We start from the raw sequence: 41,012 nt of genomic DNA, 5'->3' as shown, positions 1-41,012 counted from the left end.
CCGGCCAGCGGCCGGCACTACCGTGCCCGTTTACCGGAAGGGCTGGCGCTCCTCCAGCAACACAGTTGCTCCAGGGATGGATTCACGGCGTCCCCCGCCACCGGACCCACCCCGCCATTCCCAGGAAGTCAGCTTTTGCCGTTGCCGTTGCTGTTGCTGTTGCTGTTGCTCTCAAGGTTGCCGGCCAGCGGCCGGCACTACCGCGGGTGCAGGGCGCAGCCCTGCCAAACACCCTTACCGCAGTTGGCTGTCCTTGCTGCCCCGGCGGTTGTAGCCACTCTGCGCCTGTTCCTCTTCGTCGTGCGCCTGCTGACAGTTCACGCACAGCCGTACGCCAGGCACTGCCTGACGCCGCGCCAAGGGAATTGGCGCGTCGCATTCCTCACAGTGTTCCAGACCCGGGCCCTGGCGCAGCTGGCGCCGCGCGCGGGCAATCGCATCGTCGACGGTGGCGTCGATCTGGTCCTGGACCGCGCCATCTCCGGCCCAACCGGTAGCCATGGCCATCCTCCGCAGGTGTGTCGCCTGATATGGGGACAATACACCCACGGAAAAGGCATCTGCGTCCGCAGCGCTTCAGCAACCTGAGCAGAAGAGGGGACGGAGGGGATTACGTCGTTTGTGGCAGAAACGACGTAATCCCCTCCGTCCCCATTTTCTTACCAGACCAGGTCGTCGGGGACCTGGAACTGTGCGTAGTAGGCGTCGTCCTCGGCGTTGCCGGTGGAGATCTCGGCGCTGGAGCCGGGCGTGCCATGGTCGACGATGATGGCTTCCGGGGCGCGTTCACGCACCTTCTCCGCTGCCGCGCGTGGCAGCACTGCATAGCCGTCGCCGTGGGCCACGATGACCAGCACGCCTACCGACAGCGCCTTGCGCAGCTTGGTATCGATCAACAGGGTGCGGATCACTGCGCCATCGCTGAAGCGGTACTCGTCCTCGCCCTTGTGCGGCACGGCGTGGGCGCTGATGATCTGCTTGGCCTGCGCCTTGCGTTCAGCCTGCCGGGCCTGCGCGTTGCGCTCAGCAGCCAGCGCACGGTCACGCTCGATCTTCTCGGCCCGGGCACGTTCAGCTTCACGCTGGACCTCCGCCGACGTCGACTCGGCCTTGCCCTGGCGGGCCTTGGCCTGTTCACGCGCGGCGGCGCTGGCCTGCGACTTCTTGGCCAGGCCGGCCTTGAGCAATTGTTCCTGCAGCGCGTTGGGCTTTGCCATGGTCGATACGTACCGCGTGTAATCTGGATGTCCCATTCTACCGACGCGCCGAAGCCCCTGCATGGCTGTCCTGAAGTACCTCACCGGCTACCCCGAACCCCTGGTCGCCCAGGTCAGCGATCTACTGGCACAGGGCAAGCTCGGCCCCTGGCTGCAGCAGCGCTACCCCGATCCGCATGAGGTGCGCAGCGACCGCCAGCTGTACGACTACACCCAGGACATGAAGGATCGCTACCTGCGCAAGTCGGTGCCGCTCAACAAGGTCTGCTACGACAACACGCTGGAGGTCATCAAGCATGCCCTGGGCACCCACACCGCCATTTCCCGCGTACATGGCGGCCGGCTCAAGGCCAGCCGCGAGATCCGCATCGCCACCGTGTTCCGGCAGGCGCCAGCCGCCTTCCTGCGCATGATCGTGGTGCACGAGCTGGCCCATCTGAAGGAGGCCGACCACAACAAGGCCTTCTACCAGCTGTGCCAGCACATGGAGCCGGATTACCTGCAGCTGGAGTTCGATACCCGCCTGTACCTGACCGAGCTGGCCAACCGCGGCCAGCGCTGAGCCGGCGTAGCGGCTACACTGCGCGCCCCCTGCCCGACCTTTCGCCATGGAACCGACCCGACTCGACAAACGCCTGTCCGCCCTGCTCGGCATCCCGCGTGGTGAAGCGCGGCGCTATATCGAGGGCGGCTGGGTCAGCGTCGATGGCGAAGTGGTGGAACAGCCGCAGCGCCCGGTGGACGACAGCGCCAGCATCGTGGTGGCCGAGCAGGCCAGCGACAGCAAGGCCGAGCGCGCCAGCATGCTGCTGCACAAACCGGCGGGCGTGCCGGCCGATGCCCTGTGCGCGCTGATCCGTACCGAGACCCGCAGCGAACTGGATGCCAGTGACATCCGTCCGCTGCAACGGCATTTCCACGGCCTGCAGCTGGCATCCTCGCTGCCGGCCGACGACAACGGGCTGGTGGTGGTCAGCCAGGATCCGGCGGTGCTCGCGCACCTGCAGCGCAACCTGGGCCGCACCGAACAGGAGTACCTGGTCGAAGTGGCTGAAGGCGGCCCGGAACGTGGCCCGTGGCTGATGGCCCGGCTGCAGCATGAAGCAGGCGGCCCGAAGGTCAGCTGGCAGAGCGAGCAGCGCCTGCGTTTTGCAGGCAAGGGGCTGACCGCGAAGGGCCTGAGGACTGCGGTGACAGCTGCCGGCCTGCAGGTGGTGGCCGTACGCCGCCTGCGCATCGGCCGGGTGGCGCTGGGCCCGCTGGCCGTGGGCCAGTGGCGCTATCTGGGCAGCGACGAGCGGTTCTGAGTCACGGCGCTTCATCCACGCATGGCGTGGATCTACCGGTGGTAGTTCATCCACGCATGGCGTGGATCTACCGGTGGCAGTTCATCCACGCATGGCGTGGATCTACCGTTGGCGCTTCATCCACGCATGGCGTGGATCTACCGGTGGCAGTTCATCCACCCGTGGCGCGGATCTACCGGTGGCAGTTCATCCACGCATGGCGTGGGTCTACCTCCATGCGTAGCCAGGATCTACCATCGGCGCCATGAGTCTGCGCAAACCCCTCTGGCGACGCCTGCTGCGCGTGGCCGCGATCATCATCGCCGCCCTGCTTCTGCTGGTGCTGTCCGGCCTGTTGCTGGCCGACCACCTGGCCCCACAGGCGCGCGGCGAAGCATCGCAGGTACTGCCGCTGCAACCTGTGCAGACGCCCATCGATCGGCAGATGATGCCCCTGCAGGCCGCCCATCCCGGGCAGTCGGGCGTGGCCTTCCTCAGCGATGGCATGGATGCGTTCGCTGCCCGCGCGATGATCACCGAACACGCCGGCCGCAGCCTGGACCTGCAGTACTACATCTGGCACGACGACCTGATCGGCCACTTGATGGCCAAGGCGCTGTACGACGCTGCCGAACGTGGCGTGCGCGTGCGCATCCTGCTTGATGACATGAACGCCAAGGACAAGGATGCGCTGATGATGGCGCTCGATGCGCATCCCAACATCGAGCTTCGCCTGTACAACCCGTTCCGCAACCGCAGTGGCATCGCCCGCACGCTGGAGCTGGTGCAACGCGCCTTCAGCGTGAACCACCGCATGCACAACAAGAGCTGGATCGCCGATGGCCGCATCGCGATCGTGGGTGGCCGCAACATCGGCGAGGAATATTTCAGCGCGCGCAGCGACGTGAATTTCCAGGACCTGGACCTGGTGGTGGCCGGCCCGGCCGTGCAGCAGGCCAACCAGATCTTCGACGACTACTGGAACAGCGACGCGGCGATTCCGATCTCGGCGCTGGCGACCTATACCGATGCACAGCTGCGCCAGCTGGTGCGCCAGTCCGATCTGGACGCGCTGCATGCGCAGGCCCAACCGTACCTGCAGCGCGTGGCCGAGTCGCGCCAGCGCCAGCGTGCCAGCCCGGAGCCGCTGCACTGGAGCAGGCAGGTACGGATCGTGTCTGATCCACCGATGAAGCACCACGGCGATGCACACGACGACTGGCTGGTCACCGAGCTGGTCCAACAGCTGCAGTCGACGCGCTACAAGGCACTGTTGATCTCGCCGTACTTCGTCCCCGGCAGCGAAGGGCTGGACGGCCTTTCGGCGATGGCCGGCCGCGGCGCCCAGGTCGGCGTGGTGACCAACTCGCTGGCGGCCAACGATGTGGCTGCCGTGCACGGTGGCTACATGGGCTACCGGGTGCCGCTGCTGAAGGCCGGCGTGCAGCTGTACGAACTGAAGGCGAACGGCCAGGCCGGTGACGGCAGCCTGTTCGGCAGCAGCGGCGCCAGCCTGCACACCAAGGCATTGCTGGTCGACGACCGGCGCGGGTTCGTCGGATCGTTCAACCTCGATCCGCGTTCGGCCTATCTCAACACCGAGATGGGCGTGCTGTTCGACGACCCGGTGCTGGGCGCACAGCTGCGCGCGGAATACCTGCGCCTGGCCAGCCCGGAACACAGCTGGTGGCTTGCGCTCGGCGCTGATGAGCAGCTGCGCTGGCTGCAGCGCGAGCCGCCGCCGCACTGGGTCGATGCCGAGCCCGGCAGCAGCCTCGGCAAACGCTGGACGGCACGGGTGATCAGCTGGTTGCCGCTGGAATCCCAGCTGTAACGATCAGGGGGCGTTCCCCTCGCCGTCGCCGTGCAGGCTTTCGTCCAGGGTTTCCACATTGCGCCCATGCAGGCGCCGCCAGATCCAGCGCAGCGCGTGGGGCGGCGCTGCCGGCAATTGTTCCAGCAAGGCCAGCATGCGGCCTTGGCTGGCGTGCCCGTGCCGGCACAGCAGGCTGGCCGCCGCAGCGGCACTGGCCAGGCGCAGGCTGTCGGCCAGCGGACCGTCTGCATCAGGCGCCAGCGCCTGATGCACCGGCTCGGGCAGTTCCCACGCTGCTGCCACCCGCTGCGCCAACGGCAGTGACCATCGCTGCAGCAACTGCAGGGCCAGCGCCGGCTCCACCTCTTCGCCACGCAGCTGCGCTTCATGCAGCAGTTGACGCATGACCAGCGCCGCGCCCAGCCCCTGCACCAGGCCCAACCATTGCGCAGCGAAGGCATCGCCGAAAGTGACCGTGCGGGCGTGGTCGGCAGCCGCGCGTGACGCCAGCAGCGCGTGCTCCCATATGATCGAACTGAACTGCGGGAACACCTGGCACTGCACCTGCATCACCGGCTGCACCAGCACGGCGCTGATGATCTGCCGCACCCCTTCGGTGCCGACCAGGGTCACTGCACGCTGCAGGCTTTCCACAGGCCGCTCGTGCACCTTGTAGGCCGGGCTGTTGGCGATGCGCAGCAGGTTGCCGGTCAGCACCGGATCCTGGCCGATGATCGCGGCCATCACCCGCGCCGACGCAACGTCGTCATTGACCGTCTGGATCAGCTGCGGCAGCAGTTGCGGGCGCCGCGGCAGCTGGCGGGTGGCCCAGCCGCGGTCCTGCAGTGCCCGGTCCACCGCTTCGGCCAGGCCCGACGCGCTGACCGCCGCCGGTTCGCCGGCCAAGCGCGGATACAGGGCCAGCGCATGCAGCCCGCGCTGCAGGTGGCCGGCGACCTCAGCTGACGGCAGGGCATCGCCCTGCAGGGTGGCCGCCGCGGCCGCCACGGCCTGGCGGGGGGCTGCGGCCAGGCGTGCCGGGGCCTGCCCGGTCAGCTGCGACAGCCAACGGAGCACAGATCGCCACCACGCTGCGGTCATCGCCGCCCATCCTGTCGTTGTCCTGCCGCCACTGCCTGCCCCTGCGCCTTCATCACATCCGGCGACCTGCCGTCGTCGCAGCATCGGCCGCACTTTCATCTTCTTTAACCCGGGCGCCTCCGGCGTCGACGGCATATCCCGGGCGAATGGACTAGAATGGCGCCGCGCGACCCGTCCCCCTGTACCGACGACGTCGCTTTTTTTGTTTTCGGACCCTACCGTTCATTGGCAGTTCGCCGCAGTTCACCGCAGATCGCGCCATCGGAGACCCCATGCTATTCGAAACCCTCGCAACCACCGGCCACGAACAGGTGGTGTTCTGCCACAACCAGGATGCCGGCCTGCGGGCGATCATCGCCATCCACAACACCACCCTGGGCCCCGCCCTGGGCGGGGTGCGCATGCGCCCCTACGCCAGCACCGACGATGCGCTGGCCGATGTGCTGCGGTTGAGCCGCACGATGACCTACAAGAATGCACTGGCCGGTCTCAATGTCGGTGGCGGCAAGGCGGTGATCATCGGCGACCCCAAGGTCGACAAGACCGAGGTGCTGTTCCGCGCGTTCGGCCGCTATGTCGATTCGCTGGGTGGTCGCTACATCACGGCCGAGGACGTCGGCACCGACGTCAACGACATGGAGAACATCTACCTGGAGAGCCAGTTCGTCACGGGCGTGCACCAGGTCCATGGCGGCTCGGGAGATCCGGCGCCGTTCACCGCCTATGGCGCGCTGCAGGCGTTGATGGCCTCGATGCGCTTCAAGTTCGGCCATGAGGAAGTGGGCAAGACCAGCATCGCGGTGCAGGGCCTGGGCCATATCGGCATGGAACTGGTGAAGCTGCTGCGCGATCGTGGCGCCAAGCTGTATGTCACCGATCTGGACAGCGCGCTGGTGGATCGTGCAGTCAACGATTTCGGCGCCGAGGCAGTCAAGCCGGACGAGATCCACGAAGTGAACGCCGATGTGTTCGCGCCGTGCGCGCTGGAAGGCGCGATCAACGCCGACACGCTGCCGCGGATCAAGGCGAAGATCATCTGTGGCACCGCCAACAACCAGCTGTCCAGCCTGGAGATCGGCGACGAACTGCATGCGCGCGGCATCCTGTATGCGCCTGACTACGCGGTCAACGCTGGTGGCGTGATGAACGTGTCGCTGGAAATCGACGGTTACAACCGCGAGCGCGCGATGCGGCTGATCCGCAGCATCTACCACAACCTGACGCGCATCTTCGAACTGTCGCAGCGCGAGAACATTGCCCCGCAGCGCGCGGCTGACCGGATCGCCGAAACGCGCATCCTGTCGATCGGCAAGCTGAAGATGCCGCTGGGCCGCAGCACGCCGCGCCTGGGCAACCTGCGCGGCGGCTGATCGCCGCCCTCGGCAACCGGGCGGTGCCGACCGTGGGTCGGCACCGCCGGATGAACGCGCCGGGCAAGCCCGGCGCCCTGATCAGAAGCCGGTGCTGTAGCGCAGCGCCGCCTGACGTGCATCATCGCCACCCACGCGCTGGTCGATGCCCAGGCTCAGGCGGCCATTGCGGCCCCACCACGATTCCAGCGCCAGGCCGAACAAGGCACTGCCACGCGGTGCGTCAACACCGGCCAACGGCGCCCAGGCATCAACGCCGACGAAACTCGCTTGCCAGGCCTGATCACCGCCATCCAGCCGTTGCTGCCATTCGGCATGGCCGCGCAGCGTCCAGCGCCCCCACTGCCGCTCACCCCGCAGGCCCGCCAGCGTCTGGCTGCGCTGTGTACGCGACGCCTCACCGCGCAGGCCGAAGCCGAAACCGCCCTGCTCGCTGAAGCCATCGGTATCCAGGCGGGTGCTGCTGGCCCCCAGGTAGGGGGTCAACGACGCACCAATGCGCCCGAAACGGTAGCCGCCTTCAACGCTGGCACTGCTGAAACGTCCGCCGTAGCGCGCGGACACACCGTAGGCACCGGCACCCAGCAGCAACTGGCGATCCAGTTCCCGGGTGAACTGGCCGGTGCCGAACTGGGCCAGCGCATAGCCGCGCCCCAGGTTCCAGCCGGCATACAGTTGCGCCTGCGCCTGGCGGTCACGCCCACGATCACCACTGAAGTTGCTGCCGCCGTTGCTGCGGGTCTCGCCAAAGGCCATGCCCAGCAGGCCGTTGCTGCCCAGTGCCATGTCCTGGCCGGCCATCCAGCCCTGGCTGTCGGCGGCGTTGCCGGCAAAGCTGCCCTGCCCGGCTTCGCCCAGCGCGCTCTGCCAGGCGCCACGCAGCTTCGGTGCAGCCTGCACGCGGTCGAAGCGCTCGGCAACCGCGCGGCGCGACATGTCCACGCTGTCGAAGGTCGATGCTTCAGCGCGTGCATGAGCTTGTCCGGACAGGCTCTCCAGGCTCGCCGACAGGCCGTCGGTTCCGCCAGCCGTACGCTGCAGCGCGCCTGCGGCCATGCCGAACGCCGAGCCCTGCAGATCCGCATTGCGGTCCAGCGCGGTGAAAGCCGACTGCACCCGCAGTGCCGATGCCTGTGCATTGGCGCCCAGGCCCGATGCGGCTGCCGAAACGTTGACCTGGGTCAGGTCCATCCACGCGTCGTTGCTGCCATAGCTGTACTGCGCCTGCAGCAGGGTCAGGCCGTTGGCGCCGGTGTTGGCCACCGGCGTGGTGAACGTACCGTTGATGCCTCCGCTGGCATGGACCAGGCCCTGGCGGCTGCCGACCTGCGGCACGTAGCCGGACACGATGCCATCGACCACCACGCCACCGGCCAGGCGTGCGGTGCCGGTCACCTGCAGCGCGTTCACACCCAGTGCGACGATCAGCTGCGCATCCGGCCGCTGGCTGTAATTGCCTTCGATGGTCGCGGTGGTGTTGGCGTTGACCAGCACCACGCTGGCGCCGTTGTCGACGTTGCCGATCACCCGCGGCGTGCCGGGCATGAACTGCAGGCCGGCCATCGAGGCACCGCCGGCACCGGAAACGCTGATATTGGACCGGATCACGGCGCCACCGCGCAGGGCCAGGCTGCCGCGCTCGATGCGGGTCGCACCGCTGTAACTGTTGTTGCCGCTCAGCTCCAGCCGGCCATCGCCGCGCTTGATCAGGCCACCAGTGCCGGCGATGTCGTTGCTCCAGATCGAGCCCGAAGAGGCCGCGTCGACATTGACCGTGACATCGCCCCAGTCGAAGCGGCCGGGACCGTTCACCGCCTTGCCGACGTTGAGCATGCCGTAGCCGTAGATGGGATCGACGCCCGGCGCCCCGATGTCGGTGGCGGTGCCGAGCAGGGTCTGCCGCACCAGGTCGTTGTCGAAGTATGGGTAGCGCTGCCAGACGAGTGCAGCAGCACCGGAGATCAGCGGCGCGGCGAAGGACGTACCGTAGTTCCACAGGTACTTGCCGGTACCCGGCTCCGGGAACACCGCGCTGCCGGGAGCGGTCAGGCAATAGCGCGCGGCGTCGCCACAGGCATTGGCCCACGGCGCACGTTCACCGGGCTTGTTCGGATCGATCGCAGTAGCTACCAGCCAGCCTTTTTCCAGATCCGCTGCCGGCAGCGATCCGCCGAAGCCACGCTGGCTGGGCAGCGCGGCCACGCTGCTGGGCTGGTCGCGCCCTTCGTTGCCTGCGGCGAACACGACAAGGCCACCGTGATTGATGATGAAGGGGCGGTATTCGCCCGCGACCTGCGCGGTGGTGCCGAGGTCGGTCCAGTACAGGCCGCCCCAGGAATTGTTCATCACCTTCACGCCGTAGTTGATCAGGTCCTGGTGGACCCCGGCCACGCCCAGCGTGCCGCTGAAGGAATTGCCCCGGCCACTGCCGTCATCCTTGGGCGTGGTGTCGGAAATGATGCGTGCCGAGACGATCTCCGCCCCCTGTGCGATGCCGCCTGGCCAGACCCCCACCGGTACACCGGCCGCCAGGCTGGCGACGGCCGTGCCATGGCCGAGCACGTCATCGACGTTGAGGTTGTTGCGACTCGGGTCGATGTAGTTGAGGTTGGCCACCACCCGCCCGTTCAGCGCCTCGGCACTGCGCAGCACGCCCGAATCGACGATGCCGATGCGCACGCCGCGGCCGGTCGCGCCAGTGGCCTGTGCGGCACGCGCGTTGGTCTGTGCCAGATGCGCATCCACGGCCGGCTCCAGCGGTCTGGCAGCGGGCGGCGGGGTAACCGGGGGCGTGACTGGCGGCGTGGTCGGGGGCGGGTCGATGCGCACGTTGCCGCCGCCGCCTCCACCGCCACACGCCGACAGCGCCACCGCCAGCGCCGATGCCAGGACCGACCTTCCCATCGTCTTACGTTCCATCGTTTCCTTCCCATGAACGTTGGCCTGCCGCCATCCGGGCAGGCATCCAGTACTGCCCAGCGGCAGTCTTCGCCGACCCTCTATACTGGGCCGACCCCCACGCAGTCTGCCGGGAAACGGCGCCGTATCCAACGCCCGTCGTCTCCTTTCCGAACATTGCTCACGCATCAACGAGATTGCCATGTCCAACATCGTCATCGCCGCCGCCAAGCGCACCGCCATCGGCTCCTTCCTCGGACAGTTCAACGGGGTTCCGACCCCGACCCTCGGCGCGGCCGCCATCGCCGCCGCGCTGGAACAGTCGGGCGTGCCTGCCAGCGACGTCTCCGAAGTCCTGATGGGCTGCGTGCTGCCGGCCAATCTCGGCCAGGCCCCTGCCCGCCAGGCAGCGATCGCCGCCGGTATTCCGCTGTCGGTCGGCGCCACCACCCTCAACAAGGTCTGCGGTTCGGGCATGAAGGCCATCATGCTCGGGCATGACCTGATCAAGGCCGGTTCGGCCAAGGTCGTGGTCGCTGGCGGCATGGAGTCGATGTCCAACGCGCCGCACCTGCTGCCCAATTCACGCACCGGCAACCGTTTCGGCAACTTCCAGGCGGTGGACCACATGGCCCACGACGGCCTGGTCAATGCCTATGACGGCAAGGCCATGGGCGAGTTCGCCGAATGCGCCGTGGACAAGTACCAGTTCACCCGCGAAGAGCAGGACGCCTACTCCATCGAATCGGTCAAGCGCGCACAGGCAGCCCAGGCCAACGGCGCCTTCGCCGACGAGATCGTTGCGGTGAAGGTCGCCACCCGCAAGGGTGAAGTCGAGGTCTCCAGCGACGAACAGCCCGGCCGTTCGGACATTGCCAAGATCCCGACCCTGCGCCCGGCCTTCAAGAAGGACGGCAGCGTGACCGCCGCCAGTTCCTCCAGCATCTCCGACGGCGCTGCCGCCGTGGTCCTGCTGACCGAAGAAGATGCTGCCGCACGCGGCCTGCGGCCGCTGGCGCGCATCGTCGGCCATGCCACCCATTCGCAGGAGCCGGAGTGGTTCACCACCGCTCCGATCGGTGCCATCCACACCCTGCTGGAGAAGACCGGCTGGACGCTGGGCCAGGTCGATCTGTTCGAAGTCAACGAGGCCTTCGCCGTGGTGGCGATGGCACCGATGCGCGAACTGGGCATCCCGCACGACAAGCTCAACGTGAATGGCGGTGCCTGCGCGCTGGGCCATCCGATCGGCGCCTCCGGCGCACGCCTGGTGGTCACCCTGGTCAACGCATTGCGCACGCGCGGCGGCAAGCGCGGCATTGCCACCTTGTGCATCGGCGGCGGCGAAGCGACGGCTATCGCCATCGAATTGATCTGAAAGGGTTTAACGACTATTTCGCAAAAATGAATGCGGGATCGCTTGACACCCAATCTTGGCTTGTCATCATGTTGTCGGCGCGCAGCATGCGCGTTGCCTAATTCTAACGACGAGGATTTACACAATGAGCATCAACAAGCTGCTGGTCGCGATGTCCCTGGCTCTGGCCCTGGCCGCCTGCTCGAAGCAGGAAGCTGCCCAGGACGCCGCTGCTTCGGCCAACCAGGCCGCCACCGAAGCCCAGGCTGCTGCCGACCAGGCCGCCGCTGCTGGCGCCCAGACCGCCGACGCTGCCCAGCAGGCCGCTGACACCGCCGCCACCGCTGCTGACGCTTCGGTCGACGCCGCTGCCCAGGCTGCTGGCGCTGCCACCGACGCCGCTGCTGGCGAAGCCAAGGACGCCGCCAAGGCTGCCGAAGCTACCGCTGAGCAGGCCAAGGACGCTGCTGAAGAAGCCAAGAAGTAATAACTTCTTTCTTCAAGCTGTTCTGAAGAAGCCGCTGGTTCGCCAGCGGCTTTTTCTTTGCGCGCAGTTCCGTGCGCAGGTCACCACCAGGTCTTCACAACGGTATGAATAGGCTGGCGTCCCCATCCATTGCAGTACCGGAGACCGCCATGAAGATCCGTCCGCTGACCACTACCCTGCTGGCCGCCTCCCTGCTGCTCGCACTGGCTGCCTGCAAGGGCCCGGAAGCCGAACAGGCCAAGCAGGATGCCGCGCAGGCCGCCGACAGCGCCGGTGTCGCCGCGCGCGATGCCGTCGACAAGGCCGCTGCCGCCACCCGCGACGCTGCCGACAAGACCGCCGCCGCCTCTGAACAGGCTGCCGCCGATACCCAGCAGGCCCTGGACAGCGCCGCAGCCGCGACCGCCACCGCCGCCGACAAGGCCAAGGTCGCAGCCACCGATGCCGCCGCCCACGCCAGCGACGCCACGGCCGATGCCGCGCAGAAGGTTGCAGACAAGGCCCGCGATGTGGCCGACGACGCCAAGGCCACTGCCGCCAAGGAAGAAGCCAAGCACTAAGGCCCTCGCGTTCGTCGGGCATCGCCCGGCGCTACCGGAAAAGCCGCGGCATCGCCGCGGCTTTTCTGCTTTTCGCTTCTTCTGTTGATTCCGTGCTGGGCGCGCACGGAAACCGTCCAAGGCCGCGCTCCAGCAGCGCCCACCACGAGGGGCTTCGCCGTTGGCCGTCACCTACGGCAGCGCACGCGCCAGCATCGCCGCCACATCCAACCCCGCCGGCAGCGTGCCGAATGCCAACCCATGCTCGCCGTGCAGCCGGCTGCGGATGAACGCTTCGGCCATCGGACTGCGGGCACGCAGCAACAGCGCCGCCTGCAGCAGCAAGGCAGTGCGTTCGCAGAACACCCGTGCCTGTGCCTCCTCCGGCGCCGCCGCATCGCGCCACTGCTGCAGTGCCGACGCATAACGCGCATCACGATCGGCCACCGCCTCCAGTTCACCGTGCAGCGCCGCCAGCACCTCCGGCTCGCGCGCCAGCGCGCGCAGCACATCCAGGCACTGGATGTTGCCGCTGCCTTCCCAGATCGAATTCAACGGTGCCTGCCGGTACAGCCGCGGCAACATCGATTCCTCCACGTAGCCGGCACCACCCAGGCATTCCTGCGCTTCGTTGACGAACGCAGGTGCGCGCTTGCATATCCAGTACTTGCCCAAGGCCGTACCCAGCCGCGCGAGCGCGGCCTCGGCCGGATCGCTGCCAGCGCGATCGACCGCGCGCGCGATGCGCATCGCCAGCACCGTGGCCGCTTCCGATTCCAGCGCCAGATCGGCCAGCACGTTGCCCATCAGCGGATGGTCCATCAGTGGCTTGCCGAAGGTGCGTCGATGCCGCGCGTGATGCAGCGCCTGCGCCAGCGCCATGCGCATTTCCGCCGCAGCGCCGAGCATGCAGTCCAGCCGCGTCATCATCACCATGCCGATGATGGTGGCCACCCCGCGTCCCTCCTCGCCCACCCGCCAGGCCTGTGCGCCACAGAACTCCACTTCGCTGGATGCGTTGGCCCAGTCGCCCAGCTTGTCCTTCAAGCGCATCAGGCGGAACGCATTGCGGTCGCCGTCGGCAAGGCGCCGTGGCATCAGCAGGCAGGTCAATCCGGCCGGCGCCTGTGCCAGTACCAGGAAGCCATCGCACATCGGAGCGGAGAAAAACCATTTGTGGCCGATCAGCCGATAGCGCTCGCCGTCGATGGGTTCAGCGCGGGTGGTGTTGGCGCGCACATCCGAACCGCCCTGCTTCTCGGTCATGCCCATGCCCAGGGTGATGCCGGCCTTGTCGGCCACTGGCACATCGCGCGGGTCGTATACCGGTGCGGCAGCCTTGCGCGACCACTCGGCCAGATGCGGCTGCCCGCGCAGCACGGCTACCGCGGCGTGGGTCATGGTCAACGGGCAGCTGGTGCCGGCCTCGGCCTGGTGGTGCAGGTAGCTCAGTGCAGCGCGCGCGACATGCGCGCCGGGCTGCGGCTCGTGCCAGGACAGCCCGGCAACGCCATGTTCCTTCGCCGTCTGCATCAACTGGTGATACGCCGGATGAAATTCCACGGTGTCGATGCGATGCCCCTGCGCATCATGGGTGCGCAGGCGCGGGCGATCGCGGTTGGCATCGAAGCCCAGCCGGTACAGCGTATCGCCAGCCAGCCCTCCGTACGCCGCCAGCCGCGGTGCGAACGCCGCCGCGCCTTCGCGCTGCACGGCCTCCATCAATGCGATGTCGTCGGTCCACAGCTGCCGGCCGGCGAACGGCGGCGGCTGGTTGAGCACCACATGGGTTTCGTAGGGAGCGCTGCTGTTGAAGCTCGGTCCACTCATCGGTTCCTTCCCCGCCGGCAAGAGGTGTGCGGTCCGATTGTGCCGTATCGCCCGGCAACCCCGCGTTCAGGCCGATTCTCGCCACGTGCACGACCGGACCGCCACAGTGACGGCATGGCAGGCAACGACGATCTGGTAGTACTGCGGCCGGAAGGGCTGTACTGCGCGGCAGGCGATTTCCATATCGATCCCTGGCGGCCGGTACCGCGCGCGGTCATCACCCATGGCCATGGCGACCATGCGCGTCCGGGCATGGGCGAGTACCACTGCAGCACCGGCAGCGTGCCGATCCTGCGCTGGCGTCTGGGCGATGTGCCGCTGCACGCGCATGCCGAGGGCGTGCCGTTCGCGCTGGGCCGGGTGCAGGTATCGCTGCATCCGGCCGGCCACGTGCTCGGCTCGTCGCAGGTGCGCATCGACGATGGTGAGCAGGTCTGGGTGGCGTCGGGCGACTACAAGCGCCAGCCGGACCCCACCTGCACTGCATTCGAAGTGGTGCCCTGCGATACCTTCATCACCGAGGCGACCTTTGCGCTGCCGATCTACCGCTGGCCCGATACCCGTGCCGTGGCGGCCGAGATCGCCGCCTGGCGCCGCGAGTGCGCGCAGCGGGGCGAAGCGGCAGTGCTGCTCTGCTATGCGCTGGGCAAGGCGCAACGCGTGCTTGCCGAGCTGCGTGCGGTGGATGACCAGCCCGCCTGGCTGCATGGCGCCATCGCCAACGGCGTGGCCGTCTATCGCCAGGCCGGTGTGCCCATGCTCGACACGCTCACCGTTGCCGAACAGGGGCGTCAGCCCGATGCGGCCGGCCAGCTGATCCTGGCCCCGCCCTCGGCCGCCGGTACGCCGTGGCTGCGCCGGTTCGGCCGTCACCAGCTCGGTTTCGCCTCGGGCTGGATGCAGTTGCGCGGCAACCGCCGCCGGCGCAACGTCGACCGTGGCTTTGTGATCTCCGACCATGCCGATTGGCCAGCGCTGCTGCAGACCATCACCCAGACCGGCGCGCAGCGGGTCATTGCCACCCACGGCAACACCGATGCGTTGATTCCGTACCTGCGCGAACGCGGCGTCGCCGCCGAAGCGTTCCGCACCGATTTCGGAGGCGAGGAATGAAGGCCTTCGCCGCGCTGTACCAGCGGCTGGATCGCAGCACGGCGACGCTGGACAAGCGCGCGGCATTGATCGATTACTTCCAGCACGCACGCCCGCATGACGCAGCGTGGGCGCTGTACCTGCTCAGCGGCGGCAAAGTGGGCGGCGCGCGGCGGAAGATTGCCGGCAGCGGCGAATTGCGGGCGTGGATCGCCGACGAATCCGGCCTGCCCCCCTGGCTGGTCGAAGACAGCTACGCGCAGGTCGGCGACCTTGCTGAAACACTCACCCTGCTGCTGGATGATCCGGCCACCGAAGCCGAGGATCGGCCTCTGGCCGATTGGATCGAACACCACCTGCTTGCCGTTGCCAACCAGCCGGAGCCGGTGCGTCGTGCCGCCGTGGTCGACGGCTGGCGACAGCTGGCATCGGCCGAACGCCTGGTCTTCAACAAGCTGCTGACCGGCGCCCTGCGCGTTGGCGTATCGCAGCGCGTGGTGCAGCAGGCATTGGCCGAGTGGTCCGGGCTGGATATCGCCCGCATCGCCCAACGCATGCTCGGCGACTGGGTGCCCTCCCCCGGCCTGCTTACCACCTTGCTGTCTGCCGGAGAACTGCCGACCGATCGTCAGCAGCCCTACCCGTTCTTCCTCGCTTCGCCGCTGGAGGGCGAGCCCACCGAGCGGCTGGGCGACATCAGCCACTGGCTGCTGGAATGGAAGTGGGATGGCATCCGCCTGCAGTTGCTGCGGCGCCAGGGTGAGGTGGCATTGTGGTCGCGCGGCGAAGAACGGCTGGACGGTCGCTTCCCGGAGATCGAACAGGCGGCAGCATCGCTGCCAGATGGCTGCGTGCTCGATGGCGAGCTGCTGGCATGGGACGACGCCGACAATCTTCCGCGAGCATTCACCGCCCTGCAGACCCGCATCCAGCGCCGCAAACCGGGAGCGGCGACCCTGCGCAATACGCCGGTACGCGTGCTCGCCTACGATCTGCTTGAGCGCGACGGCGAGGACCTGCGTGCGCTGCCGCTGCAGCAGCGACGCGTGCAGTTGGCCGAGGTGGTCGGTGCGCTCGGCGATCCGCGCATCCAGCTATCGCCCGAGGTAGCCGCCGACGATTGGCAGCATGCCGCGCAGCTGCGCGAGGCATCGCGCGAGCGCGGCGTGGAAGGCCTGATGCTCAAGCGTCGTGATTCGGCCTACCAGTCCGGGCGACGCCGCGGCGACTGGTGGAAGTGGAAAGTCGAACCGCTCACGATCGATGCGGTGTTGCTGTACGCGCAGGCAGGCCATGGTCGGCGCAGCACGCTGTACACCGACTACACCTTTGGCGTCTGGGACGGCGAGACACTGGTTCCAGTGGCCAAGGCTTATTCCGGTCTGGACGACAAGGAAATCCTCGCCCTCGACCGGTGGATACGCGCACACACGCGTGAACGCTTTGGCCCGGTGCGCAGCGTAAGTGCCGAACAGGTGTTCGAACTTGGTTTCGAAGCGGTCAACCGCAGCGCGCGCCACAAGTCCGGCATCGCCGTGCGCTTTCCACGCATCCTGCGCTGGCGCCACGACAAGCCGGCTGCCGAAGCCGACCACCTGGCCCAGTTGCAGGCGCTGGCGCGATGAAGCGCAGCGATGCGCTGCAACGCCTGCACGCATGGTTCGGCAGCCGCGGCTGGCGCCCCCTGCCCTTCCAGCGCGCCATGTGGCGTCATTACCTGGCGGGCGAATCGGGCCTGCTGCACACGCCCACCGGCAGCGGCAAGACCCTTGCCATGTTCGGCGGCCCCTTGTTGCAGGCGATGCTCGACCCGCCCCCCGCACCGCGTCGCGCCAGCGCGGTACGCCCGCTGCAGGTGCTGTGGGTAACGCCGCTGCGTGCGCTGGCCAGCGATACTGCACGTGCGCTGCAGGCACCGATCGACGGCCTTGGCCTGGGCTGGCGCGTGGGGCTGCGCAGCGGCGATGCCAGCAACCGCGACCGGCGCCTGGCCCGCGAAGGTCGCATCGACGTGCTGGTCACCACGCCGGAGTCGCTGGCGCTGCTGCTCAGCTATCCCGATACCCTTGAGCGCATGCGCCAACTGCGCTGCGTGGTGGTGGACGAATGGCACGAACTGCTGGGCAACAAGCGCGGCGTGCTGCTGCAGTTGAATCTGGCGCTGCTGCGTGAGGCAGCCCCGGCGATGCAGCTGTGGGGGCTGTCGGCCACATTGGGCAACCTGCCACAGGCACGCGACGTACTGCTGCCACACCGTCCACAGGCAACGATCGTGGAAGGTGCTCGGCAGCGGCCGGTGACGATCCGCAGCCTGTTGCCCGAACCCGGCGAACGCTTTCCATGGGCCGGGCATCTTGGCCTCTCCCAGCTTCCGCGCGTGCTCGACGCGCTGTTCCGTGCACGCAGCAGCCTGCTCTTCACCAATACCCGTGCGCAGGCGGAGCTGTGGCACCAGGCCCTCGCAGCCGTGTGGCCGGAAGATGCCGGCACGCTCGCCCTGCACCATGGATCATTGGATCCCACGCTGCGACAGCAGGTTGAGGACGGACTGCGTGCGGGCACGCTGCGATGCGTAGTGGCCACCTCCAGCCTGGATCTGGGCGTGGACTTTCCGGAAGTGGACCAGGTGCTGCAGCTGGGCAGCCCGAAGGGCGTGGCGCGCCTGCGCCAGCGCGCCGGGCGTGCACGCCATCGCCCCGGTGCCAGCGGCCAGATACTGTGCATCCCCAGCCATGCGCTGGAACTGGCCGAGTACGCGGCGGCCCGGCACGCGTTGCATGACGGGGTGATCGAAGCGCGACGTCCTCCCACGTTGTCGCTGGACGTATTGGCCCAGCACGCCGTCAGCCGCGCGCTGGCGGGCGGCTTCAACGCCGATGCACTGCTGGAACAGGTCCGTGGCACGCATGCCTTCGCCGCGCTGGAGGACGCACAGTGGAATGCGGTGATCGATTTCATCGTGCAGGGCGGACGTGCATTGTCCCGGTACCCGGAGTTCCACAAGGTGGTACGCGATGCCGACGGCATGTACCGCATGCCCGATCGCCGCCAGGCGCTGCGCCATCGGCTGTCGATCGGCACCATCAGCAGCGACGGCAGCGTACGCGTGCAGTTCCTGCGTGGCGGCAGCCTGGGCGCGGTGGAGGAGCAGTTCGCCAGCCGCCTGCGCCGCGGCGACCGTTTCCAGTTTGCAGGGCGGCTGCTGGAGCTGGTGCAGCTGCGCGACATGACCGCGTTCGTGCGCGTGGCGCGCGGTGGTGGTGATGGCGTGGTTCCGCGCTGGCAGGGCGGACAGCTGCCACTGTCGATGCCGCTGGGCCGCGAACTGGAAAAGGTGCTGTCAGGCGCCGACCAGAGTGCGGAGTCGCGGTGGCTTGCGCCACTCCTTGCATTGCAGTCGCACCTGTCGGCGCCGCCATCGCCCAACCACCTGCTGGTGGAAGACGTGCGCCGACGCGAAGGCCAGTTCCTGTTCGTCTATCCCTTTGCCGGCCGCCATGTGCACGAAGCGCTGGCCGCGCTGCTGGCCCTGCGCTGCACCCGTCGGCAGCGCAACAGCATCGGCTATGCAGTGAATGACCATGGCCTGGTGCTCGCTCCGGCCACGCCGGTGGATCTGCAGGAACCAGACTGGCGGGCAATGCTGGATGCTGGCGACCTGCTGCAGGACCTGCGCGAAGCGGTGAACCTGGGCGAGCTGGCGCGCCGCCAGTTCCGCGGCATCGCGCGCGTGGCGGGCCTGCTGGTACCCAGCCTGCCGGGTGGCATGCCGCGCTCGCTGCGCCAGCTGCAGGCCTCCGCCGGACTGCTGCATGACGTGCTGCGCGAGCACGACCCGGGGCATCTGCTGCTGGCATTGGCCGAGCAGGAAGTACTGCACGACAGCCTGGACCTGCCCGGGTTGCAGCAGGTGCTGGCACGCATCGCCACACGTTCGTTGTCGCTGCAGCAGCCATCGTCGCTGACCCCACTGGCGTTTCCGCTGTGGGCCGAACGCCTGCGTGGGCAGTTCAGCAATGAAGACTGGCGCACACGCGTGCAGCGTGCCGCGCAGCAGCTGGAGCGCCGCCATGGCCGCTGATCTTGCGCTGCAGCTGGGAGGTGAGTCGATGCTCCTGCTCGGCGGCCGGGCGCTGCTGTGGCCGGCGCAACGCGCGCTGTTGATCGCCGATCTGCACCTGGGCAAGGCGGACGTGTTCCGGCGTGCGGGAATCGCCCTGCCGTCGGGCGGCACCGGCAATGACCTGCAGCGCCTGCAGGACCTGGTGGCCACGCACCAGTGCCAGCAACTATGGATCCTCGGCGACGTCCTGCACGGCCCTGCGCATCGCGCGGCCTGGTATCAGCAATGGCTCGGTTGGCGAGAGCAGCACGCGGCGCTGGACATCCACGTGGTGCGCGGCAATCACGACCGGGATCTGCCGAAGGCGGCGCTGCAGGTGCAGATGCATGACGACGCGCGATGGGGCCCGTTCCTGCTGCGGCACGAGCCGCTGGCCGATGCCTCCGCGCACGTGCTGGCGGGCCATGTGCATCCGCAGGTTGCGTTGCCGGCACTGCGTCGGCGCTTCCCCGCGTTCTGGCTGCGCCAGGGCGTGACCATCCTGCCGGCATTCTCGGCATTCACCGCCGGTGTGGTGCCTGTACTGGCGCCGGGCGAACAGCTGCTCGCCTGTGTGGAAGACAGCGTAGTGCCGCTACCGGTTCGCTGACGCGTCGAGACCTGCGCGGGATTACGACGGGCGGGCGGCGATTCCGCGCATCAGGCTGAAATCCTGCGTCGCCTCGTCGGCGTGGCGCGGCAGTGCCTGTATCGCCATCAGCATTTCCTGTGCGCAGGCGCGGATATGGCCGTGGCATTCCGGTGATGCGTGGCTGATCAGACTGCCGACATGAAACTCGAACACATCTTCCAGTACGTCGGGCTGGTCCTCGTGCAGCATCCGCAGCAGACCGCGCAGCTTGCAGATTTCCGATTCCAGCTTCTCGACCGCGAACAACATGGCATCCTCCTCGTGCTTCGTGCGGCGCATCCGGGCCGCAGCAGGCAACGACGGCGGCGCCACCCGGGCCACGCGATGATCGATCACGAAAAGGAAAGCGGGCGACGCGGCTGCCGCGTGCTCATCTCTTGTCGCACATCCGGGGTGAGGCAATCGTTAAGTGCCGTAACGAAAGGCTTCACGCGGTGGCCGGCATTTCCACGCCCTGTAGCGGCAGGGGCGCAGCGGCAAGCGCCTGGATGAATGCCGGATCGAGCGGCAACGCGCCCAGCCATCCGTGCTGGGTGCCGCTGAGCACGCGCAGCATGTGCCCGCGCCCACCAGGCAGTCGTCCCATCGGTCCCAGCAGCACATCACGCGCCTTTGCCCACGCATCGCGATCGGACTGGAACAGCGGCGTCAGCCAGCGGCTCCAGCGCTGATAGACCGCCACATGCGCACGCCGTTGCGCCTGGTAGGCCTGCAGTGCCGGTTCGCCAGCACCGTGGGCGCGTAACGCGTCGCGCAGTGCCAGTGCATCCAGCAGCGCCATGTTCACGCCCTGCCCCAGCTGCGGGCTCATCGCATGTGCTGCATCGCCTGCCAGCACCAGCCGCCCCTGATGCCAACGCTTCATCACGGCATCGCGGTACACCGCACGCGCCAGCTGACCGGCGTCGCGCAGATGGGCGAAGCGCGCGCCCGCCTGTGGCCACAGCGCATGCAGTTCTTCCAGCCACGGCGCCATGCCGTCGCCCTGCCAGCGGTCGAAATCCGCACGCGGCAGGCTCCAGAAGAAGCTCAGGCGAGGCGTGTCGTCACCGGGTCGGGTGCCCACCGGCAGCAGGCCGATCATCTTGCGCGCGGCGACGTAGCGCTGCCGCAGCTGCTGCATGTGTGGCCAGTCTTCGGCCGGCAACAGGCACCACAGCGCGCCCCACGGGTACACCCGGTCCAGCGCCGCGCCACCGTCGACGGCGTTGCGCAGCGTGGAGGCGGCGCCGTCGGCGGCAACCACCAGATCGAACGGTCCGTGCGTGCGACCGTCGCTGTCGCGCAGCCGCCCCTGCTGGTGATCGACCTCGACGATGGTCGTGCCCACGTGCAGCTCGCCGGCGCCTTCACGCGCCTGGTCCAGCACCGAGAACAACGCCCCGCGCTGCATGCCCATGCCGTGCAGTCGCGCATCCAGGCCGTCATAGCCCATGTCCATCACCGCGCGCTCGCACGGCGTATCGCCATACAGCCGTCGCACCGGCATGGCGTAGCCACGCACGGCCTCAAGCAGACCCATCTGCCACAGCACCTGCAGTCCGCTGGGCTGCAGCAGGAATCCCGCACCTACCGGCCCGGGGGTCGGCACGCGTTCGAAGATCTCCACCTCGTGGCCGTCACGGGTGAGCAGGATGGCCAATGCCTGGCCAGCGGTGCCGTATCCAATCACGGCGATGCGCAGTCGTTCCGTCATGCCCGCATTGTGCCATCGGCGCAGGAGCGGTACATCAGCTGCCCCCTCTTCCGAGCAGAGGTGCATCGGGCTCCGCCACCACTGCCGGCTCTCCTGCGAATGCCCCCCGGCAGCCTCTGCGCGGCTGCCTCCTCCTTTACTTCGCAGGAGAGCCGGCAGTGGTGGCCGCGCTCAGCTTTCATGGCCTCTGTTGGCGCGCGCTCCCGCCGCAAGAGCATCTTCACGGCCATCAAAAAAAACCCCGCCGAAGCGGGGTTTTCAACGCACTATCGAGTGGATCACTCGGCCGGAACGATGTTCGAGGCCTGGGCGCCCTTCGGGCCCTGGGTCACGTCGTAGGTGACCTTCTGGCCTTCCTGCAGACTGCGGAAGCCCTTGGAGTTGATCGCGGAGAAGTGCGCGAAGACGTCGGCGCTGCCGTCCTCCGGCGAGATGAAGCCAAATCCCTTGGCGTCGTTGAACCACTTGACGGTACCGTTCGGCATGGTGATGCGTGACCTTATGCAATGAATGGGTGGTGTACGCTGAACCCGCGCACAAGCTGAGTATGCAAAGCTTGTTACGCGAAGACAATCACCCCCGCGCCAATTCGCCGACCAGTTCCGGAAGTCCGTTGCTGGCGGCCTGCACATTGGCGAGCACTTCGGCCATGGTGATCTCCTCACCATCACCGCACCCGGCGGCCCAGTTGGCAACGATCGCCAGGCAGGCGTAATCCAGCCCCAGCTCACGCGCCAGCGCCGCTTCGGGCATGCCGGTCATGCCCACCAGATCGCAGCCATCGCGGCGCATGCGCGCGATCTCGGCGATGGTTTCCAGCCGCGGGCCCTGGGTCGCGCCATAGCAGCCGCCATCGTGGACCTTCACACCGGTCACCTTCGCCGCCGCCAGGATCTTGCTGCGCAGCATCGGCGTATACGGATGACCGAAGTCGACGTGCACCACGTCGGTGCCCTCTTCTTCGCAGATCGTGCTGATGCGGCCCCAGGTGTAATCGATTACCTGATCCGGGCAGGCCAGCACGCGCGGACCGAAATCGTCACAGATGCCACCGACCGTGTTCAGCGCCAGCACCCGCTGCGCGCCGATCTGCTGCAGCGCGGCCAGGTTGGCCCGGTAGTTGATCTTGTGCGGCGGCAGCGAATGGCCTTCACCATGGCGTGCAAGGAAGGCCACGCGATGACCGAGCAATGTCCCGACCCGCACCGGGCCGGACGGCTTACCGAAGCGGGTGTCGACTTCGTGGGTCTGCACGTCGTCAAGCTTGGCCAGGTTGTAGACACCGGTACCGCCAATCACGGCCAGGGCGATCTGTTGCATGGAAAGCACTCCAGAGAAAAAAGAACGCCGGCACCCGAGGATGCCGGCGGCAGGAAACGCAGGCCGCAGGCGGCGGCGTTGTTATTCCTTCATCGCGTAGATGGCCGGCACGCAGCGCAGGGTTTCGTTGACGTCCATGCCGAAACCGAACACGTAGCGATCCGGCAGCTCGATGCCGGCATAGTCGGCGGTGACGTCCGGCAGCGCGCGATCGTGCTTCTTCACGGTCATCGCGGCAATGCGCACGTCGGTCGCGCCCTGCTCCAGGCACCAGGTGCGCACGCCCTGCAGGGTGTAACCCTCGTCGAGGATGTCATCGACCAGCAGCACGCGGCGGCCGAACAGCGCCGTGGCCGGCTTGTGCTTCCACACCAGGTCGCCGCCGGTGGTCTCACCGCGGTAACGGGTGGCGTGCAGGTAATCGAACTGCACGTCCTGGCCACGCGCGCCCAGCTCCAGTGCCAGCTGGCCGGCGAACGGCAGCGCACCGTGCATGATCGACAGGAACAGCGGCACCTCGCCCTGGTAGTCGCGCGCAATGGCGTCGGCGATGCCGGCAATGGCCTTGTCGATGGTGGGGCGGTCGACCAGCAGGTCGGCTTGGGCCAGGGCCTGGGAAATGGTGAGGTTCGGCATCAGACGGTTCTTCCAAGGGTTTGCAGCAGACGGGATTGGGTGTCGCCATGGCGGGCATCGGCCAGCAGGCCATCCCAGCCAAGCGCGCCGCGGCCGAGCAGGCCCAGCAGCGCAGCGGTATTGAGGGAGCGTCCCTGCACCGCGTGCAGGGCTTCATCGACCAGCTCCGGGTGGCAGACCAGCACCACATCGCAGCCGGCATCCAGGTGTGCGTGCACGCGTGCCGGCACGCCACCGGCGCTGTGCGAGGCGGCCATGCCGATGTCATCGGAGAACACCACGCCGCGGAAGCCGAGCTCGCCACGCAGGATCTGCTGGATCCAGCGCGGCGAGTAACCAGCCGGTTCCGGTGCGACCTGCGGGTAGATCACGTGCGCCATCATCACCGCATCGGCGCCGGCGGCGATACCGGCCGTGAACGGGACCAGATCCTGTGCGCGCAGTTCATCCAGCGCACGCGGATCGATCGCGGTATCCACGTGGGTGTCTTCCAGCACGGTGCCATGGCCGGGGAAATGCTTGAGGGTGGCGGCCATGCCGACCGCATGCATGCCGCGTACGTAGGCGGCGGTGAACGCGGCCACGACCTGCGGGTCTTCACTGAAGGCACGATTGCCGATGGCGCGATTGCCACGGCCGAGGTCGACCACCGGGGCGAAGCTCAGGTCCACGCCGCTGGCACGGACCTCACTGGCCATCAGCCAAGCGTGCTGCTCGGCCAATGCCAGCGCAGCGTCGGGATCCCTGGCGTACTGGACACCGATGTCCTGCAGCGGCGGCAGTTCGCTGAAGCCCTCACGGAAGCGCTGCACGCGACCGCCTTCCTGGTCCACGCAGATCAACTGCGGGCGCGGTGCGGCAGCGCGGATCGCCGCGGACAGTTCGGTCACCTGCTGCCGCGAAGCGAAGTTGCGCTTGAACAGCACCACCCCGGCCACAGCATCGTGCTGCAGCCACTCACGTTCCTGGGCGGTCAGTTCAGTACCGGCAACGCCGATCAGCAGCATGGTCGATCTCCACAACGGGCGCCCGCATGGCGCAGTGCCGCATTGTCGCAGAACCGGCCAACAGGCGCAGTGGTCAAAAAGGGGACGGAGGGGATCAAGGCGCAATCGACCCACTGGTGCCGGATGCGACTCAACCCCCTCCGTCCCCTTCTGCGGGTCGGTTAGACCTTGCAGCCGTCCGCGCCGCAGGCGTCGTCGCCGCCGTCCGGGGCACCCTCCGCGCCCTGCCCTGCCGCCTGCTCGGCGGCGATCTGGCGCAGCGCGTTGGCGAAGGCTTCCGGGGGCTGGGCTCCAGAAACCGCCCAGCGGCCGTCGATGACGAAGGTGGGCACCGAGGAGATACCCAGTGCGTGGGCCTGTGCCAGGCTCGCTTCCACTTCGGCCAGGCCACGATCGCCGGCCAGCATCTGCTGGATCTCGTCTGCCGCAAGGCCACCGGCGGCGCCGGCCTGGACCAGCACCGCCGGGTCGGCCAGATTCTGTCCATGCTCGAAATGGGCGCGGAACAGCGCCTCACCGACGGCCTCCTGCACGCCGTGCTGGCCGGCCAGCCACAACAGGCGATGCGCCGGCAGCGTGGTTACCCGCACCTGGCCTTGGCTGAAGTCCATCGGCAGGCCCTCGGCCCGCGCAGTGGTCTGGGTCTGGCCCAGAATCTGCTCGGTGCGCTCGGCACCGCCGAACTTGCGCACATAGGCCTCACGCAGCGGCACCGGGGTGGCGTCCGCATCCGGGTCAAGCTGGAACGGCTGCCAGTGGATCTCGAGTTCGGGCGCCTCGGCGCCCAGCAGCTGCACACCCTGCTGGAAGCGATGCTTGCCGATCCAGCACCAGGGACAGACCACGTCGGAGTAGATGTCGATTCTCATCCCCCCGACATGGGGGCCGCCACCTTCGAAAAAAGGGGACGGCGGGGTTCACCACTGTGAATAGGGGTGGCTGGCCAGAGCGACGTTGTAGTAGCGGGCGTCATCGGTCACTTCGGCGCCGATCCAGTCCGGCAGGTCGATGGCCTGGTCGGCGCTGTCGAGCTCGACTTCGGCGACCACCAGGCCGGCGTTGTCGCCGAGGAACTCGTCCACTTCCCAGGTCAGGCCGGCGTACTCGACCAGATGCCGGCGCTTGTCGATCAGGCCGCCGACGCACAGCGCCAACAGGTCGCGCGCATCCTGCACCGGAATAGGGTAGTCGAACTCCTGCCGGGTATGGCCCAGGGTGCGCGACTTCAGGTTCAGCGCGGCCTTGTCGCCTTCGATGCGGACCCGCACCGACGCGTTCTGGGTGCCGCGGTCGAGCGCGCCCAGATCGTTGATGTAGCCCTGCGCCATCGGGATGACCCGGTGCGCGGCAGTGCGCCACCCATCATGGGTGACGAGGAATTTGCGTTCGATTTCGATGCCCATGGGCACAGTATGCGGCTCACGCCAGACGCTGCCTATCGGCGCGGCGACGGGCAGGACTACACTGCGCGGCCCCCAACCATGGAATGGTCGCTCATGACGCTTTCCCATCGCCTTCGTCGCGGTCTCGCCCTGTCGGCGCTGCTGCCGTGCGCCGTTGCCAGCGCCGGATCGACGGCCGTACCTTCGCTGGAGCAGGCACAGGCGGCGATGGACCGGATGTTCGACCAGGCCGTTGCCGATCGCCCCGCCAGCGACAGCAGCCGCCTGGTTGCCGAGACCTTCCGGCCCCGTCTGCAGACCCTGGACAGCTGTGCACCCGCCGAAGCCGGCGACGCCGTCGATTGCATCGCCACCGCCAGCGCAGGCATCAACTCACGACCACAGCTGCTGCGGCTGGCGCTGGTAGATGGCGCGTGGACACTGCCTGACCAGCGCAATGTGCCCGTACCGGCACCGCCCCGGGAAAGAGTGCAGGTGCTGCTGCGGGAACGGATCGCCGGGCAGGCGCAACAGCAGGCCGACCCCGCCCTGCGCGCACGCTTCGAACAGGCTGCCGGCACCCTGCAGGTGCAGGAAGTGAGGAACTGCGAGGTCGCCAGCGACAGGGCCGCCATCGAATGCACCGTGCGCGCAGGCGACGGCAGCGAGCACGGCGAGCAGTCCATGGCCTTCGTGCGCGTGGACGGCCAGTGGCAGAACGCCCCGGCCGACTGACCGCATTGCCGGCCTGCAAGCGGCAAGGCAGGCGCCGGGCAGCCCCCCGGCGCTGCAGGCATCAGCGCTTTTCAAACACCGCGATGCTCTCCACGTGCGCGGTATGCGGGAACATGTCCATCGCACCGGCGCTGACCAGGGTGAAGCCCTGTTCGTTGACCAGGTAGCCGGCATCGCGGGCCAGCGAGCCCGGATGGCAGCTGACATAGACGATGCGCTTGAACTGCTTCAACGGCAGCTGCTGCAGCACTTCGATGGCGCCCGAACGCGGCGGATCCAGCAGCAGCTTGTCAAAGCCCTGGCGCATCCAGGCCGTGCTGCGCTGGTCCTGGGTAAGGTCGGCGCTGTAGAACTGCGCGTTGCCCAGCCCGTTGCGCTCGGCGTTCTCACGCGCACGCGCCACCAGCCCGGCATCACCTTCCACGCCCACCACTTCGCGCACCTTGCGCGCCAGCGGCAGGGTGAAGTTGCCCAGGCCACAGAACAGGTCCAGCACGCGCTCGTCGGCACCCGGTTCAAGCAGGTCCAGCGCGTGGGCGATCATCTTCTCGTTGAGCTTGGCATTGACCTGGATGAAATCCAGCGGACGGAACGCCAGTTCGACATCCCACGGCGCCAGCCGGAACGAAAGCGCCACGCCCTGCCCGTCCAGCGGCTGCACGGTATCCACGCCGCCCGACTGCAGGTAGATGACAAAGCCGTGCTGTTGGCCGAAGGCCGCCCAGGCGACGCGATCGGCATCACTCAGCGGCTGCAGGTGGCGCACGGTCAGCACCACGGCCTGGTCACCGGCGATGAACTCGATCTGCGGGATGTCGCGCTTGCCATCCAGGGATTCGATGAAGGTCGACAGCACCTCCACCTTGGTGCCGATTTCCGGGATCACAGTCAGGCACTGCCGCAGGTCCGCGACGAAGCGCGGGTCCTGCTCGCGGAAGCCGACCAGGGTCTTGTCCTTCTTCTCGACCCGGCGCACCGAGAACCGGCCCTTGCGGCGGTAGCCCCAGCTGTCACCCACCAGCGGCGGCAGCACGGTGCCCGGCTTCACATGGCCGATGCGCTCCAGGTTGTCCATCAGCACGCGCTGCTTGGCGACGATCTGCTGGTCTTCGTCCAGGTGCTGCAGCACGCAGCCGGCGCAGGTGCCGAAATGCGGGCACTTGGGGGTCACCCGCTGCGGCGAGGCCTGCAGCACTTCCACCGTGCGCGCCTCATCGAAGTGGCGGCTGCGGGCGGTCTGTTCGGCCATCACCACTTCGCCCGGCAGGGCGCCGCTGATGAAGGTGACCTTGCCGCCCTCGCCTTCACGGCGGGCAACACCGCGACCATCATGGCTGAGGTCGAGGATCTCGGTCTGGAAGGGAGTACGGTCGATGCGGGAGCGGGATCGGGCCACGTGGCAACAGGCTGCGGGCAAAAGTGGGGGCGTATTGTCGCAGATCCTGACCAGCGGGGCCGCTGGCCGCTTGCGCCCGCCGCCGCCGTGCTTGATGATTGACCCCAGCTGACATGGAGGCAGCCCTGATGCAGATGACCCCGCGGGCCAGTCGACCCCGCTTCCTGCTTGTCGAGGACGACATCATCAGCCGCGGTTTTTTCAAAGCGGCGTTGGAAACGTTACCAGCGGATGTGGACACCGCCGACTCACTGGCCAGCGCCTTGGCGCGCGCCGAGCCCGGTGCCCACGATCTGTGGCTGATCGACGTCAACCTGCCTGATGGCAATGGTGCCCAGCTGTTGCACCAGCTGCGCCGCTCGCACCCGGACACCCCGGCGCTGGCGCATACCGCCGACGGCGATGCTGCCATTCACGCTCGCCTGCGCGAGGCCGGTTTCAGCGACACCCTGGTCAAGCCGCTGGGCCGTGACCAACTGCTGAAGGCGGTCCGTCGTGCGCTGGTCAACAGCCCCGCCGGTTCCACGGTGCCGCCGGCGGCGGTCGAGCTGGCCCTGGAGGACTGGGACGAAACCGCCGCCCTGGCCGCGCTCAATGGCCAACGCAACCACCTGATCGCCCTTCGCGAACTGTTCCTGGCCGAACTGCCGGGCGTGCGCGATGCGGTCGAACAGGCGGTGGACCAGCATGATGAGCGCCAGCTGCGCAGCCAGCTGCACCGGTTGCAGGCCAGCTGCGGGTTCGTGGGTGCAGCGCGACTGGCACGTGCGGTACGGCAGCTGCATCACACGCCCGAATCGGGGCAGGCACAGGCGGGGTTCCGCGCGGCGGTAGCGGCCCTGCTGCACTGAGAGTTGGTCGGCAGGGCTGCGCCCTGCACCTACAGAGGCAACAGCCGGAGCAACGGCAACAGCCAAAGCAGCTTCCTGCGGGATGGCGGGACGGTGTCGGATTGCGGGGACGCCGCAAGTACGTCCGTGTAGGCTTGGCCGCGGCATCCATGCCGCGGACACCCCGCAATCCGACACCGACCCGCCTCCGACAGTTCCCCGAATGCTGGTAGATCCACGCCATGCGTGGATGAATCTCCATCGAAATCGAATATTTCGACACTTGAACGAAGAGCATCCACGCATGGCGTGGATCTACGTGTCGACCAAGGTCGACACCTACCAGGAGCAGGCCATGCCATCCCGACAGATTGCGGAGATCTGTCGAAGGCGGGGTGGGTCCGGTGGCAGGGGCGTGAGCCGCATGGGCCCGAGGCATGCCTCGGGCGGGTTGGGCAGGAAGCCCAACCCGGGTCTTGCCATGTGCGCAGGACAGCGCACACGAGCAAGCGGCGACCGAGCCTACAGGGACGTATTTACGGCGTCCCCTGCCACCGGACCCACCCCGCCTACCCACGGATAGCCAGCTTTTGCTGTTGACGTTGCCGTTGCCGTTGCCGTTGCCGTTGACGTTGCCGTTGCCGTTGCCGTTGCCGTTGCCGTTGATTCGGCAGGTGCAGGGCTGCAAGCCCTGCCGAACACCCCTCAACGCCGGGGTGTCAGCTGCTCCAGCATCTCCCACGACTTCAACCCGCGCGCGCCCAGGTGATGGGCCAGCACCCGCCGCATCGGCAGGCGCAGGCTGGCCAGATCGGCGGCTTCCGGTTCGTCGTCGGCTGCCAGGGCCAGCAGTGCCGAACCGGTGGCCGCTGCGCGACGCTCGCCGCCACGCTCGCTGAGCAGGCGCTGCGGTCCTTCCTGCGGGTCCAGTTCATAGCGCGCGGCTGGGTCGATCGGCTGGCCATCGCTGGCGGTCTCCAGATCGAAACCCACGCCCAGCGCCGCCAGCAGCTCGCGTTCGAAACGGCGCAGGGTCCAGGCCAGTCCGGCCCCCACGGCCAGGCGCGCACGCGCTTCACCAAAGGCCAGGTACAACTCCGGCAGCGGGTCCTGCCGCGGTGCCAGGCGCAGGGTCAATTCGCTGAGATAGAACCCGGCCAGCATGGCCTGGCCGAGCAGGCGCGGCGCCACATCCAGCGCTTCAGCACCGCGCAGCTGGGCCAGTTCGCCACGCTGCAGCGCGCTGAAGCGGATCCACTGCAGGGGCTGCAGGGCCGCTCGCAGCACTTGGCCCTTGGCCGTGGAAACACCACGCGCGAGCAGGCCGATCCGGCCGTGCTCGGCGCTCAATACCTCGACCAGCAGGCTGGTCTCGCGATAGGCCCGCGCATGCAGCACGAAGCCGGTGTCGTCCTCGATCAGCATCGAAGCGACCGTCGCGGCTTATTCGTAGCCGAAGGCCTTCAGCGCGGCCTCGTCATCGGACCAGCCCTCACGCACGCGCACCCAGGTTTCCAGGAACACCTTGGCACCGAACAGACGCTCCATCTGCAGGCGGGACTTGGCCCCGATCTCCTTCAGGCGGGTGCCGCCCTTGCCGATCACGATCGCCTTCTGGCCTTCGCGCTCGACCCAGATCACCGCACCGATGCGCAGCAGGTTGCCATCCTCGGTGAAGCGCTCGATCTCCACCGTGGTGGCGTACGGCAGTTCTTCGCCCAACTGGCGCATCAGCTGTTCACGCACCAGTTCGCCGGCCAGGAAGCGCTGGCTGCGGTCGGTGATTTCGTCCTCGCCGAACATCGGCGGGGCTTCCGGCAACAGCGCCAGCACGTCACGGACCAGGGCTTCCAGGCCGTTGCGCTTCTGCGCCGAAATCGGATGCACCGACGAGAAATCACGGCCGGCGGTCACTTCCTGCAGGAACGGCAGCAATGCGCCCTTGTCCTTCATGCGGTCGATCTTGTTGACCACCAGCACCACCGGGATACCGGCATCGCGCAGCACGTTGAAGGCCAGGCTGTCCTCTTCGTCCCAGCGACCGGCTTCGATCACCAGCAGGCCGGCGTCGACGCCTTCCAGCGAGCCGCGGGCAGCGCGGTTCATGACCCGGTTCATCGCCCGCTTCTGCACCTTGTGCAGGCCGGGCGTGTCGACCAGCACCAGCTGACCTTCCGGGTAGGTGGCGATGCCCAGCAGGCGGTGGCGGGTGGTCTGCGGCCGGTTGGACACGATGCTGACCTTGGCCCCGACCAAGGCATTGGTCAGGGTCGATTTGCCCACGTTGGGGCGGCCGATGACGGCCACGCTGCCGCAATGATGGGGAGTTTGTTCGCTCACTTGGAATCCAGTTGTTCAAGGACGGCCGCAGCCGCTTGTTGTTCGGCAATCCGCCGCGAGGAACCTTCGCCCTCGGTGCTGGCGGCGGGGTCGGCTACGTTGCAGCGTACCCGGAAGTGTTTGGCGTGGTCGTCACCGGATTCTGACACCAGTTCATACTGTGGCAAGGCCTTCTGTCGGCCCTGCAGCCATTCCTGCAGGCGGGTCTTGGGGTCCTTCTCCGGCCGCCCGGTGGCCGGCAGGGCCTCCATCGAGGCGGCGAACCAGGGCAGGACCTTCGCCCGGCAGGATTCGAAGCCTGCATCCAGGTAGATTGCCGCGACCACGGCCTCGAGTGCATCGGCCAGCGTCGAATCGCGGCGATGGCCCCCGGACTTCATTTCGCCGGGCCCCATTGTCAACCGGTCACCCAATTGCAGGGTACGCGCGATCACCGCCAGCGCGCCTTCGCGCACCAGCTCGGCACGGGCGCGGGTCATCGCGCCTTCGTCGGCCTTGGGCCAGCGCAGGTACAACGCCTCGGCGACCATCATGTTGACGATGCTGTCACCAAGGAACTCCAGCCGCTCGTTATGCGGCGCGCCGGCACTGCGATGGGTCAGCGCCTGCTTGAGCAGGTCTGGATCGCGGAAGGCGTGACCGATCAGGTCTTCACGTTGGAAAGATTTATTCGGCACCGCTACGGGTCAGGTCCTGGGAAGAATCGAATTTGCCAACCACATCCAGGTTGCCGACCAGCGGGCGGCGCACTTCGTAGTTGACCTTGAGGGTCCAGCCATTGTCGCGGCGGTCAAACTTGACGTCAGCCGGCTTCAGGCTGTCGGAGTAGTTCATGTCCAGGCGCTTGAAGAACATCGACTGGATGCTTGCCGGCTCCATGCTGCCGATGCCGGGTTCCTTGGCCAGGCTCTTCATCGCCGAGCGCACCGCGTAATACTCCTGGTACATCGGGAACAGCTTCATGCCGATGTAGAGGAAGAAACCGACCACGATCAGGACGACCAGGAACGAGGTCAGGGTCATGCCGCGCTGCGTGTTCATCGTCTTCATTGCGTTCTCCCCAGATACGCGAGTGGATGTGAAATCAGTTGATGCTCGAGCCGATCCGCGACGGTTCGAAGCCGTCCTTGCAGAACCAGCCCTGGCAGTTCAGCCAGATCAGGAATGCCTTGCCGCGCAGGTTCTCTTCCGGCAGCAGGCCCCAGAAACGGCCATCGTCGCTATTGTCGCGATTGTCGCCCATCACCAGGTACTTGCCAGCCGGTACGGTCCACTGGCCCTGGCCACGCGGATAGTCGGTCTCCAGCACGGTATGGGTGCGGCCCGGCAGGTGCTCGACCAGCAGGTTGGCGCCCTCGCCCTGGCCCTTGTGGCCGGCGTAGATGCCCTTGTTGTCGTACTTCAGCGGTTCGCCGTTGAGGATCACGCCGTCGCCTTCAAACACGACAGTGTCGCCCGGCACGCCGATCACGCGCTTGATGAAGTTCTCGCCCTTGGCCGGGTCATTGTCGCCATGGCCGGGGAAGTGGAACACCACCACGTCACCGCGTGCCGGATCGCCGACCGGCACGAAGCGGGTATTGGTGATCGGCAGGCGCAGGCCATAGGAGAACTTGTTGACCAGGATGAAATCGCCGATCAGCAGGTTCGGCATCATCGAGCTGGACGGGATCTTGTACGGTTCGGCGATGAAGCTGCGCACGATCAGCACGATCGCCAGCACCGGGAAGAACGCACGCGAGTAGTCCACCAGCACCGGCTCGGTGTCGAGCAGGCCGGCGCGCTGGGCGCGACGCTTGGCCAGGTACAGCTTGTCGGCCAGCAGGATCAGGCCGGAAGCCAGGGTCAGCACGACCAGGAGGATCTCAAACAGTTTCATTCAGGGTCCTTTGCAACGTCACCGGACGATCGGCCCGAAGGCCGGTTTCGGGGCTTATTTGTTGTCCATCTGCAGCACGGCCAGGAACGCTTCCTGCGGAATTTCCACGCGGCCGACCTGCTTCATGCGCTTCTTGCCTTCCTTCTGCTTTTCCAGAAGCTTCTTCTTGCGCGAAACGTCGCCACCATAGCACTTGGCCAGAACGTTCTTGCGCATGGCCTTGACTGTGGTGCGCGAGATGATCTGCGAGCCGACGGCGGCCTGGATGGCCACGTCGAACTGCTGGCGCGGGATCAGGTCCTTCATCTTTTCGCACAGCTCGCGACCACGACGATCGGCGTGGCTGCGATGCACGATCAGCGACAGCGCATCGACCTTGTCGCCGTTGATCAGCACGTCCACGCGCACGAACGGACCGGCATCGAAGCGCACGAAGTGGTAGTCCAGCGAGGCGTAGCCACGGCTGACCGACTTCAGCTTGTCAAAGAAGTCCAGCACCACTTCGGCCATCGGCAGCTCGTAGCTGATCTGCACCTGGCTGCCCAGGTAGTTGATGCCGATCTGGCTGCCGCGCTTTTCTTCGCACAGCTTGATGATGTTGCCGATGTACTCCTCGGGGGTGAGCACGTTGGCGCGGATGATCGGTTCGCGGATTTCCTGCACATGGTTCACCGGTGGCAGCTTGGCCGGGTTGTCCATGTTGATGATCGTGCCATCGGTCTTGAGGACTTCATACACCACCGTCGGCGCGGTGCTGATCAGGTCCAGGTTGTATTCGCGTTCCAGGCGCTCCTGCACGATTTCCATGTGCAGCATGCCGAGGAAGCCGCAGCGGAAACCAAAGCCCATCGCTTCGGAGCTTTCCGGCTCGAAGCGCAGCGCGGCATCGTTCAGGCGCAGCTTGTCCAGCGCTTCGCGCAGGTCCGGGTAGTCCTCGGCATCGACCGGGAACAGGCCGGCGAACACGCGCGGCTGCATTTCCTGGAAGCCGGGCAGCGGCTTCGGTGCCGGGTCGCCGGCCAGGGTCAGGGTGTCGCCCACGGGAGCGCCGTGCACGTCCTTGATGCTGGCGGTGACCCAGCCCACTTCGCCCGCACGCAGCGCCGGCAGCACCTTGCGCTTGGGGGTGAACACACCGACGTTGTCGACCTGGTGGTTGCGGCCGGTGGACATCACCTGCAGCTTGTCACCGGCCTTGATCTCGCCCTGCATCACGCGCACCAGCGACACCACGCCCAGGTAGTTGTCGAACCACGAGTCGATGATCAGCGCCTGCAGCTTGTCCGTATCGCGCGGCACCGGCGCCGGAATGCGATGCACGATCGCTTCCAGCACGTCCTGCACGTTCAGGCCGGTCTTGGCGCTGACCGGCACGGCGTCGCTGGCATCGATGCCGATCACGGCCTCGATCTCGGCCTTGGCGCGCTCGATATCGGCGGTGGGCAGGTCGATCTTGTTGATCACCGGCACCACTTCCAGCCCCTGCTCCACGGCCGTGTAGCAGTTGGCCACCGACTGCGCTTCCACGCCCTGGGCCGCATCGACCACCAGCAGCGCGCCCTCGCAGGCGGCCAGCGAGCGGCTGACTTCATAGGAGAAGTCAACGTGGCCGGGGGTGTCGATGAAGTTCAGGTGGTAGGTCTGGCCGTCCTTCGCCACGTACGGCAGCGACACCGACTGCGCCTTGATGGTGATGCCACGCTCGCGCTCGATCGGGTTGGAGTCGAGCACCTGCGCTTCCATCTCGCGGGCCTGGAGGCCGCCACAGAGCTGGATGATGCGGTCGGCCAGCGTGGACTTGCCGTGGTCGACGTGGGCGATGATGGAGAAGTTGCGGATGTTCCGCATCGAATCAGAGGACATAGAGAGGTGGCGGCGGCGCGCGGCGTCGTCAGGGTAACGGTCGATTATCGCATGCCCGGAGGGCCGCCGCGTGGTTGGCCTGCCAGCACGGCCCCGGAATGGCCGAAGCCCCGCCGGGGCGGGGCTTCGGGGACCTGGACAATCCTGTCCGCGTATCAGCAGGCGCGCGTTTTGCGCCTGACCGCGGCCACAATTGAGGAAAATGCAACACATCTCATTTTCAATCCTTGGCAGGAATGCGACAAATCAATGGCGGTAGACGCCGCCACTCACGAACTCGCGAACAAAGGACTGAATGAATGAAGATCAAAGCAATCGCTCTCCTCGCTGTAACCTGTGCCTGCACTCTGCTGCCCGCGTCGGCATTCGCGCGGATCTACAAGGTCTGTGACATCCACGAGTGCTGCTTCATTGACGGTGGCGGCAACGGCTACTGTGTGGACAGGAACCTCCAGGTCTGAATCGGAGGGCCACGCCCGGACGCACCGAATCCTGCGTCCGGGCTTGTAAATCAGTTACTTGGCGGCAAGAGCGACAAAACGACTTGCCCCATTCTGCGGGTTGTAGACCAGCACGACGAGCGCATCGCCCGGACGGGCACGCGCCACCAGCCCATTAAACTGGGATGCGCTTTCGACCGGGGTCCTGCCCACCTGGGTGATGACCAGCCCCCTGCCGAGACCGGCATCACGCGCCGCATCTGAGACCTGCGCGATGCGCACACCGCCTGCCTTCAGACCCATCTGCTTCTTCGTAGAAGGATCCAGGTCTTCGACGGTCAGTCCCAGGCGATCAGCCGCGTTGGCTGAGCGGTCGCCGGCCCCGTTGCCCGTTCCGACCGCCTCGGCAGCCACTGATTCGGCACCCACGACCACCGTGATGTTGCGGGGCTTGCCATCACGCAGAACTTCCAGCACAACGGACGAACCCGGCGCCATGACGCCGATCATCGGCGGCAGCTGGGAAGAGTCGCGGATCGGGGTCTTGTTGACCGAACGGATGACGTCCAGTGGCTGCAGGCCGGCCTTGGCACTGGGACTCCCCGCAACGACCTCATTGACCAGGGCACCCTGTGTATCAGACATCCCCAGGCCCTTGGCCATCGTTGCGTCGATGGGTTTCGGGTCCAGAGCAACACCGATCTGGCCACGGGTCACCTTGCCGCTCTTCTTGATCTGCTCGACCGCACTCATCGCCAGATCGATCGGGATCGCGAAGCTGATGCCCATGTAGCCACCCGAGGCAGAGAAGATCTGCGAGTTGATGCCGACCACTTCACCGCGGGTGTTCAGCAGCGGGCCGCCGGAATTGCCTTGGTTGATCGCCACATCGGTCTGGATGAACGGCACATAGCGTTGGTCCGGGCCGCCGGTACTGCGGCCAAGGGCGCTGACCACACCGGCGGTAACCGAGTGGTCGAGACCGAACGGCGAGCCGATCGCGACAACCCATTGACCAGGCTTCAGGCTGTTGGAATCACCCACGCGCACGGTGGGCAGGTTCTTGCCGTCGATCTTCAACAGCGCCACGTCGTACTGCTGGTCGCTGCCGACCACCTTGGCAGTGAATTCGCGAGTGTCGCCGAGCTTTACCTTTACTTCACTGGCGTCGGCAATGACGTGGTAATTGGTCAGCACGTAGCCGTCAGGGGAAATGATGAAGCCCGAGCCCATGCCGCGGCCCTTGATGCTGGGACCGCCATCCTGCCCGCCGGGGCCCTGCCCGGGCATCGGGAAATCCGGGCCGAAGAAGCGGCGGAAGAACTCGGGCATCTCGTCATCACCCGGGCCCATGCCGCCCCGCGCCTGGCGGGTGCTGCGGACGATGGTGGTGTCGACGTTGACCACGCCGGGGCCGACCTGCTCGACCAGGTTGGTGAAGTCGGGCAGACCGCTGACCAACGGCTGCGCCGGTGCGCGTGGGGCGGCGGCGGCCTGCGGCTGGGCGGCAGGCGCCGCCGGTTGGGCACAGGCCACCAGCGGCAGGGTCAGGGCGAACAGGCCAATGGCATGTGTGCGGAGTCGGGGAGTCATCGGACGGCAACCTCCGGGTCGGATGGAAAGGGAAAGAAGCGCCCCGCCGACGGCGGGGCGTGGAACGCTACCCGGCTCAGTCGCGCGGGCGCTGCGACGCCGGCAGTTCGTCCTGCAGGCGTGGCTCGAACGGATAGAACGCGGTGCCACCGGCGTGGGCCGGGAAACTGGCATTGAGGGCGCCACCGGCGGCGGGCGCCAGGCTGGAGCGCGGCCATGGCCGTGCCTGCAGGTTGCCGACCTCGCCAAAAGGCAGAGTGCGCGCGCTACCGGCGGGCATGGTCGGGGTCAGCGGCGCCTGGCTGGCAACCGCGCGCAGCGGCGCGTCATCGCGCTGGGCCACGCGCGCGGCCTGCTGGCTGCGGGTGGCGCTGGCGCGGCGCACGTCCTGGCGACGGCTGGCGGCGGCCATGGCCACCGCCGGCACGCTGGCCACGGCCATCGCGGCAGTGTCCACCGATGCCTCGGTGACGGCGGCCGGTTGCTCCGATGCCGGTGGCAACTGCGCCTGGCTGGCGATCACCTGCGGTGCGGCGACATCCACTGGCGGCGCCTCCTGCAGTTGTTCGCGGCCGACGAACAGCGCTACGGCGGCAACCGATGCGGCCAGCGCACCGCCGCCCCAGGCACGCCAACCACTACGGCGGGCCTGACGCTTCGGCTCGGCCAGCGGTGCCGGCTCGGCGGCAACGGCGGCAGCCACGGCGGCGCTGAAACCGGCCGGTGCCAGCAGCGACGCCTGGCCGCGCATGACATCACCCAGCAGCTGCCAGCGCTCCTGGCAGCCAGCCAGTTCCGGATCATGTTCCATGCGGCGCAGCAGGAAGCGCGCCTCGTCTGCCCCCAGCTCGCCGTCGACCAGCGCCGACAGCTGCTGGCGATGGCGTTCATCCAGGCGTTGCCCGGCGGGAGACTGATGGTTGTGCGACTCGTTGTTCGGAATGCGGGTCATATACGGCTCTTCTCGCGGGTGGCACTGCCGATGTCCAGCAGCGGCCGGAGTTCGGTGTCGATCGCCTCGCGCGCCCGGAAGATCCGTGAACGCACGGTGCCGATCGGGCACCCCATCTTCTGCGCGATTTCCTCGTAGCTCAGGCCTTCCACCTCGCGCAGGGTGATCGCCGACCGGAGTTCTTCCGGCAGCGCGTTGACGGCCTTCATCACCGTCTGTTCCAGTTCCTGGCGCATCAACTCGCGCTCGGGCGTGTCGGTGTCGCGCAGGCGTGTGCCGGTGTCGAACTGCTCGGCGTCGCCGATGTCGATGTCATCGGTCGGCGGGCGGCGATTGTGCGAAGCCAGATGGTTTTTGGCGGTGTTCACGGCGATCCGATGCAACCAGGTTGAGAACTGGGCGTCGCCGCGGAAGCTTCCAATCGCACGGTAAGCACGGATGAAAGTGTCCTGGGCCACGTCCTGACATTCACTCCAGTCGGCGATGTAGCGACCGACCAGGGCCACGACCCGATGCTGGTACTTGCGCACCAGGACATCGAAGGCGGCACTCTCGCCGTGCTGCACGCGCCGGACCAGTTCCAGATCCAGCTCCTGAGGTGTATCAACATCGGCCATGAGGGGCCGCACTCCTGTCAGCCCAACCGACGTCGGGCAATGAGACTGCCAATCCCGGGAAAAGTTCAGTCGCCGATCACCTGGCGCCGCACCAGCTTTTAACCACCGTTCCGTTAACGTTCCGGTCCAAGGCCTGCGATCCGGGGCGCCACACCCCTGCTATTGGGATTTGACGCGGGGGAAACAACCTCTGGATCATAGCCCCCTTCTCCATACACAACCGGATGGAACGTCCATGCTCTCAAGCTTCGATGGTCTCCGCTTCAGCCACTGGCACCCCGAGATCCGCGACGATGGCGTGGTGGTCCTCTCCCTGGATCGTCAGGACAGCAGTGTCAACGCAATGTCGCAGGATGTGCTGCTGGAGCTGGGCGACCTGCTGGAGCGCATCGCCATGGACCCACCGAAGGGCGTGGTGATCCAGTCCCTCAAGAAGGCAGGCTTCATCGCCGGTGCCGACCTGAAGGAGTTCCAGGAGTTCGATCGCCGCGGCACCGTCAACGATGCCATCCGCCGCGGCCAGTCGACCTACCAGAAGCTGGCAGAACTGCCCTGCCCGACCGTGGCCGCCATCCATGGCCATTGCCTGGGCGGCGGTACCGAGCTGGCCCTGGCCTGCCGTTATCGCGTTGCTTCCAATGACAGCTCCACCCGCATCGGCCTGCCGGAAACCCAGCTGGGCATCTTCCCGGGCTGGGGTGGCAGCGCGCGCCTGCCGCAGCTGGTCGGCGCACCGGCGGCGATGGACATGATGCTGACCGGACGCACGTTGTCGGCCTCGGCCGCACGCGGCATCGGGCTGGTCGACAAGGTGGTGGCACCGGCCGTCGTGCTCGATACCGCCGTGGCGCTGGCACTGTCCGGCACCACCCGCCCGTTCAAGCAGCGCGCGCTGGCCTGGGCGACCAATACCTGGCCGGCACGCCAGCTGCTGGCCCCGCAGATGGTCAAGCAGGTCGCACGCAAGGCGAAGAAGGACCAGTACCCGGCGCCGTATGCGTTGATCAGCACCTGGCAGCGCAGCGGCGGCAAGCCGGTGCAGGCACGCCTGGATGCCGAACGACGTGCCGTGGTGAAGCTGGCCAGCACGCCGACCGCGCGCAACCTGATCCGCATCTTCTTCCTCACCGAACGCCTGAAGGGCCTGGGCGGTGGCGATTCCGGCATCCGCCACGTGCACGTGGTCGGTGCCGGCGTGATGGGCGGTGACATTGCTGCGTGGGCTGCCTACAAGGGTTTTGAAGTGACCCTGCAGGACCGCGAGCAGCGTTTCATCGACCCGGCCATGGAGCGTGCGCAGGCATTGTTCGCCAAGAAGGTGCGTGACGAGAGCAAGCGTCCGGCCGTCGCCGCGCGCCTGCGTGCGGACCTGGAGGGCAATGGCGTGGCGCAGGCCGATCTGGTCATCGAAGCGATCATCGAGAACCCGGAAGCCAAGCGTGCGCTATACCAGACGCTGGAGCCGAAGATGAAGCTCGACGCGTTGCTGACCACCAACACCTCGTCGATTCCGCTGGTGGAGCTGCGCGATCACATCCAGCGCCCGGCGCAGTTCGCCGGCCTGCATTACTTCAACCCGGTGGCCCAGATGCCGTTGGTGGAGATCATCCATCACGACGGCATGGCGGCTGAAACCGAGCGCCGCCTGGCAGCCTTCTGCAAGGCGCTGGGCAAGTTCCCGGTGCCGGTGGCCGGCACTCCCGGCTTCCTGGTCAACCGCGTGCTGTTCCCGTACATGCTGGAAGCGGCCACCGCATACGCTGAAGGCATTCCGGGCCCGGTGATCGACAAGGCGGCGGTGAAGTTCGGCATGCCGATGGGCCCGATCGAACTGATCGACACCGTGGGCCTGGATGTGGCTGCTGGCGTGGGCAAGGAACTGGCGCCGTTCCTGGGCCTGCAGATTCCGGCGGCGCTGCAGACGGTGGAACCGGACAAGCGCGGCAAGAAGGATGGCCAGGGCATCTACACCTGGGAGAACGGCCGGGCCAAGAAGCCGGACGTGGCGCGCGACTATCAGGCGCCTGCTGATCTGGAAGATCGCCTGATCCTGCCGTTGTTGAACGAGGCGGTGGCGTGCCTGCACGAAGGCGTGGTGGCCGACGCGGACCTGCTGGATGCGGGCGTGATCTTCGGTACCGGTTTCGCACCGTTCCGCGGCGGTCCGATCCAGCACATCCGTGCGGTGGGTGCCGATGCCATCGTGGAGCGCCTGAAGGCGCTGCAGCAGCGCCAGGGTGATCGCTTCGCACCGCGCCCGGGCTGGGACAACCCGGTCCTGCGTGAACCGGTGGTGTAAGTGTGTCGGCCGGGCCTGCGGCCCGGCACCCGCTGGATCAAAAGCCAAAACCAGAGCCAGAGCCGGAGCAACAGCCGGCTCTGGCTTTTCTGTTTTTTGGCGGGGCGGTGTGGGTGGGCACGACACGCCGCAAGTACGTCCCTGTAGGCTCGATGGCGCCATCCATGGCGCCAACGGTCCTGGCCACCCACCCCCCCCCACCCCTGGCAGGTTTGCGGTGGCGGTATGGCCATCGCGATTTCAGGTTGCATTCTTACATTGGCGCCACGCTGTGTGCACC

Annotated in this window: 38 protein-coding genes; 15 read left to right on the top strand and 23 right to left on the bottom strand. The window is 67.2% G+C overall.

The window, feature by feature from the left end; translation table 11 throughout:
• Positions 1-234: 234 nt before the first annotated feature.
• Positions 235-501, bottom strand: a complete 267-nt coding sequence (locus ACUXVE_RS18900; RefSeq protein ID WP_025879161.1) for a DksA/TraR family C4-type zinc finger protein — start codon at positions 499-501, stop codon at positions 235-237.
• A 158-nt stretch (positions 502-659) separates the two neighbouring features.
• Positions 660-1,217, bottom strand: a complete 558-nt coding sequence (locus ACUXVE_RS18895) for a DUF2058 domain-containing protein (RefSeq protein ID WP_105165037.1) — start codon at positions 1,215-1,217, stop codon at positions 660-662.
• 61 nt (positions 1,218-1,278) lie between these two features.
• Between ACUXVE_RS18895 and ACUXVE_RS18890 the strand changes: the two genes are divergently transcribed.
• The 3 genes from ACUXVE_RS18890 (at position 1,279) to ACUXVE_RS18880 (ending at position 4,337) form a co-directional block, all read left to right on the top strand.
• Positions 1,279-1,779 carry a M48 family metallopeptidase gene (locus ACUXVE_RS18890; protein ID WP_059064772.1) on the top strand — a complete coding sequence of 167 codons (501 nt, stop codon included), beginning with the start codon at positions 1,279-1,281 and terminating at the stop codon, positions 1,777-1,779.
• Between the two features lie 46 nt (positions 1,780-1,825).
• Positions 1,826-2,524, top strand: coding sequence for an RNA pseudouridine synthase (locus ACUXVE_RS18885; RefSeq protein WP_445514946.1), 699 nt, complete (start codon positions 1,826-1,828; stop codon positions 2,522-2,524).
• Between the two features lie 244 nt (positions 2,525-2,768).
• On the top strand, positions 2,769-4,337 hold the full coding sequence (locus ACUXVE_RS18880; protein WP_445514945.1) for a phospholipase D family protein: 1,569 nt from the start codon (positions 2,769-2,771) through the stop codon (positions 4,335-4,337).
• 3 nt (positions 4,338-4,340) lie between these two features.
• On the opposite strand, the gene ACUXVE_RS18875 is transcribed toward ACUXVE_RS18880, so the two are convergent.
• Positions 4,341-5,420, bottom strand: coding sequence for an HDOD domain-containing protein (locus ACUXVE_RS18875; protein ID WP_093818601.1), 1,080 nt, complete (start codon positions 5,418-5,420; stop codon positions 4,341-4,343).
• A 272-nt stretch (positions 5,421-5,692) separates the two neighbouring features.
• Here ACUXVE_RS18875 and ACUXVE_RS18870 point away from each other — a divergent pair, with 272 nt between their 5' ends.
• Positions 5,693-6,790: a Glu/Leu/Phe/Val dehydrogenase dimerization domain-containing protein gene (locus tag ACUXVE_RS18870; RefSeq protein ID WP_093818602.1), complete on the top strand. Its 1,098-nt coding sequence runs from the start codon at positions 5,693-5,695 to the stop codon at positions 6,788-6,790.
• Between the two features lie 81 nt (positions 6,791-6,871).
• On the opposite strand, the gene ACUXVE_RS18865 is transcribed toward ACUXVE_RS18870, so the two are convergent.
• A complete protein-coding gene (locus ACUXVE_RS18865; protein ID WP_445514944.1) occupies positions 6,872-9,709 on the bottom strand; it encodes a S8 family serine peptidase in 2,838 nt (945 codons plus the stop codon).
• A gap of 181 nt (positions 9,710-9,890) precedes the next feature.
• Between ACUXVE_RS18865 and ACUXVE_RS18860 the strand changes: the two genes are divergently transcribed.
• The 3 genes from ACUXVE_RS18860 to ACUXVE_RS18850 all read left to right on the top strand — a co-directional run bounded on the left by ACUXVE_RS18860 (position 9,891) and on the right by ACUXVE_RS18850 (position 12,092).
• On the top strand, positions 9,891-11,066 hold the full coding sequence (locus ACUXVE_RS18860) for a thiolase family protein (protein ID WP_222388600.1): 1,176 nt from the start codon (positions 9,891-9,893) through the stop codon (positions 11,064-11,066).
• A 124-nt stretch (positions 11,067-11,190) separates the two neighbouring features.
• Positions 11,191-11,532 (top strand): hypothetical protein, encoded by a 342-nt coding sequence (locus tag ACUXVE_RS18855; RefSeq protein WP_025879170.1) that lies wholly within the window; start codon positions 11,191-11,193, stop codon positions 11,530-11,532.
• A 149-nt stretch (positions 11,533-11,681) separates the two neighbouring features.
• Positions 11,682-12,092, top strand: coding sequence for a hypothetical protein (locus ACUXVE_RS18850; protein ID WP_025879171.1), 411 nt, complete (start codon positions 11,682-11,684; stop codon positions 12,090-12,092).
• Between the two features lie 171 nt (positions 12,093-12,263).
• Here ACUXVE_RS18850 and ACUXVE_RS18845 read toward each other — a convergent pair whose 3' ends face one another.
• The gene (locus ACUXVE_RS18845; protein ID WP_222388599.1) at positions 12,264-13,901 is read right to left on the bottom strand and encodes an acyl-CoA dehydrogenase family protein; all 1,638 of its coding nucleotides are present in this window, start codon (positions 13,899-13,901) and stop codon (positions 12,264-12,266) included.
• Between the two features lie 114 nt (positions 13,902-14,015).
• On the opposite strand from ACUXVE_RS18845, the gene ACUXVE_RS18840 reads away from it, so the two are divergent.
• From ACUXVE_RS18840 to pdeM, 4 genes are read left to right on the top strand one after another with little or no spacing between them, the layout of a single operon-like run.
• Positions 14,016-15,014: a ligase-associated DNA damage response exonuclease gene (locus ACUXVE_RS18840; RefSeq protein WP_033831729.1), complete on the top strand. Its 999-nt coding sequence runs from the start codon at positions 14,016-14,018 to the stop codon at positions 15,012-15,014.
• Entirely contained in the window at positions 15,011-16,618 is a 1,608-nt protein-coding gene (locus tag ACUXVE_RS18835; protein WP_445514943.1) for an ATP-dependent DNA ligase, read from the top strand. The genes ACUXVE_RS18840 and ACUXVE_RS18835 overlap by 4 nt, the downstream gene beginning before the upstream one ends.
• Positions 16,615-19,074 (top strand): ligase-associated DNA damage response DEXH box helicase, encoded by a 2,460-nt coding sequence (locus ACUXVE_RS18830; protein ID WP_445514942.1) that lies wholly within the window; start codon positions 16,615-16,617, stop codon positions 19,072-19,074. Before ACUXVE_RS18835 ends, ACUXVE_RS18830 begins: the two co-directional genes overlap by 4 nt.
• A complete protein-coding gene (gene pdeM, locus ACUXVE_RS18825) occupies positions 19,064-19,705 on the top strand; it encodes a ligase-associated DNA damage response endonuclease PdeM (protein ID WP_445514941.1) in 642 nt (213 codons plus the stop codon). Before ACUXVE_RS18830 ends, pdeM begins: the two co-directional genes overlap by 11 nt.
• A 21-nt stretch (positions 19,706-19,726) precedes the next feature.
• Here pdeM and ACUXVE_RS18820 read toward each other — a convergent pair whose 3' ends face one another.
• The 8 genes from ACUXVE_RS18820 to ACUXVE_RS18785 all read right to left on the bottom strand — a co-directional run bounded on the left by ACUXVE_RS18820 (position 19,727) and on the right by ACUXVE_RS18785 (position 25,809).
• On the bottom strand, positions 19,727-19,996 hold the full coding sequence (locus ACUXVE_RS18820) for a hypothetical protein (RefSeq protein WP_093818785.1): 270 nt from the start codon (positions 19,994-19,996) through the stop codon (positions 19,727-19,729).
• A gap of 178 nt (positions 19,997-20,174) precedes the next feature.
• The gene (locus ACUXVE_RS18815; protein WP_093818786.1) at positions 20,175-21,443 is read right to left on the bottom strand and encodes an FAD-dependent oxidoreductase; all 1,269 of its coding nucleotides are present in this window, start codon (positions 21,441-21,443) and stop codon (positions 20,175-20,177) included.
• Between the two features lie 278 nt (positions 21,444-21,721).
• Positions 21,722-21,928: a transcription antiterminator/RNA stability regulator CspE gene (gene cspE / locus ACUXVE_RS18810; RefSeq protein WP_019183439.1), complete on the bottom strand. Its 207-nt coding sequence runs from the start codon at positions 21,926-21,928 to the stop codon at positions 21,722-21,724.
• 88 nt (positions 21,929-22,016) lie between these two features.
• On the bottom strand, positions 22,017-22,763 hold the full coding sequence (locus ACUXVE_RS18805; RefSeq protein WP_222388594.1) for an S-methyl-5'-thioinosine phosphorylase: 747 nt from the start codon (positions 22,761-22,763) through the stop codon (positions 22,017-22,019).
• 81 nt (positions 22,764-22,844) lie between these two features.
• Positions 22,845-23,399, bottom strand: a complete 555-nt coding sequence (locus tag ACUXVE_RS18800) for a hypoxanthine-guanine phosphoribosyltransferase (RefSeq protein WP_025879180.1) — start codon at positions 23,397-23,399, stop codon at positions 22,845-22,847.
• A complete protein-coding gene (nagZ, locus tag ACUXVE_RS18795) occupies positions 23,399-24,406 on the bottom strand; it encodes a beta-N-acetylhexosaminidase (RefSeq protein WP_025879181.1) in 1,008 nt (335 codons plus the stop codon). The genes ACUXVE_RS18800 and nagZ overlap by 1 nt, the downstream gene beginning before the upstream one ends.
• A gap of 161 nt (positions 24,407-24,567) precedes the next feature.
• On the bottom strand, positions 24,568-25,275 hold the full coding sequence (locus tag ACUXVE_RS18790) for a DsbA family oxidoreductase (protein ID WP_222388593.1): 708 nt from the start codon (positions 25,273-25,275) through the stop codon (positions 24,568-24,570).
• A gap of 48 nt (positions 25,276-25,323) precedes the next feature.
• Positions 25,324-25,809, bottom strand: coding sequence for a CYTH domain-containing protein (locus ACUXVE_RS18785; protein ID WP_222388592.1), 486 nt, complete (start codon positions 25,807-25,809; stop codon positions 25,324-25,326).
• A 93-nt stretch (positions 25,810-25,902) separates the two neighbouring features.
• On the opposite strand from ACUXVE_RS18785, the gene ACUXVE_RS18780 reads away from it, so the two are divergent.
• Complete coding sequence (locus tag ACUXVE_RS18780) at positions 25,903-26,523, top strand: hypothetical protein (protein WP_222388591.1); 621 nt, start codon at positions 25,903-25,905, stop codon at positions 26,521-26,523.
• A 61-nt stretch (positions 26,524-26,584) separates the two neighbouring features.
• On the opposite strand, the gene rlmD is transcribed toward ACUXVE_RS18780, so the two are convergent.
• A complete protein-coding gene (rlmD, locus tag ACUXVE_RS18775) occupies positions 26,585-27,919 on the bottom strand; it encodes a 23S rRNA (uracil(1939)-C(5))-methyltransferase RlmD (RefSeq protein WP_222388590.1) in 1,335 nt (444 codons plus the stop codon).
• Positions 27,920-28,047: 128 nt separating this feature from the next.
• Between rlmD and ACUXVE_RS18770 the strand changes: the two genes are divergently transcribed.
• On the top strand, positions 28,048-28,770 hold the full coding sequence (locus ACUXVE_RS18770; protein ID WP_025879186.1) for an Hpt domain-containing response regulator: 723 nt from the start codon (positions 28,048-28,050) through the stop codon (positions 28,768-28,770).
• Between the two features lie 684 nt (positions 28,771-29,454).
• Here ACUXVE_RS18770 and recO read toward each other — a convergent pair.
• The 6 genes from recO to lepA are packed head-to-tail and all read right to left on the bottom strand — an operon-like array spanning position 29,455 to position 34,816.
• Positions 29,455-30,174: a DNA repair protein RecO gene (recO, locus tag ACUXVE_RS18765; RefSeq protein ID WP_025877120.1), complete on the bottom strand. Its 720-nt coding sequence runs from the start codon at positions 30,172-30,174 to the stop codon at positions 29,455-29,457.
• Positions 30,175-30,192: 18 nt separating this feature from the next.
• Entirely contained in the window at positions 30,193-31,089 is an 897-nt protein-coding gene (gene era / locus ACUXVE_RS18760; protein ID WP_025877117.1) for a GTPase Era, read from the bottom strand.
• Positions 31,086-31,766, bottom strand: coding sequence for a ribonuclease III (gene rnc, locus ACUXVE_RS18755; protein ID WP_222388588.1), 681 nt, complete (start codon positions 31,764-31,766; stop codon positions 31,086-31,088). Before rnc ends, era begins: the two co-directional genes overlap by 4 nt.
• Positions 31,756-32,139, bottom strand: a complete 384-nt coding sequence (locus ACUXVE_RS18750; protein WP_140228078.1) for a DUF4845 domain-containing protein — start codon at positions 32,137-32,139, stop codon at positions 31,756-31,758. The genes rnc and ACUXVE_RS18750 overlap by 11 nt, the downstream gene beginning before the upstream one ends.
• Positions 32,140-32,173: 34 nt before the next feature.
• Complete coding sequence (gene lepB / locus ACUXVE_RS18745) at positions 32,174-32,968, bottom strand: signal peptidase I (RefSeq protein WP_025877111.1); 795 nt, start codon at positions 32,966-32,968, stop codon at positions 32,174-32,176.
• A 54-nt stretch (positions 32,969-33,022) separates the two neighbouring features.
• Entirely contained in the window at positions 33,023-34,816 is a 1,794-nt protein-coding gene (gene lepA / locus ACUXVE_RS18740) for a translation elongation factor 4 (RefSeq protein WP_049465871.1), read from the bottom strand.
• Positions 34,817-35,130: 314 nt separating this feature from the next.
• Here lepA and ACUXVE_RS18735 point away from each other — a divergent pair, with 314 nt between their 5' ends.
• Positions 35,131-35,292, top strand: a complete 162-nt coding sequence (locus ACUXVE_RS18735; RefSeq protein WP_222388587.1) for a hypothetical protein — start codon at positions 35,131-35,133, stop codon at positions 35,290-35,292.
• 54 nt (positions 35,293-35,346) lie between these two features.
• Here the strand turns inward: ACUXVE_RS18735 and ACUXVE_RS18730 are convergent, their stop codons facing one another.
• The 3 genes from ACUXVE_RS18730 to rpoE form a co-directional block, all read right to left on the bottom strand.
• Positions 35,347-36,864, bottom strand: coding sequence for a DegQ family serine endoprotease (locus ACUXVE_RS18730; protein ID WP_445514940.1), 1,518 nt, complete (start codon positions 36,862-36,864; stop codon positions 35,347-35,349).
• A gap of 76 nt (positions 36,865-36,940) precedes the next feature.
• On the bottom strand, positions 36,941-37,816 hold the full coding sequence (locus tag ACUXVE_RS18725) for an RseA family anti-sigma factor (RefSeq protein ID WP_445514939.1): 876 nt from the start codon (positions 37,814-37,816) through the stop codon (positions 36,941-36,943).
• Positions 37,813-38,433 (bottom strand): RNA polymerase sigma factor RpoE, encoded by a 621-nt coding sequence (rpoE, locus tag ACUXVE_RS18720; RefSeq protein ID WP_032977088.1) that lies wholly within the window; start codon positions 38,431-38,433, stop codon positions 37,813-37,815. The genes ACUXVE_RS18725 and rpoE overlap by 4 nt, the downstream gene beginning before the upstream one ends.
• A 235-nt stretch (positions 38,434-38,668) precedes the next feature.
• Between rpoE and ACUXVE_RS18715 the strand changes: the two genes are divergently transcribed.
• Entirely contained in the window at positions 38,669-40,732 is a 2,064-nt protein-coding gene (locus tag ACUXVE_RS18715; RefSeq protein ID WP_218787826.1) for a 3-hydroxyacyl-CoA dehydrogenase NAD-binding domain-containing protein, read from the top strand.
• Positions 40,733-41,012 lie beyond the last annotated feature (280 nt).

The organism is Stenotrophomonas sp. 3(2025) (assembly GCF_052665395.1).
The sequence above is the reverse complement of the archived record's forward strand: the minus strand, read 5'-3'. Positions and strand labels throughout refer to the sequence as shown.

Excerpts from the sequence above, each read along its gene's own strand:
- ACUXVE_RS18845 (WP_222388599.1), bottom strand. The coding sequence starts at position 13,901 with ATGAGTGGACCGAGCTTCAACAGCAGCGCTCCCTACGAAACCCATGTG.
- lepB (WP_025877111.1), bottom strand. The coding sequence starts at position 32,968 with ATGAAACTGTTTGAGATCCTCCTGGTCGTGCTGACCCTGGCTTCCGGC.
- ACUXVE_RS18770 (WP_025879186.1), top strand. The coding sequence starts at position 28,048 with ATGCAGATGACCCCGCGGGCCAGTCGACCCCGCTTCCTGCTTGTCGAG.
- recO (WP_025877120.1), bottom strand. The coding sequence starts at position 30,174 with ATGCTGATCGAGGACGACACCGGCTTCGTGCTGCATGCGCGGGCCTAT.
- ACUXVE_RS18735 (WP_222388587.1), top strand. The coding sequence starts at position 35,131 with ATGAAGATCAAAGCAATCGCTCTCCTCGCTGTAACCTGTGCCTGCACT.
- ACUXVE_RS18875 (WP_093818601.1), bottom strand. The coding sequence starts at position 5,420 with ATGACCGCAGCGTGGTGGCGATCTGTGCTCCGTTGGCTGTCGCAGCTG.
- ACUXVE_RS18870 (WP_093818602.1), top strand. The coding sequence starts at position 5,693 with ATGCTATTCGAAACCCTCGCAACCACCGGCCACGAACAGGTGGTGTTC.
- ACUXVE_RS18725 (WP_445514939.1), bottom strand. The coding sequence starts at position 37,816 with ATGACCCGCATTCCGAACAACGAGTCGCACAACCATCAGTCTCCCGCC.
- lepA (WP_049465871.1), bottom strand. The coding sequence starts at position 34,816 with ATGCGGAACATCCGCAACTTCTCCATCATCGCCCACGTCGACCACGGC.
- ACUXVE_RS18790 (WP_222388593.1), bottom strand. The coding sequence starts at position 25,275 with ATGAGAATCGACATCTACTCCGACGTGGTCTGTCCCTGGTGCTGGATC.
- pdeM (WP_445514941.1), top strand. The coding sequence starts at position 19,064 with ATGGCCGCTGATCTTGCGCTGCAGCTGGGAGGTGAGTCGATGCTCCTG.
- ACUXVE_RS18850 (WP_025879171.1), top strand. The coding sequence starts at position 11,682 with ATGAAGATCCGTCCGCTGACCACTACCCTGCTGGCCGCCTCCCTGCTG.
- ACUXVE_RS18800 (WP_025879180.1), bottom strand. The coding sequence starts at position 23,399 with ATGCCGAACCTCACCATTTCCCAGGCCCTGGCCCAAGCCGACCTGCTG.
- ACUXVE_RS18890 (WP_059064772.1), top strand. The coding sequence starts at position 1,279 with ATGGCTGTCCTGAAGTACCTCACCGGCTACCCCGAACCCCTGGTCGCC.
- ACUXVE_RS18715 (WP_218787826.1), top strand. The coding sequence starts at position 38,669 with ATGCTCTCAAGCTTCGATGGTCTCCGCTTCAGCCACTGGCACCCCGAG.
- ACUXVE_RS18885 (WP_445514946.1), top strand. The coding sequence starts at position 1,826 with ATGGAACCGACCCGACTCGACAAACGCCTGTCCGCCCTGCTCGGCATC.
- ACUXVE_RS18860 (WP_222388600.1), top strand. The coding sequence starts at position 9,891 with ATGTCCAACATCGTCATCGCCGCCGCCAAGCGCACCGCCATCGGCTCC.
- rpoE (WP_032977088.1), bottom strand. The coding sequence starts at position 38,433 with ATGGCCGATGTTGATACACCTCAGGAGCTGGATCTGGAACTGGTCCGG.
- ACUXVE_RS18895 (WP_105165037.1), bottom strand. The coding sequence starts at position 1,217 with ATGGCAAAGCCCAACGCGCTGCAGGAACAATTGCTCAAGGCCGGCCTG.
- ACUXVE_RS18780 (WP_222388591.1), top strand. The coding sequence starts at position 25,903 with ATGACGCTTTCCCATCGCCTTCGTCGCGGTCTCGCCCTGTCGGCGCTG.
- ACUXVE_RS18805 (WP_222388594.1), bottom strand. The coding sequence starts at position 22,763 with ATGCAACAGATCGCCCTGGCCGTGATTGGCGGTACCGGTGTCTACAAC.
- ACUXVE_RS18855 (WP_025879170.1), top strand. The coding sequence starts at position 11,191 with ATGAGCATCAACAAGCTGCTGGTCGCGATGTCCCTGGCTCTGGCCCTG.
- ACUXVE_RS18835 (WP_445514943.1), top strand. The coding sequence starts at position 15,011 with ATGAAGGCCTTCGCCGCGCTGTACCAGCGGCTGGATCGCAGCACGGCG.
- ACUXVE_RS18730 (WP_445514940.1), bottom strand. The coding sequence starts at position 36,864 with ATGACTCCCCGACTCCGCACACATGCCATTGGCCTGTTCGCCCTGACC.
- nagZ (WP_025879181.1), bottom strand. The coding sequence starts at position 24,406 with ATGCTGCTGATCGGCGTTGCCGGTACTGAACTGACCGCCCAGGAACGT.
- ACUXVE_RS18830 (WP_445514942.1), top strand. The coding sequence starts at position 16,615 with ATGAAGCGCAGCGATGCGCTGCAACGCCTGCACGCATGGTTCGGCAGC.
- ACUXVE_RS18880 (WP_445514945.1), top strand. The coding sequence starts at position 2,769 with ATGAGTCTGCGCAAACCCCTCTGGCGACGCCTGCTGCGCGTGGCCGCG.
- ACUXVE_RS18785 (WP_222388592.1), bottom strand. The coding sequence starts at position 25,809 with ATGGGCATCGAAATCGAACGCAAATTCCTCGTCACCCATGATGGGTGG.
- ACUXVE_RS18900 (WP_025879161.1), bottom strand. The coding sequence starts at position 501 with ATGGCTACCGGTTGGGCCGGAGATGGCGCGGTCCAGGACCAGATCGAC.
- ACUXVE_RS18840 (WP_033831729.1), top strand. The coding sequence starts at position 14,016 with ATGGCAGGCAACGACGATCTGGTAGTACTGCGGCCGGAAGGGCTGTAC.
- ACUXVE_RS18750 (WP_140228078.1), bottom strand. The coding sequence starts at position 32,139 with ATGAAGACGATGAACACGCAGCGCGGCATGACCCTGACCTCGTTCCTG.
- ACUXVE_RS18815 (WP_093818786.1), bottom strand. The coding sequence starts at position 21,443 with ATGACGGAACGACTGCGCATCGCCGTGATTGGATACGGCACCGCTGGC.
- cspE (WP_019183439.1), bottom strand. The coding sequence starts at position 21,928 with ATGCCGAACGGTACCGTCAAGTGGTTCAACGACGCCAAGGGATTTGGC.
- ACUXVE_RS18865 (WP_445514944.1), bottom strand. The coding sequence starts at position 9,709 with ATGGAACGTAAGACGATGGGAAGGTCGGTCCTGGCATCGGCGCTGGCG.
- ACUXVE_RS18820 (WP_093818785.1), bottom strand. The coding sequence starts at position 19,996 with ATGTTGTTCGCGGTCGAGAAGCTGGAATCGGAAATCTGCAAGCTGCGC.